The 43,516-nt window shown below is 68.5% G+C and carries 34 protein-coding genes and 3 pseudogenes; 27 read left to right on the top strand and 10 right to left on the bottom strand.

Annotation, left to right across the window (positions count from 1 at the left end; translation table 11 throughout):
- The first annotated feature begins 221 nt into the window (after nt 1–221).
- The 8 genes from ABZ887_RS47005 to ABZ887_RS46970 all read left to right on the top strand — a co-directional run bounded on the left by ABZ887_RS47005 (nt 222) and on the right by ABZ887_RS46970 (nt 6,625).
- Nucleotides 222–1,340 carry an asparagine synthase-related protein gene (locus ABZ887_RS47005; RefSeq protein ID WP_361305098.1) on the top strand — a complete coding sequence of 373 codons (1,119 nt, stop codon included), beginning with the start codon at nt 222–224 and terminating at the stop codon, nt 1,338–1,340.
- Between the two features lie 25 nt (nt 1,341–1,365).
- Nucleotides 1,366–2,679, top strand: a complete 1,314-nt coding sequence (locus ABZ887_RS47000) for a dihydrofolate reductase family protein (RefSeq protein ID WP_361305096.1) — start codon at nt 1,366–1,368, stop codon at nt 2,677–2,679.
- Nucleotides 2,680–2,689: 10 nt separating this feature from the next.
- Nucleotides 2,690–3,034, top strand: a complete 345-nt coding sequence (locus ABZ887_RS46995; protein WP_361305094.1) for a YciI family protein — start codon at nt 2,690–2,692, stop codon at nt 3,032–3,034.
- Between the two features lie 8 nt (nt 3,035–3,042).
- Complete coding sequence (locus ABZ887_RS46990) at nt 3,043–4,254, top strand: sigma-70 family RNA polymerase sigma factor (protein ID WP_361305092.1); 1,212 nt, start codon at nt 3,043–3,045, stop codon at nt 4,252–4,254.
- 399 nt (nt 4,255–4,653) lie between these two features.
- Complete coding sequence (locus ABZ887_RS46985) at nt 4,654–5,388, top strand: lasso peptide biosynthesis B2 protein (RefSeq protein ID WP_361305090.1); 735 nt, start codon at nt 4,654–4,656, stop codon at nt 5,386–5,388.
- Between the two features lie 107 nt (nt 5,389–5,495).
- The gene (locus ABZ887_RS46980) at nt 5,496–5,954 is read left to right on the top strand and encodes a hypothetical protein (RefSeq protein ID WP_361305088.1); all 459 of its coding nucleotides are present in this window, start codon (nt 5,496–5,498) and stop codon (nt 5,952–5,954) included.
- A gap of 25 nt (nt 5,955–5,979) precedes the next feature.
- Nucleotides 5,980–6,447 (top strand): ATP-binding cassette domain-containing protein, encoded by a 468-nt coding sequence (locus ABZ887_RS46975; protein ID WP_361305086.1) that lies wholly within the window; start codon nt 5,980–5,982, stop codon nt 6,445–6,447.
- 22 nt (nt 6,448–6,469) lie between these two features.
- Entirely contained in the window at nt 6,470–6,625 is a 156-nt protein-coding gene (locus tag ABZ887_RS46970) for a hypothetical protein (RefSeq protein WP_361305084.1), read from the top strand.
- 186 nt (nt 6,626–6,811) lie between these two features.
- Here the strand turns inward: ABZ887_RS46970 and ABZ887_RS46965 are convergent, their stop codons facing one another.
- Nucleotides 6,812–8,449 (bottom strand): hypothetical protein, encoded by a 1,638-nt coding sequence (locus ABZ887_RS46965; RefSeq protein ID WP_361305082.1) that lies wholly within the window; start codon nt 8,447–8,449, stop codon nt 6,812–6,814.
- A 380-nt stretch (nt 8,450–8,829) separates the two neighbouring features.
- Between ABZ887_RS46965 and ABZ887_RS46960 the strand changes: the two are divergent.
- Nucleotides 8,830–9,473, top strand: a pseudogene (locus tag ABZ887_RS46960) (transposase family protein).
- Between the two features lie 2 nt (nt 9,474–9,475).
- Here ABZ887_RS46960 and ABZ887_RS46955 read toward each other — a convergent pair.
- Complete coding sequence (locus tag ABZ887_RS46955) at nt 9,476–9,643, bottom strand: hypothetical protein (protein ID WP_361305080.1); 168 nt, start codon at nt 9,641–9,643, stop codon at nt 9,476–9,478.
- 319 nt (nt 9,644–9,962) lie between these two features.
- On the opposite strand from ABZ887_RS46955, the gene ABZ887_RS46950 reads away from it, so the two are divergent.
- The 6 genes from ABZ887_RS46950 to ABZ887_RS46925 all read left to right on the top strand — a co-directional run bounded on the left by ABZ887_RS46950 (nt 9,963) and on the right by ABZ887_RS46925 (nt 16,119).
- Nucleotides 9,963–10,250: an FAD-binding protein gene (locus ABZ887_RS46950; protein WP_361305078.1), complete on the top strand. Its 288-nt coding sequence runs from the start codon at nt 9,963–9,965 to the stop codon at nt 10,248–10,250.
- Nucleotides 10,210–11,049: a GMC family oxidoreductase N-terminal domain-containing protein gene (locus tag ABZ887_RS46945; protein ID WP_361305076.1), complete on the top strand. Its 840-nt coding sequence runs from the start codon at nt 10,210–10,212 to the stop codon at nt 11,047–11,049. Before ABZ887_RS46950 ends, ABZ887_RS46945 begins: the two co-directional genes overlap by 41 nt.
- Before the next feature lie 439 nt (nt 11,050–11,488).
- Nucleotides 11,489–12,499, top strand: a complete 1,011-nt coding sequence (locus ABZ887_RS46940; protein WP_361305074.1) for an ATP-binding protein — start codon at nt 11,489–11,491, stop codon at nt 12,497–12,499.
- Between the two features lie 85 nt (nt 12,500–12,584).
- Nucleotides 12,585–14,255 carry a Mu transposase C-terminal domain-containing protein gene (locus ABZ887_RS46935; RefSeq protein ID WP_361305072.1) on the top strand — a complete coding sequence of 557 codons (1,671 nt, stop codon included), beginning with the start codon at nt 12,585–12,587 and terminating at the stop codon, nt 14,253–14,255.
- Nucleotides 14,252–14,995 carry an ATP-binding protein gene (locus ABZ887_RS46930; RefSeq protein WP_361305071.1) on the top strand — a complete coding sequence of 248 codons (744 nt, stop codon included), beginning with the start codon at nt 14,252–14,254 and terminating at the stop codon, nt 14,993–14,995. Before ABZ887_RS46935 ends, ABZ887_RS46930 begins: the two co-directional genes overlap by 4 nt.
- 14 nt (nt 14,996–15,009) lie before the next feature.
- Nucleotides 15,010–16,119, top strand: coding sequence for a hypothetical protein (locus tag ABZ887_RS46925; RefSeq protein ID WP_361305070.1), 1,110 nt, complete (start codon nt 15,010–15,012; stop codon nt 16,117–16,119).
- 20 nt (nt 16,120–16,139) lie between these two features.
- On the opposite strand, the gene ABZ887_RS46920 is transcribed toward ABZ887_RS46925, so the two are convergent.
- Nucleotides 16,140–16,694 carry an XRE family transcriptional regulator gene (locus ABZ887_RS46920; protein WP_361305069.1) on the bottom strand — a complete coding sequence of 185 codons (555 nt, stop codon included), beginning with the start codon at nt 16,692–16,694 and terminating at the stop codon, nt 16,140–16,142.
- A gap of 235 nt (nt 16,695–16,929) precedes the next feature.
- Here ABZ887_RS46920 and ABZ887_RS46915 point away from each other — a divergent pair, with 235 nt between their 5' ends.
- From ABZ887_RS46915 to ABZ887_RS46905, 3 genes are all read left to right on the top strand, one after another.
- Complete coding sequence (locus ABZ887_RS46915) at nt 16,930–19,149, top strand: helix-turn-helix transcriptional regulator (RefSeq protein WP_361305067.1); 2,220 nt, start codon at nt 16,930–16,932, stop codon at nt 19,147–19,149.
- 6 nt (nt 19,150–19,155) lie between these two features.
- Nucleotides 19,156–19,713: an XRE family transcriptional regulator gene (locus ABZ887_RS46910; RefSeq protein ID WP_361305065.1), complete on the top strand. Its 558-nt coding sequence runs from the start codon at nt 19,156–19,158 to the stop codon at nt 19,711–19,713.
- Nucleotides 19,714–20,094: 381 nt separating this feature from the next.
- Nucleotides 20,095–20,676, top strand: coding sequence for a hypothetical protein (locus tag ABZ887_RS46905; protein WP_361305063.1), 582 nt, complete (start codon nt 20,095–20,097; stop codon nt 20,674–20,676).
- A 289-nt stretch (nt 20,677–20,965) separates the two neighbouring features.
- Here ABZ887_RS46905 and ABZ887_RS46900 read toward each other — a convergent pair whose 3' ends face one another.
- Nucleotides 20,966–21,700 carry an adenylate/guanylate cyclase domain-containing protein gene (locus ABZ887_RS46900; protein WP_361305061.1) on the bottom strand — a complete coding sequence of 245 codons (735 nt, stop codon included), beginning with the start codon at nt 21,698–21,700 and terminating at the stop codon, nt 20,966–20,968.
- Between the two features lie 109 nt (nt 21,701–21,809).
- Here ABZ887_RS46900 and ABZ887_RS46895 point away from each other — a divergent pair, with 109 nt between their 5' ends.
- The 3 genes from ABZ887_RS46895 to ABZ887_RS46885 all read left to right on the top strand — a co-directional run bounded on the left by ABZ887_RS46895 (nt 21,810) and on the right by ABZ887_RS46885 (nt 24,278).
- Complete coding sequence (locus tag ABZ887_RS46895) at nt 21,810–22,523, top strand: adenylate/guanylate cyclase domain-containing protein (protein ID WP_361305059.1); 714 nt, start codon at nt 21,810–21,812, stop codon at nt 22,521–22,523.
- A 55-nt stretch (nt 22,524–22,578) separates the two neighbouring features.
- A complete protein-coding gene (locus tag ABZ887_RS46890; protein ID WP_361305100.1) occupies nt 22,579–23,022 on the top strand; it encodes a Pycsar system effector family protein in 444 nt (147 codons plus the stop codon).
- Between the two features lie 254 nt (nt 23,023–23,276).
- Nucleotides 23,277–24,278 carry a DUF4238 domain-containing protein gene (locus ABZ887_RS46885; RefSeq protein ID WP_361305057.1) on the top strand — a complete coding sequence of 334 codons (1,002 nt, stop codon included), beginning with the start codon at nt 23,277–23,279 and terminating at the stop codon, nt 24,276–24,278.
- Between the two features lie 25 nt (nt 24,279–24,303).
- Here ABZ887_RS46885 and ABZ887_RS46880 read toward each other — a convergent pair.
- From ABZ887_RS46880 to ABZ887_RS46865, 4 genes and pseudogenes are all read right to left on the bottom strand, one after another.
- Nucleotides 24,304–25,710 (bottom strand): annotated as a pseudogene (locus ABZ887_RS46880) (Helicase associated domain protein); the annotation flags it as partial.
- A 112-nt stretch (nt 25,711–25,822) separates the two neighbouring features.
- Entirely contained in the window at nt 25,823–28,177 is a 2,355-nt protein-coding gene (locus ABZ887_RS46875; protein WP_361305055.1) for a hypothetical protein, read from the bottom strand.
- Nucleotides 28,174–29,010, bottom strand: coding sequence for a hypothetical protein (locus tag ABZ887_RS46870; protein WP_361305053.1), 837 nt, complete (start codon nt 29,008–29,010; stop codon nt 28,174–28,176). The genes ABZ887_RS46875 and ABZ887_RS46870 overlap by 4 nt, the downstream gene beginning before the upstream one ends.
- A 400-nt stretch (nt 29,011–29,410) precedes the next feature.
- Complete coding sequence (locus tag ABZ887_RS46865) at nt 29,411–31,327, bottom strand: hypothetical protein (RefSeq protein WP_361305051.1); 1,917 nt, start codon at nt 31,325–31,327, stop codon at nt 29,411–29,413.
- A gap of 385 nt (nt 31,328–31,712) precedes the next feature.
- Between ABZ887_RS46865 and ABZ887_RS46860 the strand changes: the two genes are divergently transcribed.
- From ABZ887_RS46860 to ABZ887_RS46835, 6 genes and pseudogenes are all read left to right on the top strand, one after another.
- Nucleotides 31,713–33,833 carry an AIPR family protein gene (locus ABZ887_RS46860; protein ID WP_361305049.1) on the top strand — a complete coding sequence of 707 codons (2,121 nt, stop codon included), beginning with the start codon at nt 31,713–31,715 and terminating at the stop codon, nt 33,831–33,833.
- An 11-nt stretch (nt 33,834–33,844) separates the two neighbouring features.
- The gene (locus ABZ887_RS46855) at nt 33,845–35,239 is read left to right on the top strand and encodes a serine/threonine-protein kinase (protein WP_361305047.1); all 1,395 of its coding nucleotides are present in this window, start codon (nt 33,845–33,847) and stop codon (nt 35,237–35,239) included.
- 585 nt (nt 35,240–35,824) lie between these two features.
- A pseudogene (locus tag ABZ887_RS46850) lies at nt 35,825–36,232 on the top strand (transposase); the annotation flags it as partial.
- A gap of 124 nt (nt 36,233–36,356) precedes the next feature.
- Complete coding sequence (locus ABZ887_RS46845; RefSeq protein ID WP_361305045.1) at nt 36,357–36,755, top strand: tyrosine-type recombinase/integrase; 399 nt, start codon at nt 36,357–36,359, stop codon at nt 36,753–36,755.
- Nucleotides 36,752–39,247: a tyrosine-type recombinase/integrase gene (locus ABZ887_RS46840; protein ID WP_361305043.1), complete on the top strand. Its 2,496-nt coding sequence runs from the start codon at nt 36,752–36,754 to the stop codon at nt 39,245–39,247. Before ABZ887_RS46845 ends, ABZ887_RS46840 begins: the two co-directional genes overlap by 4 nt.
- Nucleotides 39,244–39,807 carry a hypothetical protein gene (locus tag ABZ887_RS46835; RefSeq protein ID WP_361305041.1) on the top strand — a complete coding sequence of 188 codons (564 nt, stop codon included), beginning with the start codon at nt 39,244–39,246 and terminating at the stop codon, nt 39,805–39,807. The genes ABZ887_RS46840 and ABZ887_RS46835 overlap by 4 nt, the downstream gene beginning before the upstream one ends.
- 22 nt (nt 39,808–39,829) lie before the next feature.
- Here the strand turns inward: ABZ887_RS46835 and ABZ887_RS46830 are convergent, their stop codons facing one another.
- Both ABZ887_RS46830 and ABZ887_RS46825 read right to left on the bottom strand, forming a co-directional pair.
- On the bottom strand, nt 39,830–42,487 hold the full coding sequence (locus ABZ887_RS46830; RefSeq protein WP_361305039.1) for a Helicase associated domain protein: 2,658 nt from the start codon (nt 42,485–42,487) through the stop codon (nt 39,830–39,832).
- Nucleotides 42,465–42,749 carry a hypothetical protein gene (locus tag ABZ887_RS46825; RefSeq protein ID WP_361305037.1) on the bottom strand — a complete coding sequence of 95 codons (285 nt, stop codon included), beginning with the start codon at nt 42,747–42,749 and terminating at the stop codon, nt 42,465–42,467. Before ABZ887_RS46825 ends, ABZ887_RS46830 begins: the two co-directional genes overlap by 23 nt.
- Nucleotides 42,750–43,516 lie beyond the last annotated feature (767 nt).

The raw sequence follows: 43,516 nt of genomic DNA, 5'->3' as shown, positions 1-43,516 counted from the left end.
TCGACGAGGCTGAGGACTCTGGACGTCAGGTCGGCGGCCCGCTCGCCGTCGACCAGCAGGGACGGGCCGTCGAGCCAGTCCAGGCCGGGGGTGGCCGCCCCGGCGTATCTGGAGACCTGAAAGGACAAGGACGACATGGACGCAACGGGGTGGCTCGCCGGGGGAGCGTTCGAGGCTCCGCCGAACGCACCGGCAGGGTCTGGCATCCCTCCGATAGCCGGGTGCGGGTGGTGGTCAACGGGGAGGTCAGTGCACTGATCACCGGGGCCTGCCGCGCCAGCGACCACGAGGTCGGCCGTATCGCGGGCCTGGTCGCCCGGGGCCGAACCGAGGAGATCGTCACGTTGGACGGCTCGTACTGGATGGTGGTCACCGACTCGGGACCGCGGCGGACGGTGGTGGCGGGGGACCTCGCCGAGACCCGCGCGGTCTACATGGCGGCCACTGAGCGCGGGCCGGTGTGGGCGACGGACGCGACGCGACTGGCCGCGCAGCTTGGCCGGGGAACGGACCTGAGGCTGCTGGCCGCCCAGGTCGCCGTACGGGCGGCCGGACACTGGCCGCACCGCTCGGTGTGGGAGGGCATCGAGCGGGTGCACGGCGGCCACGCACTGGTCCTCGATCATCGGGTCGCCCGCACGGTCGACGTCCGGCCCCGCCCGGACGGCCGGACCATGAAGGACGGCGCCGAGGAGGTCGGCAACGCCCTGCGGGCGGCCGCACAGGCGTACGCGCGTGAGGCGGGCAAGCAGATCAGCGCCGACCTGTCCGGCGGGCTCGACTCATCCGCCGCCGTCCTGGCCGCCGCCGGGGAGACCCGGGTCCTGGCGGTCGCCTACGGCGGCCCCCTCGCTGACCGCGTGGACACGGAACTGGCCGTACGGGTCGCTCAGTACGCCGGCGTCGAACACCACATCAGCCCCGGAGGACCGGCAACAGCCCACTTCCTGCGCTGGCCGGACCCCCTCCCGCCGGCGCCCGCGATGCCCGTCTCGTCGTACGCGCTGGACGCCGACTACCTGCGGCCGGCGCGCGGCATCTCGCCTGTGCACCTGACCGGTCACGGCGGCGACGTCGTGCTCGAGTCCTCGACAGCCGCCTGGACCGCGCTTCTGCAGGCCGGACAGCGCAAGCGGGCCCGGGCCGCGGTGACCGCGCTCGCCCGCCGCGTCAACGAAGCCCCGGGCCCGCTGTGGAAGGCCGTCCAGGACGCCGCCCGCGGCCGCCCGCACGCCATGGGCCCGGGCCGCCGAAGCCGTCGCGCAGGGGCGGGCGTCGGGGGACGGGCTGGGCGCCTGGACGTGGTGCCCCGTCGGACCGGCCGCCGGATGGCTGACTGAGCAGGGCCGCGAGACCGTCTCCCAGATGCTCGATGAATCCGGGCGCGCGGTGGGCGACGTCGACGCGGGCGAGTGGGACGACTGGAGCGCGCCGACCCACAACGGGTCAGTCCTGCGCGACAGCGCCCCCGTGCTCGCCGAGCACGGCATCGTCCGGCAGGTCTCCCCGTTCCTGGACAACGAGACGGTCCGGGCCTGCCTGAGCATCGGCGCGGGCGAACGCCGCCGCCCCGGCACCTACAAGCCGCTGCTCGCCCTGCTCGCCCTGCCCGCCCGGCTGGTCGGCTGTGATGATGGGGATTCTTGGAATCGGCCACTGTCGCTCTTCGCTCCACTTTGTTGCTGCTTGAACGGTGTGGGGAAGATGGGCATCGAAGATGCAGACGTGGGCCCCGCCGGCCTGGCGGTCGCCGGGCTGCGGAGACCTTGCCGGTGTCCGAGGTGGCTGTGCTGTCACCGGTGTCAGGATCTCGCAGAAATGTGGGCCGCATCGGGATGGCGGGAGTTTGGGGGCACGGGGCCAGGCGTCCCCTCCGGGGAAGACAGGTCATTTGTCGACGAAGGCCCGCTGCTGTTCAGAGCCTCTTCCGAGCTTTCGATGCAGGTCAAAGCCGTGATCGGGAGTGATGGCGGCTTCAGTGGTGACCTAGCCGGAAACTTGGTGGCATGGATGGTGTCGATTTCGGCGGGGTCCGTTCGTGTAGGGGGTGAGCCGGGCCGCACAAGAGTGGTCCGCCAAGGACAGGGGCAGGTCATGCGAACGATCACGGCGACGATGTCGGTCACCCTCGATGGAGTGGTCCAGGGCCTTGGCCGCCCGGACGAGGACACCCGCGGCGGATTCACCCACGGAGGCTGGGGCGGGAAGTACAACGACCAGGTCATGGGCATGGAGATGGGCAAGAGCATGGCCAAGCCCACCGACATGCTCTTCGGTCACCGCACCTGGAAAGACTTCATCGGCGCGTGGGCAGGTGCGACCGACGGCAACCCGTTCACCACGCACATGAACGCGGCCACGAAGTACGTCGTGTCCCGGACCCTGAAGGACGCCGACGCCTGGCAGAACTCGACCCTGCTCAGCGGGGAGGCGGCCGAGACAGTGGCCGAACTCAAGGCCGGCCCCGGCAACGACCTGTCGGTCATCGGTAGCGCCTCGCTCATCCACTCCCTGCACGCCGCCGGGCTGATCGACCACTACCAGCTGCTGATCCACCCGCTGACCCTGGGCGGCGGCACGCGCCTGTTCGAGGGCCCCGCGCCGCTGACCGAGTTCGAGCTCACCGACTCCGTCACCACCACCAAGGGCGTGATCATCGCCCGCTACTCCCGCCGATAAGGGAGGAGCCGTGCCCCAGTACCTGCTCGCCATCCAGCAGCCGGACGGCCCGCTGCCTGACGCCGAGACCATGGCCGAGGTCATCTCCGCTCTGCACCGGTTGAACGAGGAACTGCGCGAGAGCGGCTCGTGGGTGTTCACCGGTGGCCTGCACCCTCCCAGCACGGCCACCGTCGTGCGCGCCGACGGCATGCTCACCGACGGCCCGTACGTCGAGGGCAAGGAGCACATCGGTGGGATCTGGGTGATCACCGCGCCCGACCTGGACGCTGCGCTCTCCTGGGGCCGCAAGGCGGCAGCGGCCACCATGCTGCCGATCGAGGTCCGCCCCTTCCAGGACGTCGAACCGTATTGAGCACCACCATGACGCCGCAGGAGATCGCGGCCGTCTTCCGCGCCGAGTACGGCAGAGCCGTTGCCGTACTCGTGCGCGGGCTCGGCGACATCACCCTGGCCGAGGACGCGGTCGCCGACGCCTTCGAGACCGCACTCGTCAGGTGGCCGGTCGACGGCGCCCCACCCCGGCCGGCCGGCTGGATCATCACCACCGCCCGCAACCGGGCCGTCGACCACCTGCGCCGCGAGAACGCCCGCGCGCACAAACACGCCGAGGCTGCCCTCATCCAGGCTCCGGCAGCCGAACCCGTCGAGGAGAGCGCCGTGCCGGACGACCGTCTGCGGCTCGTCTTCACCTGCTGCCACCCGGCCCTGGCCCGCCCCGCCCAGGTCGCGCTCACCCTGCGCCTGCTCGGCGGCCTCACCACACCCGAGATCGCCCGCGCCTTCCTCGTGCCCGAAGCCACCATGGCGCAGCGGCTGGTGCGGGCCAAGGCGAAGATTCGCGACGCACACATCCCCTACCGGGTGCCGTACGACGCCGACCTGCCCGAACGCCTCGGCGCGGTGCTCGCGGTGCTCTTCCTCATCTTCAACGAGGGCTACGTCGCCACCTCCGGCGAACAGCTCGCCCGCGGCGAACTCTGCATCGAAGCGATCCGTCTGGCCCGCCTGCTGGTCGAGCTGATGCCCGACGAGCCGGAGGCAGCGGGCCTGCTCGCGCTGATGCTGCTGACCGAGGCACGCCGCCCCGCCCGCACCGACGCCGACGGCGCCCTCGTACGCCTCGCCGACCAGGACCGCTCGCTATGGGACGCCGACCTGATCGCCCAGGGCAGGGCGATCGTGCGCGCCTGCCTGCGCCGCAACCAGCCCGGCCGCTACCAGCTGCTCGCCGCGATCAACGCCGTGCACACCGACCCGGTCACCGACTGGACGCAGATTCTCGCGCTCTACGACCAGCTCGTCCGACTCGATCCCAGTCCGGTGGTCGCGCTCAACCGTGCGATCGCCCTCGCCGAGATCGAAGGCCCCGCGGCGGCGCTTCGGCTGGTGGACGACCTGGACCTCAAAGCCTTCCACCTGTTCCACGCAATCCGCGGCGACCTCCTCGCCCGCCTCGGGCGGACCGGCGAGGCCCGGCAGGCCTTCGACACCGCGGCCTCGCTCACCAACAACCAGACGGAACACGCCTACCTGATCGCCCGACGCGACCAGCTCGGCGAAACACCTGGATGACCTCGCCGCGGCGGGCGCCCCCCAGACCAACTCGCCTGGCCGACTCATGCTGTACACACGGCGCGCCGCGTGCGGCCCGATAACCGCAAGCTGGGGAATGACCCGAGCAGCTCTGCGGAGTCCCTGAGCCCAGGGTGAGGAGTTTCAACGATCCCCATCAGTGACTCGAAGGGCCACTTCGGACCGCTGCTCTATCAGGGGCTGCGGGCACGCCAGCAGCAGCTGCACGAGCTGATCGACGCGAGCGCACTGGCCACCGCCGGGCTCATCGATCCCGCGCCCGTGCACGCCACGCTCGCATCGTCTCGGGAGCGGGCCGGCAGCCGCTGCCCGCGCTGGAGAACTTCCTGACGACGTCGTGGTGGCTGTCCCGCGCCGCCGCCCCGGCCATCGTGGGAGGTGCACGGTGATGCGCATCCCGCCCGGCGTGCACCGCGCCCCCTCGGCGACGGCGACCTGGCCGTGCTGTCCGTCCGTACCGGCCAGTGGCACTGGATGAACCACACCACCGAACGCGTGTGGGCCGCAGCGCTCGACAACCCGGTCCCCGAACTCGCCAGCCAGCTGCGCGCCGAGGGCATGACCGGCCCCATCGGCACGCTCGCCGCCCAGACCGTCGCCTTCCTCACCCGCGCCGGACTGCTCACCAACGACGGACCGGGCAACAGCACCCTCCCGCCGCAGCCGCCGCTCCTCAACCGCCCCGTCCCGGCCGCCTCGGACGACCCGCCGCTTGGACCGCGGCTGCGGGCCGGCATCGGGCTCCTCCTGGCACTCGGGCTGATGAAACTGCCCCTGCGGATCCGGATGGCCCTCGTGGACCAGGTACGGACCCTGCCCGTCGCCTCCGGGCAGCAGACTGCGACGGCGCACGCGGCCGTTCTGCGGATGCGGCCCGCCTGGTGGCCCGCCCGCATCGCGTGCATGGAGGTCTCCCTGGCCACGGTCGTCACTGTCGCCCTGGGCGACCGCCGCGCGCACTGGGAGCTCGGTGCCCGCCACTGCCCCGCCGAGGCACACGCCTGGGTCTGGACCCCCGAAGGTGCAGTGGGCCTGTCCGGACGGGACGCCGACGACCCCCGGCGCCCCTGGACCGCCGTCGCCACCACCCCGCCAGTGCGCCCGAACGAGTGAATCGAGTGGAGTGAAGTTGACGCCCGGGCCGGTTTCTCTGCTCGGGCCCTTCACCGGGCAGGGACACCGGCGTGCCGGTGAGCCCCTGGCGCCTCTACACCAGACGGGTGACAGCACCCGCCCAACCCGCCGTCGGGCCCGCGCCCTTGATGCGGCTCACCGACGACAGCGCAGGCACACGGCCCGCCCTGCGCCGGCTGCCCGCCGTCCTCGCCCGCATCAGCCGCCTGGCCTGGCACGCCGACCGTCCGGCCGCGATCACCGTCCTCACGGCCCGGACAGCCGCCGCCGTCGCCCTCGCCGAGCTCGTCACTACCAGACGCCTCACCGCGGCCGCGGCGGGCACCGCCGTGTTCGCCCTGACCACCCTGACCCGCACCGCCGCACGCGTCCTGCGCACCGCGCTGTTCGTCGACTACTGGGCAACGTTCCTCGAGGACGCCGCCCGGCACCGCACCCACCGCGGCACCACCCCCCCTGCCCGGCGACGGACCGGCCGTCATCAGCGCCCGCAACCTCACCTTCACCTACCCAGGCAGCGACCGGCCCGCCGTCGACGGCGTTGACCTGGACCTCAAACGCGGCGAGACCGTGGCTCTGATCGGGGAGAACGGCTCCGGCAAGACCACCCTGATCCATCTCCTGACCGGCCTCTATCTTCCGGACTCCGGTGACGTCGCGTGGGACGGCGTGAGCCTCGCCGACATCGACTCTGCTGACGTCTGGCGGCAGGTCGCCATGACCCCGCAGGAGTACACCCGCTGGCCGATGACCGCCCGCGAGAACATCCCCCTCGGCACACCCAGTCCCGACGGCGACGCCGCCGTCCATGCCGCAGCCCGAGCCAGCGGCGCCGACCAGATCCTTGACCGTCTCCCCGACGGCCTGGGTACTTCCCTCGCCCGGTCCTGGTGGGGCGGACACGATCTTTCCGGCGGGAAGTGGCAGCGCATTGCCCTCGCCCGGTCCTTCCCGCCGACGCCGGCGTGCACATCCTCGACGAACCCACCGCCGCGCTCGACGCCCGCGCCGAGCGGCAGGTCTTCGACGCCTCCGTGAACTCGCCGCCGGACGCACGGCTTTGGTCATCACCCACCGGCTCGCCAACGCCCGGATCGCCGACCGGATCATCGTCATGCGCGACGGGCAAGTCACGGAGACGGGCAACTATCAGGAACTACTGGCGAGCGGCGGCCTGTTCGCAGAACTCCACCGCCTCCAAGAAGGAGCTGAGTAACCGAAAGGCCAGCTCTAGGATCCGCGAGGCGATGCGCAATGGCGGCTGAGGATGTGCAGTGAATCCGAAAATCCGGGCTCCGCGCGCAATGACTCCGGACCGTAACCGATGGTTGTCGATTTGAGAGCAGGGATGGATGCATCGCGGCGCCTGGTTACGAGTCGTGTCCTCGTCCGCGCACCTGGTTTAGTGTGCACGCGAACTGACTCCCTCACACTCTCCGTATTTCACCTCGGCAGCCATTTTTCGGATCAAGCCGTTCTGGCATTGTTGCACCGCCGCAATGAGCAGTGCGTAAAGCAAGGCGGACAGCAGACCAGAGGCAACGATATACAGGAACAACCAAGAGGCGAGCGAAAACTCCAAATATGGGTCGGCGAGAGACCTGAGGCTCACAATCTGGGTGACCGGTAGAACGAACAATGCGGGGCAGGCAACGGTAGCAAGGATCTTGTTGCGGCGGTTATGGCCGTCTAGCGTGGCCAATCGCCAGAGCTGGCGAGAAACGACGATCGGTGTGGCAACAACTGAGGCGAAAGCTAGAGTCACCGCCACGGGATGGCCACCGCGTCCGGACAACCGGTTTCCGGCCAGCACAATACGATGGAATGTGATTGCCCCAAGCAGTGGATACAGGAGCCATGAATAAATGAACAGTCCGGCAGCCACCGGCCACGCGGCAGTCTCAATCGCAGGACGCGCTTCCACATACAGGCCAGTGGCGCGCACTTTACCGACGAAGGGGGCATTTCGGTTCTCCCCATTTCTGCGATCTTTCAGAACGGAAGACAGCCACATCACTCGAAAAACCCCCAGAACTCCGAGCCACAGCACGTAAAGGCAAGTGGCCAATGCAGTTGGCACCCATTCCTGCCACGACCCAGGTTCCTTGAGACTTCCATAAGCGGTCTTTGCTACCAACCATGCGAGCAGAATCGCTAGCGTGAGCAGGCAGGCGGCCGGGAAGGAAAGGACCACTAGGTCGATGGGCTTCTCCGGGACCTGTTTCCGTTCAAGCGCCTTAAAGACTTTCCGTTCCTGCTCATAGATGCCGACCGATTTGTTCACAAACCAGCTGCTTGCGGTACTTTGAAGACTGAGTTCGTCTTGGTCGGCGAGGCTAAGAGTCTGCCTCTTGAGTCGGAAAGCAGACACAAACGGTCGGGTGGCCGCATAGCCGGTTACGAAGATGATGAAGAACAGCACTAGTAGCCCTGCGGCACCCATCTGGATCGCGTCGCCGACCGCCTTTGGCAGATCTCCCGCGCCACCACCAGTCATCAAGCTGACGGATTCCTTGTCAATTTCCTGAAAGCTATCCTCAAGGCGATCATCCTGGAAACTAAGCAAAAGATGATCCAGAAAATTTCTTCCCCCCGTCGCTTTTTCGGCAAGAATGGATTTTCCAGTGCTTTTGGCGGCGCGTCCAGTGATCTGGATAATGATCGATGCGACGATCGCCGCAGACGCCGCAAAGCCGATGACCGTGAGGGCGAAGCGGCTTGGCGGGAGGGATTTGCGATAGGCCGAACAAGCGGATCGATCCCGATCATGTTCGGGCGACAGCTTGCCGAGTGCCTCTTGAACGTGATAGTGGCGTTCAAGCGTCAGGAGTGACCGCTCAATGTGGCGGATGAGGAACATCCGCGTGCCAAAGGTCATTCGGGGAAGCCAAGCCAATGGCTTGAGAAGCCGCCATCGTGAGGGTCGGCAGCGCACCAAGATGAGTGGCGGCAGGGATGCCGAATCCTCCATCGCTTGCTCGTACATATTGAGCAGTTGCGGTACGCCAGTACCGGAAACTGGAACCACGGATTCGGGCATGGGTGCCAACTCTTCCCGCCTCCTCAACTCAGAAGTCATCTCTGGGCAAGTCATTGGACAGTGAACTCTCCCCGTGGTGCTGCAAAAATTCCGAACAGCATGCCGAGAGGTAGCCCTTTATGTCTAATCCAAAGGATTATCGGAGTTGCGTAGTGGATGGCTTGAGACTCAGCGCCAGGGGGTGCCGACTGGTGCTGAGCGTTTGGCGGGAAACGGCGGCCCCCACGGGCTGGCCCGAGCCGGGCGGCAGCACGGGCAACGATCACATACTGAGCCCTTTCCAACCTCGCTTGCCAGGCGGGCGGTTGGGCTGACAGACAGATGAAGCCCCTGGTAGATGGGTTTTCGACCAAGAGAACCGTCTCCACCAGAGGCTTCGCATGCTTGTCTACCCGTCCGGCGTCCACGTGTCCAGCTCGACCCTGCGCTTCCTCGCCGCCCGCCTGAAAGAACACCGCCGCGCTCTCGGAACCCGATGGCGGCGCCTGAACGCAGGCCGACAGGCCCTGCTCACCCTCGCCCACCTGCGCAACGCGCAGCTCGCGGCCGGATTCGGGATCGGCACCACCACCGCCTACCGATACATCACCGAGGCCGTCAACCTCCTCGCCGCCCTCGCCCCCACCCTCGCCGAAGCCGTACGAGCGGCGTCGACGAAGCCGATCCGAAGGGGCGTCTGATGTGGGCTTCATCAGCCTTGGCCGGCGCCGTCCACGACGTCCGGGCCGCGCGCGAGCACGGCATCATCGAGGCACTTGCCGAGGCCGGCATCAGCTGCTGGGCAGACAAGGGCTACCAGGGCGCAGGCGGCACGGTCCGTCTCCCTTGCCGCGGCCGATGGGATAGCCTCTCCATCGGCCAGCAGGCGGTCAACCGGTCCCACGCGAAGATCCGTGCATTGGTCGAGCAGGCCATCGCCACCCTCAAGTCCTGGCGCCTCCTGCGCAAACTCCGCTGCTCGACGACCCGGGTCACGAGCCTCGTCGAAGCCGTCCTGGTCCTCCAGCTCACTGCCACGGGCTGAGATCAACCCGCAGCATTCACCAGATCCGTCAACTCGGCTTCCGTCGTCCCGGCCCGCAGGCGAACGTCGAAGGTGTAACCCTCATCGCGGAACACCAGGTCAAGGTCCGTGGGTGCCAGCCTGCGGAAGACGATCGCCAACCAGATCGCGTCTTCCTCCCAGACGTCCATGTACAGGCAGGTACCGTCCTCGTGCAGATACGCCTCACCTGGGCCGTTCTCGGTCTCGAACCGCCGTATGAGGCTGCGCACTTCGCTGCGTCGAGTCGATCTCGACCCCGGACCACCGGGCACGGATCGCGTCTGTCAGACCATCCTGATCGACGCGCCATCCGCCCGCATCACCCTCGACCACCGCCAAGAACGTCATAGCCGGGGTCTACCAGACCTCCGTGACACAGCGCCGATCGGCCGTCGCCTGAAGTTGGAATGTGCTCACCGAAAGTGATATTCATGCGCTATGTAGTGATATCCGGTGAAAGGTGATCTCTTGTCCGATATCCAGGATTTCGACGTCATTATCGTCGGCTCCGGGGCTGCCGGTGGAATGGCGGCGCACGAGCTCTGTGCGGCGGGTGCTCGCGTCCTGATACTGGAGGCGGGCCGGGACTACGATCCAGGGACCGAGACGCCGATGTTCAACACGCCGCAGGACGCGCCTCTGCGGGCGGCCTCGACGTCGGACAAGCCGCAGGGTTTCTACGACGCCACCGTCGATGGCGGCTCACAGATCGCCGGTGAGCCCTACAGTCAGGCGGACCCCCCCGAATCCGGATAGGTCGAATCAGTTCAGCTGGTGGCGGCCGCGGATGCTGGGCGGTCGCACCAACCACTGGGGTCGGGTGGCGCTGCGCTTCGGACCGTACGACTTCAAGCCGAAGACCCGTGACGGACTGGGCTTCGACTGGCCGATCGAGTACGCCGACCTGGCGCCGTGGTACGACAAGGCCGAACGCCTCATCGGTGTCACCGGCCTTCCCCACGGGATCGAGAACGCCCCCGACTCCCCGCCCGGCGTCCAGCTCCCACCGCCGCCCCCGCGCGCCTTCGAGATGGTCCTCAGCCGGGCGTTCGAGCACCTGGGCATGAAGACGGCGGCGATCCGGGCGGCCGTACTCACCCGCCCGTTGAACGGCCGCGCGGCGTGCTTGTACTCGACCCAGTGCACCCGCGGCTGCTCCAGCCGCTCCAACTTCCAGAGCACGACCGTCCTCATTCCTCCGGCCCACGCCACCGGCAATCTCACCGTCGTGTGCAACGCCATGGTGTCCCGGGTCGACGTCGACGCGACCGGGCGGGCCGACGGGGTCACCTACAACGACCGGGTGACCGGCTCCGAGTTCTCGGTCACGGGGCGGGTGGTGGTGCTGGCGGCGGGAACCTGCTCGTCAGTGCGCATCCTGCTCAATTCGCGAAGCGCCGCGTTCCCCAACGGGATCGGAAACGGCCACGGGTTGGTCGGCAAGTACCTGACGGACTCGGTTGAGTTCTCGCTGCGATGTGCCGGTTTGGTGTCGGTGGTTGGTGTCAGTGACGGCATGTCAGGTCAGGGTGTTTTCGCTGCTGGCTGGTGTTGAGCATGGAGAAGTCACTGGCATGGGGCGGTGCGTGGTGCCGTTGCGGCTGTCATGGGGCGGTACACCCCGCCTTGTGCCTCTGTCTCGGGAACGGCACTTCTGATCCTTCTGTGGCTGCGCGGCGGCACGGTGGTCGGTGTCGGTTTTGCGCGTCCGGAAGGGTGTGGAGTGGGGGAGCCGGGTGCGTGGGGTGAGATCACGGCGGGGTTGAAGGTGTCCAGGCCGGTGCTGGTTGCGCGGTTGCTGGAGCTCGATGCGGCCGGGGCGTTGACGACAGCGCATGTTCGTGCGGGCGCCCAGGTCGGAGGGGTGAATGTGCGCACGGTGTGGCGCTGGCTGGAGGCGGCGCGGACGGAGGGCCGCGTGGAGCGCAGGCCCCGGGCCCGGCTGGAGTTGTCCGACCAGGCGTGGGGGGGTACTGGCCCAGGCGGGCGGGGACGTGGCGGCGCTGCACCGGCATATGAAGGAGGCCGGGGGCGAGGTGCCCTCGCTGGCCTCGTTGCACCGGGTGGTGCGCCGGGACGTGGGGGCCGGCAGGGTCCTGCCGGACCGCGTGGTGCTGCGGCGGGAGCGGGAGGAGGAGCAGCAGACGCGCCAGGCAGTGGCAGACCTCGCACTGGCCGGACCGCGGGAGGGCGGCGCGGCGAAGACGTCTACGCCGCCGCGTCTCGGACCAGAGGCGACCAGCGGCTTGCCGGCGGGGGAGAGTAGCGCGGTGGCGGGTGTGGCGTTGCCGGCGGGAGCGAAGCTGGTGCGGACGTCGTCGGTGCGGGCGGTGGCCGAGGCGGTCGGTCAGGCGATGGCGGTTCAGGGCGCGGTGTGTGTGTTCGGCGATGCGGGCCGGGGCAAGACCGCGGCCGTGCGGATGGCGCTCGGTGAAGTGCTTCCGGGCTGGAAGGTGACCTGGGTGCCGGTACCGGTGCGTTCGTCGGTGGCCGGCATGCGGCGGGCGGTGTTCGACGCTCTGGCGCTGCCGGGCCGTTTCCCGCACACGTCGACGCGGGCTGATGCCGCGGTCGTGGGTGCTCTGGGCGAGGCGCGGGTGCTGGTGGTCGATGAGGCGCAGCGCCTGCCTGTGCCGTGCCTGGAGTACTTGCAGAGCCTGTGGGACCACCCCGGCACGCGGGTCACGCTGGTGTTGTGCGGGGCGGGCAGCGAGCGGGCGCTGTCCCGGCTGCCGCAGCTGGCGTCGCGGGTCGACGCGTGGCAGGAGGTTCCACGCTTGGCCGGAGTGGAAGTCGCGACCGTGGTGACCGGCTTCCATCCGCTGTGGCGCACCGTCCCGGCCTCGGAGCTGACGTGGATCGACCAGTCGTGCGCGCACGGCACGTTCCGCACGTGGGCCGCTTTGACTGCGCATCTGCAGAACGCGCTGCTCACCACCGCTGACACGTCCGTCGACCGGGCCCTGCTACGGCGGCTGTTCAAGCGGGTCGCGCCGCCATTGTGAACGGAGCGCTCCTGCAACGGCCGGGGTGCTCGCATGCTCTCGGCCTCGGCGAACACACGACGTCCCACCGCGCGAGGGAGCTGGCATGGAGGATGAAGGCGCCGTCCGCGCAGGCGGCGGACTGCCTGCGGCGTCGAGGACGGCACTGCGCGGTCCTGCGGTGCGGCGGCTGCTCGCTCTGCGGGCGGGGAAAGGGCTGACGGCCGGTCATGTCCGCGTGGCTGCGGACGCGTTGGGGGTGTCGGAGCGCACGGTGTGGCGTTGGCTGGCCGCCGCCGAGCGTGACGAGTCCGCGGCCGCCAACCCTGGCGCACGGTCCCGGGCCGGTACGAGGTTCGCGATCACGTCTGAAGTCCGTGGGCTGTTGGCGCTGTGGAAGGGGAACGTGCGGGCGGTCCATCGCGAGCTGGTCCTCCGCGCGGCCCGGCAGTCTCCGCCTGGCGACGCACCGTCGTTGACGACGCTGCACCGGGCGATCCGTCGTGATCTGACGGCGGGGGAGCGGGCGGGGCTTGCGGGTGGGGAGCGGGCGGCGCGCAAGCATGATGTGTTCCTGGCCCGGCCGCGGGGCTGGCGCAATCAGGTGTGGGAGACGGACCACATGCAGGCGCCGGTGCTGGTCGACGTCGATGGCAAGGCCCGCAGGCCGTGGATCACGTGGTTCACCGACTGCGCGACGAACGCGATCACCGGCGTCGCGGTCACGCCGGGGGATCCGTCGCGGGAGTCGGTGCTGGCCGCGCTGCGCTCCGCGGTCCTGCATGAGGAACCCTACGGCCCGTTCGGTGGCCTGCCCGAGAAGGTACGGGTGGACCGCGGCAAGGACTTCCTGTCCAGGACGGTGACCGCCGCGTTCGATCTCCTGGACGTGGGCGTGGAGGACCTGCCCGCCTACACCCCCCACCTCAAGGGCACCGTGGAGGGTCTCAACCGGGCGGTGGAGAGCATGTTCCTGGCCGCACTGCCCGGCTATGCCCGACAGCCGCGCCCCGGTAAGCGTGCTTCCCGTCCGAAGGACGAAGTGCTGCTCGGCTTCGAGGACTTCACCGCCCGGCTGCTGGCCTGGACGCTCTGGTGGAACACCGAACATTGCCCCGCGCCCTTGCGGGGCAAGACCCCACTTGAGGCGTGGCAGGACGATCCCACCCCGCTGCGGGACGTGCCCGCGACGGATCTGTGGACGTTCACCCTGGAGGACGCCGGCACCCGCACGCTCACCACCCGCGGCATCCGTTTCAGGAGACGCGACTATGTGGGGCCGTGGATGACCGGGCAGGCCGGGATCCGGGTCCGGGTCCGGTTCATGCCCCACCACGACCGCCGGATCGAGGTCTACCACGCGGCCACCGGCCGCTACCTGGGTCCTGCGGACCTGGCCGACCAGGCCACCGGCGAACAGGTCAGCGCTGTACGAAGAGCGCGGGCCGCCCGCACTCGCCGCCTGAAGAAGGACCTGGAGGCTTCCCAGCGCGAGCGCTACGCCGCCGTGAACCAGCCGGAGGCGCCGCGTCGGCTTGGCGCGCTGACCACCGCGCAGGCCGAGGCCGAACGCGCCCAGGCCGCCGGCACCAACCTGTCGGATCTGGCGATGCCGGACCTCATCCCGCCCGCCGCGCCCCCGGCCGACTGGCGCACACCGCCCTCCCTCGTCACCCGGGCCATGCCCGGCCGGCCTTCTCCCGCCCCGTCCGAACATGCCCCCGGGCGCCCGCCCGGATCGACCGCTCAGACCACTGAAGACGGAGACGCCTCGTGACCGCGGCCACTTACCAGTACGTCGACCTGCCCGATGCGTCCGTGGTCACCACCCGCGCCCTGCTCACCGCCCGGGAGAACATCACCGACACCGTCGCCGCCCGCGCCATGATGTGCATCCACGGCGGCGCCGGCTTCGGCAAGACGCTCGCCGTCAACATCTGCCTGCGGGGACTCGAGCCGCACGAGGACGTCCGCAAGATCACTTTCCGGGCCCGTCCCACTGCCCGTGCGGTCCGCTACGAGCTGTTCACCGCGCTCGACCTGGCCGGGGAACCGCCGCGCCACCCAAGCGAGTTCGACCGGCTGCTGAAGACGGCCCTGGCCGAACGCCCCCGCACCTTCCTCGTGGACGAGGCCCAGTGGCTCAACGGGGAGGCGTTCGAATACTTCCGCTACCTGTGGGACGAACCCTCAACCCAGCTCGCGATCATCTTCGTCGGCGGGGAGGGCTGCCACACCGTGCTGCGCCGCGAACCGATGCTCTCCTCCCGCGTCTTCATCTGGCAGCACTTCACCCGCCTCACCCCCAGCGAAGTCCTCGAGGCCATCCCCCTGTTTCACCCCATCTGGGCCGACGCAGACCCCGACGACATCACCTTCGCCGACCAGCACGCCGCACACGGCAACTTCCGCGCCTGGGCCCAGCTGACCGCCCACACCCGCACCGCCCTGACCCGCACCGGCCGCCCCCGCGTCGACCAGGAACTGCTGCGCTGGGCCTTCAGCCGCCTCGCCTGAACCACCACGCCGCCATGCCGCCCGCCGTGCCACCGCCGGTCGCCGTGGTCATCGACCCGGGCGACGACTCGATCCACACGCACACCGCCCTGGCAGCCCACCACCAGCCGTCCGGCCGGATCACCCTGCACCCCGGCCCGGGCACCACCAGCGAAACCGGCCTCGCCCACGACCTTCTCGCCGCCCTGGGCAAACCGCCCCTGCTCCCGGGGCGTTTCCCCGCCGGTCGTCAGCCCGCCTGGGAAGCCGCCACCGCGTGGATGACCGCCCTGCCCGTGGACCGGATGACCGTCCTGCGCGCCCACCGCCTCACCGCCCGCCGCGCGATGCGCCTCCTGCAGTTGCGCGCTCTCACCGGCATCCATCTGACCCTGGTCTGCCACCGCCCGCACCTGCCGGCCGCCCTGCGGCAGGTGCTGCAGACGGCCGAGTACACCCTCATTACCGACTTCCAGGCCGCCCGCCGCCACTACTACGGCACGACCGCTCCCGTAGCCCAGCCTGCCGACGTGCCCGCCCAGGCGACCAGCCGGTGGCTCACCCTGCCCGCGCTGGAGCGCCTGGTCTCCTACGACAGCCCCGCTGCCTGTACCGGCCCGTGTACGCCGCCGCCGATCGTCTTCCGGCACCGCCCGCCACCGACACCCCTCACCGAGCAGACAGGCCGGGAAGCCGCCCGGCGCCTGGCGGCTGTGACCGCCCATCCCCGCATGGCCGCCGCTCTCGCCGCCGTGCTCTTCACCGGTGCCTCCTTCCAGCAGCTCGCCACTGCCCGCCCCAGCGACTTCGACGATGCCGTGGCCACCGTGGCCCTGCATGACCGCGCCCGCTACACCGACGGCTGCGCCACCTACCGCGTGCCGCCGTGGGCCCGCGTCTTCCTGAAGGCCGCCGTCTGCTTCGCCCGGCTCGCGCCTGCCCAGGACCAGCATCTGTTGGCCGGCCCGCACGACCGCACCCACTTGCTGCGTGTGGCGGAGGCGGCCAGACTGCGCCCGCCACAGCCGCCTGCCGGTCAGCGCGTCGGCTCTGTCGGCCGCATCCAGTGGGACTGGCGTGAACGCCAGGAAGCACAGGGCTACGACACGATGCTGACACGGCACCAGATCCCGCCCTCGTCCTGAGCCCGGAACCGGGTGCACGGTCAGGCGATGGAGAAATCGGCGAACTCGATGTCGGTGAAGGCGATCCCGAGTCCGTGGGCGCGCAGGCCCGTGTCTCGGAAGTAGGCATGTCGCAGCGCTCGGGCGAGGATCACCATCTGCTGCTGCTCGCCTGCGCCGGCGTCTCGGGCGGCGAACAGCTCGCGGGCCACTTCTCCGGACAGGTACTGGGTGATCAGCCGGATGCGCGGGTCGTCCGACGAGCCTGCCGGAGCGGCGAATCCGAACCGGGCCCTGGTGTGGAGGACAAAGCCGTTGGCTTCGGCCCGGGCCTGCAGACGGGCCCGTACCCGGGGCTGCCACCGTGCCCTGACGGCCTCGTCGATCAATCCCGCATGCGCAGCACTGGGGTTGCGGCGCATTCCCGGCCGAGTGGTGGTCCACCTCTGTACCGTGCGCTGGGAGATCCCCAGGAGGGCGGCCACGTTCTTCGTGGAGCCCTTCTCCGCCTTGAGCAGGAAACGCACAGCAGCGTCACGCGTGGGCACGGGACGGGTCAGCAACGCCTGTTCAAGCCCCTTGACGATCTCACCCATGCCCGCCCCGACCGTTCTGCCACCGCGATGGCCGGTGCATGGCGGCGTCTGCTTTCCCAGATCTCTCACACCAAGCCGCTTGCCCCGGCCAATTCAGGCATAGCCAGGACGCCACCGCTCATCCTCGGCTAGAGGACGTGAAGCAACGCAAGCCCCCGGGAGCGTCTCCGCCGTCCGTACGCGTTTAGTACGCGAAACGTGCGCTTCACGCTAGGGTCGGGGCTGGAGGTGCTGCATGTCCGAGCTGTTCGACGCGGTCGACGCGCTTATCGCGTCCCGCTCCCCGTTGCCGCCCCCGGCGGAGCGCAGGCGGCTGCGCCAGGCGCATGGCCTGACGCTGGACGAGGTGGCCGCCGCACTGCAGGTGCGGCGCGCGACGGTCAGCGGCTGGGAGGCCGGCAAGACCGAGCCGCGGCCGCCGGAGCGCGACGCCTACGCCCGCATGCTCAAGCAGCTCGCCCAGCTCTACCCCGCCAACACTCCGGTGCCCTCAGAGGACACGGCGGTTCCCGACACGCCTGCCCTCCCAGCGGCTCCTGCGCCACAGGGAGTTGAACCGGCCCAAACCCGTACCGAACCCACGGGCCCGATCTCAGAGCCTGCTTCCGAGGACACCGCGCTGCGCCCCGCCGCTGTGCCGCATCCGGCGGCGACTACCAAGCCGGCGTCGCGTCGGCCGCCCGCACGTAAGGCAGCCCCCGTCGGCACCTCGGCCGGTGGTGCCGAACCGAGGTTCGAAAACGGTCCGCTTGCGGTCGTAGACGTCGCCGACGGCCAGGTGCTGGCGTACTGCGTCGGCGGCCTGGTCCTGGACGTGCCGGCGAAGTCGATCCCGGCCCTGGTGGAGTGGACGCTGCGCGAAGGGCGGCTCGGCCAGCCGAAGTTGTCCGGGCCGGGCAAGGACGCCGACCCGCTGATCGTGCTGACCGAGGCCGCGTGCGAGCGTTACGGCCTGCCCATCACGCTCACCAAAGAGGAGCGCCTGGCCGGCCGGATCCCGGAGGGCCACAAGGTCATCAAGCAGCTGACGCGCGCCAACTGGCAGCTGACCAAGCGCGGCTTCGGGCCGTGGGCAAGGATCTACCGCCCCGCGCAGGGCTCGGAGCGATCCTGCGTGCAGCTGTGCATCCCGTCGTGGGACGCGCTCGACACCCGGCACTGGGCCGACGCTGCCCAGCTGCCGTCGGCCGACCTCGCGCGGCTCCTGGGCACCTATGCGGCCCGGGTGATGACGCCGCGCGGCTCCACCGCCGTCACGGGCCTGGAACTGATGACAGCCCTGCACCCGCCGACCCGCGCCTCCGAGCCCGACGCCGACGGCAGGCGGCATTCCGAGCGCAACCCCGGCTCGCTGGGCAAGGATTCGGTGGACTGCGCGCCGTGCGAGGCACCCGACGGGCACCCGCTTCTCGCCGATCTGCCGCGCTTCCACCAGCGCACCCCGGCGGAGGTCCTGGTGGAGGAGGCGTACGACTGGGCGCGCCCGCTCACCGACGCCGAATGCCTTCGCCCCCACCTGGTGGGTATCGACGTGAACATGGCCTTTGCCGCAGGCGCGAACGGCCTCACGGTCGGCCTGGGCGCGCCGACGCACGTCAAGAACCCCGTCTTCGATCCGAAGCTGCCCGGCTCCTGGCTGGTCGACCTGAGCCACGTCGACCTGTCCCGCGTGAAGGTGGCCAAGGACAAGTGGGCGCAGCTGGATGGCGAGCTGCTGCCCAGCCCCTTCACGCCGAAGGGCGAGCGCCCGACCGGTCCGGCCTGGTACGCCACGCCGACCGTGGCGTACGCGGTGGAGCTCGGCTACGACGCCCGCCCGATCGAGGCGTACGTCCGCCACGACAACGGCCGCTACCTGGACGGCTGGTACAACCGGCTGCGCGATGCCTACCTGGCCACGATGGCTGACCTCGGGGTGGGCGTGGACCTGTCCCCGGAGGAGTTCCTGAAGGCGATGGACGGTTACCGGCAGCGTGACCCCCAGCTGGCGGTCGTGGTGTCCGCGGTCAAGGCGACGGTGAAGGGCGGTATCGGCAAGCTGCGCGAGCGTCCCCGCGGGGAGGGCTGGAAGCCCGGGCAGCCGTGGCGGGCCCTCGCCCGGCCCACCTGGCGCCCGGACATCCGCGCCGCGGTCATCTCCCGCACCCGGATCAACATGCACCGAAAGATCGTCAAGCACGCCGCCTTCACCGGCCAGTACCCGGTGGCCGTCCTCTCGGACTGCGCCGTCTACGCCTCCGACGGACCCTCCCCGCTGGACTTCCTGCCCTACCGGGACGGCAAGCCGCTGCCGGGCGGCTTCAAGCTCGGCGTGAACCCCGGGCTGGTGAAGTGGGAGGGCACCCAGAGCGTGCTGTGGGGCGAGGGCGTGCGCGAGCAGTTCAACGCTCCCGAGCTCAACCTCGCCCGGTACATCAAGGACGGCACCGTCACCGACGTCGACAGCGGGGAGTAGCAGGCGATGAGTGTGTTCGGGGACGGCCTGGACGCCGCGGTGCAGAAGGCGTTCACCCGCCCGGCGCCCAAGAGCGCGCCCGCGCAGATGAGGTACCTGGTCAGGCAGCTCAAGAGCACCAAGGCGGTTGCCCAGATGCTGCGCATCTCCCAGCGCACCGTCGAACGGTACGTCAAAGACCAGATCAAAAAGCCGCGCCCGGACCTCGCCGCCCGCCTGGAGGCCGAAGTGAAGAAGCGCTGGCAGCCGCAGATCCGAGCCAAGGCGCGGCAGAAGGCGATGACCACGGGCGGCATCGTCATCGACACCCGCGCCCGGATCGGCTACACCGCGCCGATCGGCACGACGGATGAGGACCGCCTCCGGCACCTGACCGTCGCCCTGCCGCCCCGCTACGCCGCCCGCCTCTTCGCCGCCCAGGAGCAGGGCGCCAGCGACCAGCAGCTCCAGCAGATCGCCGCCGAAGCACTCAAGGAGGTGTACTTCCAGGACAACGGCCGCCGCGCCGGCCAGCTGGAGGAGGTCCGCTTCACCGACATCGAGCACCTCGAGTTCGACCTGTAGATCAGCACCGGGTCGCCGTCCTGTGCAACATGAATCGCGTGCCTGCCGGGAGCAGAGTGGAGAACTGGCGTGATCCTTCGGCTGCGTCTTGTCCGCGACGCCGTCCGGCATGCAAGTGAGCCGAACGACCCGTACGCGGGCACCGCCACTGCCTCGCCGTTGCCGACGAAGGGTAGAGCCGACGGCCGAGCCGGTATCCTGCCCGCAGGGCTGAGGCCCTGGGCTTCGCCGACGCCCACACCGCACCCGGACACCCACACTGCCCGGCACACTGGTGGAAGGTCTTCTGGGATCAACGGACCGCTTGACGAGCACCTTGACGATCCATCGAGCCGAGGTTGCCGTGTGGGGGCGAGGCCTCGGTGCCGAGAGGACCCGTCCATGACTAAACGCACTACCGAGCAGCAGCGCGCCCGCGAACTCCAGCGCACCGCACGCGAGCAGGGCACACACTTCAGCTACCACGAAGCCCTCAACTGGGTACGCGCCACCGCCGAAGCGCAGGCTGAGAATCCGGGCAAGATCGCCATCTGTGTACCGCACGCGCACTGCATCATGATCTTCGGGGCGGACGAGGACCCCGAGTACATCCGTGAATCGATCACGCCGATCCCCGCAGCCGAGGTCGAGTTCGCCAACGAGTTGCTCCAGCGGAGAAACGCTCTGATGCGCGATCACTCCAAGGCACAGCTCGTAGCCATGATCCGCAGCAGGCGGGCTATTCCGATCGCGGATCTCGTGCGCTCCACCAAGCAGGAGCTCGCCAACGATCTTGTGGACGGCGAGGACAGCCGCGAGCGATACGAGGCGTACGGGCGGGTGGCGCTGATCAACGGCAGGCCTGCGCGCGACTCGCGACCTCTTTGCGGAGGCGTCGGCTGCTCCAGCCACGACAGCGCGACGCCCTGGCCGGAAACCCGCGCGCGCTTCCGTGCCCAAGAGCCCTGCATCGTCGCCCAGTAGCTACCACTGGTCGCCGGCCTATACGGCCGCCCTCGTTTTTGCTCTGGGGCACTCAAGGCCGCCATCCCGGAAAGGCCGAAGCTGCCCGTACGTGCGCTGGCTGCTGGAACGTCGGCCTACCCGACGACAGCAGGGCCGGACGAGATCATCCTGTCCGGCCCTGCTGCTCACCAGATGGAGCGGATGCAAGGCCCTCCGAACGAGGGCGCATCGTTCCAAGGCCGGTGTTGGTCTGGATTGGCGTCAGCGTGAGTGGAACCGCTGGGACTGGTCCGGGGGCACGCTGGACCTATGTGACAGGCCACTCCCAGTTCGACCGGCAGACGGCCAGTTGCTCCCCGTTCACAGGGACGTGGTGTGCCTGCCACATGACCTTCCCATCCGTAACGGCACAGTGCTCCGGCATTGCGTCGTAGAGGGATCTGGTGATGTAGCTGCGGTATTGAGGGTCTTCCCGGATGTCGCTGAGTTTCGCTGCGACGTTCGCGGCGGAGCCGATGGAGATCAAGTCGTTGTGGTCGTAGATACCGGTACGGGCCATGAAGACTGGACCGGCCGCAACGCCGGACACGTGCCTGAGCTTGAAGCCCTGCCGTGTGAGTGACGGGAGACGTCGTTCGAGCGCTGGCCACACGAGTTTGTCCGTAGCGTAGGTGATCTCCAGTGCCGTCCGGACAGCACGGCCTTCCTTGTCTGCACCAACGAAGATGCCCATGACGCGGTCGCCGTCGAAGCTGCGGATGTGCCCATCGCGGTTTCGGATGACGCGACAAGCAGTGTTGATGAAGGCCCGGGTCACCTTGGCTGCGGTCCCCGGAGCGAACTCGGACACCAGTCTTGTCGAACCCATCATGTCGGTGTACAGGTAGACGGCATCGAGCTGGACTGCGCCGTCCCGAAGGACGATGTCGTCGGTCCTCGGGACGGTGAGTCCGTTTCGGATCTGCCACTCGTGACCCACCAGTTCGGTGAGCTTCTCCTCGATCGTGCTCTTCAGGCCCACAAGTTCCTCCAAGGCGCTCACCGACGAGGATGCCTTGATCCCGGAACTAGCAGCAATGGGAGAGATCTTCTGTTGTCAGTGGGGGCTGCTACGTTCCATGCCGGTATGGGCACAGGTGTGGGAGGGGCTTATGGCACTGGGCGATGACCTTCGGTCAGATGTAGACAAACTGGTAGGTACACCGTGGACCACCCGTAACGGCTATGTCGTTCCAGCCACAGACGACGTCAAGCTGTACTCCAACGACGCGGTCAAGCTGGACGCGGTGTACCTCTACGCGGACCTCTTGGGGTCGACGAAGCTGGCGCGGGAATTCCGTCCGGAGACTGCAGGAAAAGTGATCAGAGCTTCTCTTCGGACAGCTTCCACGATCATCAAGCGGCGCGGTGGAGAGATTCGCAGCTACGACGGCGACCGCGTCATGGCAATCTTCATCGGCGGCTCGAAGAACTCGAACGCTGCGAAGGCAGCGTTGCAGATCAACTATGCGATGCAGAAGATCGTGCAGCCCGGCTTGTACTCCAAACCGCCGCACCTGGAGCGCGACGGCTTCGAAGCTCGGATGTGCGTCGGCATCGCATCCGGGGAAGCGTTCATCGCCCGCGCCGGCGTTCGCGACAGCAGCGACCTCGTCTCCATCGGCCGAGCTCCGAACGTGGCCGCCAAGCTCAGCGACATCCGGGAGGCGGTTCAGTACCGGACGTACATCACCGCCGCTGTTTACAAGCTGCTCAGCGAGGAGACCAAGTTGTCCAAGGGCAAGAACATGTGGGAGGCCCGGAGCGCTGACGTCGGTGGTGAGCACATGACGATCTACCGCTCCAACTACTGGTGGAGCGTATGAGTACGCCTCAACAAGCAACGGAGACCGCTTGGCAGATCCACACCGCCCTGGGGGAGTGGACGGCCCGGGTCGACGCCAAAGCCTCATTCGCACTCACCCTCGAATCGGCCGCCACGGCCGGCATCATCGCGCTGTCCACAGACGATCACATGTTCGCCCACCTGCACGGTTGGGGAGTCCGTGCCCCCTCTGGGCTGGCACGATCCTCATCCTGATCGGCGGACTCTTCGCAACCCTGGTCGTTGTCCCCCGGCTCCGCTCTTCTAAGGACCTTGTGGCAGAAGCCCCCAACCACTTCATCTACTTCGGCCACCTCCGACACCGCGAAGCCGGTGAGCTGACCACGGCCTTGCTCCAGACCGACGTACTCCCTGTGCTCAGCCAGCAGCTGATCAACATGAGCCACATCGCCTGGCGCAAGCACCGCCATGTGCAGTGGTCCTTCATCTGTTTCGGACTGGGAGCGGTTACCGTGTTCGTCGCTGGCCTCTTCTCCTGACGTACCGAAACAGGGGCTGGTGTGATGAAGCCCAGCGGCCGGCACCCGAGCCCTGCGAACCGCTGTGGCGCCCCTCCGACGCTGTACACCAACTGCTGCACGGGAAATCCCCGTGCAGCACGTCGCTGCGGTCGTCTGGGCGTCTACGGGCCGCTCCACAGCATCAGTCCGCGCCCATCGAACCGACACAGCGAGCCGCGAAGCCCGGAGAAACCTCGTGTGCGTTCGAGGTCAGGCCGCTTACGCTGGGCGACGTGTCTGCACCGAAACTTCACCACTATGTGCCGCAGAGCTACCTGGCACGATTCGGACGAGGCGACAACATGGTCAGGGTGAGGCGCCGGTGCCCGCCAAAGACGCACCTCGCCAACGTCAAGAACGTCGCAGCCGAGACCGGCTTCTACACGATCACGGACGACAACTGCATGCCCTCCACAGCCATCGAGCACGAGCTCAGCGGCCTGGAAGGGCGAGGTCTTGCCGCCCTGCGCCGAATAGACGAGACGGGAATGCCGCCGGCCGTTGGTACCGACGACCGCGAACAGCTGTGCCTCTACCTGGCTGTGCAGTTTGCCAGGACCCCGCGGAAGCGCACGGGCACGCTCTTCGGGCGGAACGTCACCGCATACGCGAACGGTCGGGAGGTCGACTTGGCGCTGATGACCGAGTACCTCACACGCAAGCGCCTCGGTCACCCGCCACGGGCAGCGGAAGCCCAGGGTGCCTGGGACTACTACCACGGCACGCGAGCGATGAACGGCGGTAATGACCCTACCCACGACGAAGCGGTCACCGTGACGCTCAGCTCTGTCCGGGTGTGCATCCCGCAGTACCGTGCTCGGCACTGGCGGCTCGAGACCTGCCGTAAGCCGATCTTCCTCACTTCCGACGCGCCCCTCGTACTCTGGCGCCCGGAAACTCCGAGCGACGCCTACCGGGGGTTCGGCCTGGAGGGCGCTCATGAGATCAGGTTCCCGGTCAGCCCCAGGGCTCAGCTCGTGCTCGTCCCCGGCCAAGGCACATCCGTAGAAGAGACTAAGCTCGGCCGAGTGATCAGCTGCAACCAGGACCTCGCGGACAGCTGCGAACAGGTAGTCGTCGGCCACCCGGACCGGCCCACAGAACTCGACAGGGTTCAGCTCACTAAGCGCGGGCCCACGCTGCGCTTCAACACGGCCCCCGGCATCCGGAAGAACCAGGACGGCACGGAAGAGCCCATGGGCGACATCCTGCACATGTGGACTACCCGCCGCTGAGACCACACAGCGGTGGGCCTGCATGCTACGACCAGCGCATTCCGATCGCGGACAGCTGCTCCACGCGCTCCGGGGTGAGCGTCGCGGCCCTGCTCCGCTGATTCCCGATCCACGCCCCGAGCCGCAGCTCCCGCTCCTCCTGGTTCTGGCCGACGATCCGCTCGACGTGCTTCCTCGGAACGCGAAGGTGCCCTTCGCGTTCGTAGAACTGCTTGGCGGCCGCATAGTGCATGGACCACTTGTCTGCCTGCGTGCGGCGCGGCTTGGGCTTTTCGTCCTCGGTGGCGGGCTCGATCCCGAGGACCTGCTCGCACATCCACTGCTGTACGGCGGTGAGCTTGTCGAAGCTCAGACGCTGGGCACGCACCCACCGTCCGAGATCTTCGCCCTGGCGCAGGACGTCACCCGGCTCGGTCGGCAGCGCGCCGCCGTCGTCCAGATGCAGCCGGGTCAGGTGGAACGCCCGCTGCCACTCCACGGGCCAGGTCGGGCACCACGACGCGTCGATCTCCTCCAGCTGCTCGCGCCGTTCGTCGGACAGAGCGCCGGCCAACGACCCGGCCGGGAGCCCCTCGGTACGCCGCTGTTCGATCTCGGCAGCCTTGCGGGCGGCGGCCCGCGCGTTCTTGAGCCAGATGCCCACCTTCGCGCCCTGATACGTGGCGTCCAGCGGGGCCAGGAGGTGCCCGTTCTCAGCAGCCCAACCGCGGGCGGCGGACAGGCCCTCCTCCCACGCGACGTCGAAGTGCGACCACACCATGCCCAGCTTCTCCAGCTGCTCGACACGGTCGCCGTCCATGTCCCCACGGGCGTAGAAGCGCCGGTTGTCGGCGATCCACTGCCCCAGCGGGAAGTTCGCGAGCGAGGCCGGCCACCCCTCGGCTTCCGCCTCCTGGTCGTCGACGGCGGGCACGCGGAAGGTGAACGGGACCTTCAGGTCGCCGTGCTCACGGGCGTAGATGACGGACGCCTCCACGCCGCGCCGCCAGTGCTCGTGCTCGGGGTTGAGGACCCGCAGGTTGATGAACGCCGCCAGCTGCGCCGGGTCACGCGGCGTGCTGAACTTCAGCAGCCGACGGGCAGACGCCGACGGACCCCCGGACGCCTTCCCCTCGCCCCGGCCTTCCCGCCCCTGAGCGGCCTTCTGGACGGGCTTGTAGGCGCTCGCGGCCTGCTGCTGCGCCAACTGCTCCACCACCCGGGCGTCATGCGCCCTGAGCGCCTCCAAGAGCTTCGCCAGCCCGCCGAACGCCCGGCTCGTGAGCATGTTGTCGGCCGTCTCGCCCGGCCCCAGCAGAACCGGCACCACGAGCGAGGCGACCTTGCCCTCACCCGGCTGCATCCGCAGCGCGCGGCCCACGGCCTGGACGAGATCGGGCATGGAACCGCGAACGTCAGCCCAGTAGACGGAGTCGCAGTGCTTGGTGTCGATTATCTAGAGGTGAGGGAGCGCGAGGGACGTTTGTTGCGGCTGCCGTGTGCAGTGATGGTGGTGGAGCGCTGCCGGAGGCCTGCGGCAGCGGGAAACGGTATGTCTGGGTCTGCTATTGGTCGATGTCGTCGAAGAGGCTGCGATGCGACTCGGGAGGCTGGTGCCCGCCCCGTCGGTCATCGTGATCGTCCCAAGCGTCAGGTGCCCAACTGCCGTTGCTGCGCGCCAGCGATCTGCGTTCTTGGTGGTACACGTCGCGTGCGCAGTCGAACTCTGCGGCTGTGTCGTGATCGTTTCGCTGCTCGAATGCTTGGCTGTACTGGAACAAGGCGTCTTCGACAGGATCGTCTTCGTCTCCAGTGGCATTTATGAGCCAATCTCCCACCATGTCCTCAAGCCGTGGAACGAGATTTTGGCTCACATGTTCAAAAAGCTGCTCACGCTCCTCGTCGGTGAGGAGATGATGCCAGTCGTTGTCTTCGATCCAGGAGGCGTCCGGGCTGTCTACGGCCAGATGCGTCATACGGTCAATGGCGTGTTGGCGCATCTCCTCCGGCAGGAGGTCAGCCTGGTGGAGCCGTGCGAGTACGGTCGTCCGCGTGTCGTACTGCGCGGGTGAGCTGAACTTCGCGAGCTCTTCGTAGGCCTGTGGATCGGCAGCCACGTAGGCGCGCAGGAAGCCGTTGCAGCTGCTGTATGCCAGATACGCCTGTACGGCCTGTTGCCGTTCGTGCTGTTGTTGCCAGGGCTCAAGGCGCCCGCGGGGCTGTTGGCGCAGGGCGGCCACGCGGTGGGCTACCTCTCGGTAAAGGGACGGCGGGATGCGCAGAAGAGTGCCCTGGCGTTGCTTGCTGTCGGCGGTGAGGCAGTCGGTGCGTGACAGTAGGGCCTGATCGCTCATGCCCATGAGGACCATGGGCAGTAGATGGGGCTGGGTGGTCAGCCAGGCGGCGAACCCCTCCCGGAGGGTGGGGTGATGGAACGTCCAGTACTCCTGCCCGTCGGAAGAGGCGTTGAGCCGGAGCAGGGTGCCGGTGAGCGCGGCCAAGGCCTTGCTGACGCCAGCCGGCGTGGAGCCTGCCCGCTCGACGATGTCGCGGTCGCCGGCGTCGAAGAGGACAGGATTCGGCAGGCCCGGCAGTGCTTTGTCCCGAGCCGTTGCGTAGGTGAGTGCGAGTGCTGCGTGGGCGTGGGCGTTCAGTTGGTCGTAGACATCGCGGAGCAACTGCTGGGATTCGACCATGAACGTCGTGATGCCCTGCGCGGTCAGGGACAGGCCGGAAGTGAACGCCTGCAGCCCGAGGCGGCGTGCGGCCTCGGGGCGGAAGGGGGCGGCGTCGGCTGCTGCTTCCAGGTGCGGCTTCATCTGGGCGCGCACGTCTTGGGGCTGGTCGCCGGCGGAGAGATGGTTGTACAGGATCTGCTGCCGCTCTTCGCGCGTGAGGTCGGCGACGTCCACGGTGACCTGCTGCTCGTGCAACAGGGGGTAGGCGTACGGCTTCAGCAGCGGGCGGGCTTCGTTGTAGATGTAGCTGCGGGAGGTCAGCACCACCCGGGCGCCGTTCTTGACCGCGCTCATCACGTGCGGCAGGTCGCGCGCCCAGGCATGGGTGAGGTGCTCCTCGTGGCGGACAGCGCCGAAGGCGTCGTCGAGCCAGAAGAACTGATCCTTCTCATGCGGATTCCAGCGTTGCACGAGTTCTTCGGAGGTCCGGGCCTTGACGGCCGTGCAGCCCCAGTTATCAGCCGCGCTGATGGCCAGCATCAGCGCGATGACGGACTTGCCGACGGCCGGATCGCCCAGCAGCAGCACGAAGCCGTGATCATCCAGCGCGCGGGCTGCCTTGCGGTAGGCGCCGGTGACGACGAACGTGGTCACCTGCTCGGGCGCGGACGCCATGAGTACCGAGGCCTGGGCGTAGGCACGCTCGTCGAGGATCTGCGAGAGATCACCGAGCCCGTAGACGCGGGGGACGAACATCCGCAGCCGGCGGTGCGTGGCGATCATGTCGCTGAGCCACTGGCCGTCCAGGACCAGCGGATGCGCGACCCCGCACGCGCGCAACCGACGGCGGATCTCCTCCTCGGAAGTGCCAGTGACCCGTGCGTTCGTCAGCAGCACGTAAGTCCCGCACACCCCGCGCTTCACCAGGGCGCTGACCTTATCGAATTCGTCATCCAGCTCCGACGGGGCGAGCGTGGTGTCGGCCTTCTTGGTGTGCTTGCACTGCAGCACGAACGGCCCTGGCGGAACGTCTCGAACGCCACTGGGGTCGGTCGGCGGCTGCCAGGTGCCGTAGAACGCACCGTCCCGGCCCCCGTCGTTGGAGTCGGCGAATGCCTGCACCGACTGCCCCCACACCTCCCGCAGGACAGCCGCGCACAGGTCCTGGAAGGCCCGCCAGCCCAAGGTGTGCAGAGTAAACCGGGGAGAGCCGACAGCCACGACTTCGCCTGCACTGCTCACGCGTCGTCCTCGCTGTCGTGCTCATCCGCGTCATAGTCGGCGAGCGCGGCCATTGCCTCCCACATGGCTTCGTCGTCGTAGTCCGGCACCACCAGGTCAGGTGTCAGGTCGTTGCTGTCGGGATCCAGGTCCTCGGACTGGGCCAGCACCTCGAGCAGGAACCGTCGCGCGGCCTTCAGGAGGCCGGGATCATCCAGCCACAGGCCGAACTCCAGGCTGCGGCGGGAGCTCCCCGTGCCGTTGGCGCTGCCCAGCCACAGCCGGTGCGGTGTGAAGCCGACGACATCCGCCACGCCTCCCAGAGCGTCCTCGTCGTGCCACCACAGCTCACCCAGTAGCAGCATCTTGGTGTGCAGAATCGGGACGAGATGGTTTCCGGCCTTGCGGTAGCCCAGGGTGCGAAGCGCCGGCAGCCGGATGCGTTCCTGCGGCGAACCGGGGCCCAGCACTGGTGCCTCGCCGTCCTGGTGGAAGCGCAGCTCCTCCAGCTCGGAGAAGGCCCAGGCTGGGAGGCCAGCTGCATCTTTCACCGCCTCGGCGACCTTCCGCAACCGCTCTGTGTGGTACTTGCCCCGCGGCTGCTTGCTCACCACCACGCACGCGGAGGGGAACTCGGCGATGCGCTGGAGCAGCTCGGCATCGTCCACCCACAAAAAGGCCCCGAGCATCGCAGGCCCCAGACTTCTCGACCGCCGCTGCTGTTCGAGATCACGCCGGAACTCGTCAATCCCTTCGATGAGACCGGCCAGCACGTTCGTCCCGAACTGGACGGGACGCTTCCCGCCCTCCAGGACTGCCTGTACGTCGAACTGCTTGGAAAACGACGGATCCATATGCCCCCCTGTGTCGCAGCATTATGGCGCGACACCGCGGATTGCCGGGCGCTGAGCGGCAGGGGGGAGCGTGGTGGCCGGTGGTCCCTGGTGCGCGCTGACATGCACTGGCCGTGCCGACGCGTACCTGACCGGCGCGAAGGAGTCGGCTGCAGACGCTCTGTTTATCTAGAGGCGGGGGAGTGTGGGGGGACGTTTGCTCAGCTTGTTACGTGCGTGGACGGGCTTGGTTATGGCTGGCGCCGTGCTCTACTGCCGAGGCGGTCTTCGGGGCCGGGATCGTGCACTTCTATGCATCTCGCCCCGCCGTGCCCCCGGTCCTGGACCGCACCGGCCGTCCTGGTTCCTGCTTAGTGTGGCTCCGGCCGTCCCGCGGGTCGGCACCGGGGAGAGGGACGGTTCAGGCAATTTCACCGCTCTCGTCCTGGCTTCCTTCTGGCTGGCTGTTGTCGTCGGTGGGGCTGAAGCCCAGGCGCTGCGCGATCATCGTGGTGGTTTCGTGGAGCGCGTCCTCGATGTCCTGGGGGCGGCCGATTTCTTGCCCACCGTAGGTAAGGACCAGATGGCTCCGCAGCGACCCGTCGCGGTAGGGGGAGGTCTGCCAGCCGGCGAGGATCTGGGGCAAAGTCAGATGCCGGTGGCGGTTCAGGGCTTCGCAGGCTTCCAGCTCTTCCAGGTCCAGCAGCGCAAGGTCGCGGATTCTGGGGTGCGCGAACAAGCCCTCCGTTGTGAACCACTCTTCCTCCAGGTAGCGCCGCGTGATCGGGTTGACCGGGTAGTGCCCGCCCCGGACCGCCACCGGGAACACCTCTTTTGCCGAGACCTTGCCCAGGGGCGAGCTTGCCGGTTGGGGATCGGCGAGGAGGTTAAGAGCAGACTGCGACAGCTGGCGCGCCTTCTTCACCACCACCTTCTCCGTGTCCCTGCGGAACGCGGCGATGTCCCCGTGCTCCCGGGCGGCGACGCCGACCGTGGCGCTGACTACCTCGACCAGGACGGTGCTCGAACCGAAGTCGAGGCCGACGTCCGCGGACTTGGAGCCGGGAAACGCCCGAGCGAGGTCCACTTCAGTGAAGAAGCTGCTCCCGCCACCCAGCACGTGCGGAGCGAGGCGGCGCAGTTGGTCCTTGACTCGCCGCTCGACCATCTCGGCGTAGGCCTGCGTCCAGTGAAGCCGGGCCCGCTCCCCGTACTGGTCCCGCTCATGGTCGTGGACCAGCCAGAACAGGCCCTGGGTCACCCGCTCGTGAAGGTAGCGCTCGTCCAGGACGACGATGTGCTCGCCCAGGCGTAGCAGAGGGCGGTTCTGGATCGGGAGCATCTGCCACGGCAGGGGGCAGTCCCGCAGCTGCGCGGCGAGATCGTCCGCTTCGATGGCGAAGCGCCCGAGGAACCGCTCTACCACCGCGTGGTCGATGCCGATGCCGGTGAAAGCCTGCATGGCCACGGGCGCATCGGGCAGGTGCGTCATGATGCCCGAGTTGTAGGCGAACCCGAGCGCGGTGATGTCGTTCAGGGTCAGACCGGTGGCCTCCTCGAGCATCTCCAGCGGATGCTGGCGTGCCGTGGGAATGTTGTCGCTGTAGCGGGTCCACAGCAGTCGATGGCGTGCCAGGAGATCGCCAGGATCCTCCGCCTCGTTGAACAGATTGTTCGCGATCATCTCCATCGCGAGAGACTGCGCGGTGCCGCCCAGTAGCGGCTCGCCCGGCGGACGCTGGCTGCTCAGGCTGTCGGCGGCGAGGTGGATCAGCAGCACCGCGCACGTCTCCAGGCCGAGTGGCGCCAGGGCGGTGGAGATCTCCGCGTCCGGGGTTGCGACGCCCGCGTTGCGATCGGCGAGCATCACCGCCCGCATGGCTCGGAGCACGATCTGCCGGGCCAGGAACCGGCGGCGCTGACCGTCGACGCTGCCGGCCAGCGCTGCCTGAAGCCGGAGCCCGGCGTCAGGCGCCAACCGTATGAGGAAACGCTGGAGGTAGGACTGCAACAGGTCGTCGCGTGTGGTCGCGTGATTGAGCGCCGCCAACGCGCACAGGTACTGCTCGCACGAGTACTTGGCAAGCAGGACGTCCATCCAGGCCGCGCAGTCCAAGGCGCGGCCACGGGCGCGTTCCGCCTCTTCCAGATATTCACGGGCGATGACGTAGACGCCAGTCAGATCCATCCAGGTCCGTTCGGCGGTCACCGGGGTCAGCCCGAGCTGCCGGGCGGCCCAGGACAGATCCGGACGGACCAGCCCCGAGCTGAACGGAGGATCGCTGGATATCTTCGCAGGAAGGAAGAGTTCCGCGGCGTCCGACGACTGATCAGCCATCTCCCCACCTTCGTGATCCGCCGCACCTCCGGGCGCACGGGCATCCGGAGTGGAATCTGGTCCGGTTCTGCAGCGCGCTGTTCAGGTGGCAATCGTGACCAACCGCCTGTGGTGTCAGCGGCCCTGAGTAGGCACAACGGCCCCGCACCGCACGGGATGTACCACGCGGAACCGCCGCTTATATTAGCGGTCACCGATTAGGCGGGAACGCGGTCGAAGTCCGTTGGATCGGCCGCCTTTTCGGCCCGGGTGACAGCCCCGCACGTGCCCTGGAGATCTAGCTGGCCCTGCGCCTCCACGCACTCTCCGCTGCCGTCGCCCGCTGACCCGGAGGACGGTTCCCGCGAACGTACGATGGGGCGATCGGACGATGCGGGGGGCATTCATGAGTGAGGGCGAGGACGCGGAGGCGACGCGTGCTCAGGCGGTCGGGATCATCCGGGACGCCCTGAGGCGGGAGTACGACGGCCTCATCGACCTCGGAGACCTGGAGGGGCGGAGCGTTAGCGAGACCGAACTGGTCTTCACCACCCGCGCGTTGGCCGCCATGTCACTCCAACTGCTCACCGGCTTCCCGCCGGCGGAGGCCGCGGCGTCGGTCACCGACGGCCGGGACGATCAAGGGATCGACGCCATCGGTTGCTCTCCCTCGGCGCCGGAACTGTGGCTCGTCCAGGCCAAGTGGAGTGAGCAGGGCAAGGCACGCTTCGGTGTGGAAGGCGCCCTGAAACTGCTGCACGGTCTGCGGCAGCTGGACAACCGCGACTTCGACCGGTTCAACCGTCGGGTGCGACAGCACGCCGATCGGGTGCGCGACATCCTCGAATCACCGGAATGTCGGGTGCACCTCGTCGTAGCGGTCATGGGCGAACAGGCGTCGAAAGACCAGGCCCGCCAGGTGATCGAGCAGGCCGTCGCGGACTTCGGCGCCGCGGTCGAGTGCCACGTCCTGGCGCTCCCCGACTTCCACGCCGCCGCCCACCGAGGTGGCCTGCCCCAGAACGTCGAACTTGTCGCCACCCTGCCCGGCAGCTGGTACACGCAGGACATCCCGCACCGGACGTTCAGTGGGTTGGTCGGGGCTGACGAGGTCGCGCTCTGGTACCAGGAGCACGGGGCCCGTCTGTTCGACCGGAACCTCCGGAGCCACCTCGGCGTGACAGCGCTCAACCTCGGTCTCGTGGAGACGTTGCGGACTACCCCCGAGACCTTCTCGTACCTGCACAACGGCATCACGGTGCTGTGCGACTCCGTCGAGACCGAGTTCTTCTCCCGCCCCGTCGTAGGCGCCCCGGTGCGGCTGAGGCTCAAAGGGGCTGCCGTCGTGAACGGCGCCCAGACCGTCGCCTCCGTCTACTACGCGTACGAGAAGCATCCCGAGAAGGTCTCGCTGGCCGCTGTCCCGGTGCGGTTCATCTCCGTAGCGAACGCACCCGAGGGTTTCGCCAGGTCCGTCGTCGCCGCTACCCATACCCAACATCCCATGGGATCTCGTGACTTCGTCGCCCTCGACGAGGTCCAGAATCTCATCCGCGAGGACTTCCGGGCCACCCTCGACAAGGAGTACGTCTTCAGACGGGGCGAGTTGGTCCCCACACCCGCGGCGGGCTGCTCGCTCGAGGAGGCGGCCGTGGCGCTCGCCTGCGGCCACCCCGACGCGTCCCTCAGTGCCTTGGCCAATGCCTCAACCGAGCACCTGTGGGAGGCGACGCCGGAGGGGACGTACACCCTCCTGTTCGGCCGTCGGCCGAGCGCCCTACAGATCTGGCGCTCCGTCCTCCTGCTCCGTGCCGTCCGAGAGGCCCTCCACGAGCTGAAGCCCGGCCTGACCGGGCGCGCGGCTGCCATCGCGGAGCGCGGGGGACTGCTCGTCGCTCACCTGGTATTCCGGCTCGACGGAGTCGCGGGGATCGACGATCCCGACGCCGAGTGGGAGCACGCGCTTGGCGACGTGCCTGGCCGCGTACGCCAGGTGCTGGCAGTGCTGATTCCGCTGGTGGATGACCTCTTCGGCAGCAACTCGTTCGTGGCGACGATCTTCCGGGAGGCTGGGCGGTGCCGACTGCTCGCGGAGACGGCCGTACGAACCCTCACGGACGCGGAGCGGACCCCGCAACTCGTGCTCGCATCCCCTCCGCAACAACCGCGGAGGCCCAGTTCGGCCCGGCTTCTCGTCGAACACCGGCGGATCCCGGACGGAACGCAGGTGCTGTACCAGCCGGGGCGCGTTGAAGAACGAGCCATCGGCCGCTGGCTCGACGAGGACCCTCGTCGGTACCTCGCGACTTGGAGCAACGACGCCCGGCATCCGCTTCGCTGGGCCGCTGACGGACGCCTGTACTCGGTCAACGGGCTGATCCGGCACATCTGGCAGAGCGCCGAGTGGCGTGAGGCATGGAGCGCCGTCCAAGGTCCTCGGTATTGGATCATCCCGGGCGAAGGCAGCCTCGCGGATCTCGCCGAAGCGCTCTGGGACGCCAAGGCTCTCCGGGACACGGGCGAGTGAGCGCGCCGGGCGTGCTCCGTCACGTGGGGCGCTACGAACTCGGAGAGCTCATCGGCAGGGGCGGGATGGGGCAGGTCTGGGCGGGACGCGACCCCGAACTGGGCCGTCACGTCGCCATCAAGCTCATCCAACCCCGAGAGGGCTCCACCCGCTCCGAGTCCGGAATCAGGATCGCCCGTTTCCGCCGCGAGGCCCAGATCATGGCGCGGTTGGCCCACCCGGGCGTCCCGCAGGTCTACGACGTCGTCCTCGATCCCACGGGCGGTGAGCGCCTCTACATCGTCATGCAGCGGCTGTACGGTTCCTCGCTCAAGGACATCTGCGGCACCTTCGGCCGTCTGCCCGTCTCGTGGACGGCCTGCCTGGGGGCCCACCTGTGCTCGGTGCTGACCTACACCGGGAGCGTGCCACTCGTTCACCGCGATCTGAAGCCCGCCAACATCATGGTCACGGAGGACGGTCTCCCGATGGTGCTGGATTTCGGCATCGCTGCGCTGCTCGACGGCGACCACACCACCCTGACCCCGACGGGCCGTCCCGTCGGCACACCTCGGTACATGTCTCCCGAACAGGCCCTGGCGGGCGAGGTAACGCCGCGCAGCGATCTCTACGCGCTGGGCTGCGTTCTGTACGAACTCCTCACAGGCCAACCGCCGTTCACGCAGGACAACGTGCCCAGCCTCCTCTACCACCATGTGCACGAGCTTCCCGCTCCGTTGTGGGAGCGGCGCCCGGAGGCCGGGCGTGAGCTGGACCGCCTGGTACGGGACCTGCTCGCCAAGCGCCCGGAGGACCGGCCCGCGTCCGCTCAGGAGGTCCTCGGACGACTCGTCCCGTTCCTTCCGAAGCAGGGGCACCGGTCGGTCGACGCGGGGGCGACGGAAGGGTGGCCGCAGGGGCTCAGCCCCCTCGTACATCCGGGTTCCGCGTGGTTCACTGCGCCTTTCGCGGGTGGCGGGATCCCTGCCTTGGACGAGGACCGTCTCCGGGAGGCGGACGCGCTGTTCGAGGAGGAGGAGTACGGGCGGGCACTGGCGCTGTACCAGAAGCGCGTGGCCGAGCTCGCCGCCCAGGAGGCGGAGGACGGCGCGGAGGGGCTGAAGCTCCGTGGACAGATCGCCTACTGCCTGATGAAGTTGGGCGAGGTGACGCAGGCACTGGAAGCGTTCGAAGCCGTGCTGAAGGCGGCGGGAGAGACCTTCTCGCCGACCGACCCGTTCCTCCTCACCGCTCGTCGCCGCCACGGGCTGCTGCTGCACTCGGCCGGTCGGCTGTCGGAGGCCTTCCACGTGCTGGTCGCCCTCTACCCCGACCTGCTCCGCACCGTAGGGGCGGAGTCGCCGGAGACCGATCGCGTACGCGCAACGTTGAACCGGCTGCGGCGACAGCTACGGCCAGGCGAATGACGACGCGAGCGCCGCTCCCCAGGAGAGGAGACTGCGCCCGCGCCGCGCGGGGCCTGGCCGCTCCTCGGCCGCAGAAGAGCAAGGACGGACGCGAGCTGGAGATCGCGAGCATGGCCGACGACCCGGACGGGACATGTGGGCCGTGGCTGGCCGAGCGAGGCGATCGAGCGGGGGACCCTCGCCGGGTTAGACGGTCACGACGTTTCACCAGCGGGTGGAGGAGGTCGCCACGTTCGCGGAGATTATCCATAGTGCGCAGTCCTGTGTGGCGTGTTTGGCAGGGATGTCACCTGGTCGTATGGCCGTCTGACGGTCCGTGCCTCGGTGCCCGACGGGGTTTGGTCTGTTTGGTGGGTGGAGCAGAGCTATGTGGCTGAGCGTTCGATCTCCCCGGTGACCGGTGTGGAGCGGTGGGTGGTGGCCGATGCACGCACCTTCGACCTGCATGCCGAGGTGTGTGCGTTTCTGGCCGGGTTGCGTAGTAAGGGCCGCTCGCCGAACACGGAACGGGTCTACGCAGGCCGTCTCGCCCTCTATCTGAACTACTGCGCCCAGCACCGTATCGAGTGGTCGTGTCCGAGTTTCATGGCGCTGTCCGGGCTGCAGCAGTGGCTGGTCACCACGCCACTGCCAACCCGCAGCCGCCGCTCCCCGGCCACGGCTGCGCCCCGCTACCGTTCGCAGGGTACGGCGAACGCGGTGATGACGGCGGTCACGGACTTCCTGCGCTTCGGCGCGCTCCAGGGCTGGGTTCCGTCGCAGACGGCCGGCCTGTTGTCGGAGCCGAAGTTCCTGCGGTACCTCCCGGCCGGGTACGACGCTGGCGAGCGCGGCCAGTGGCGCCAGGTCCAGGTGTCGGCTTTTCGTTTCCAGGTCAGCGAGCCCGGATACGAGGACCTGTCCCCGGAGCAGATCCGCCGCATGATCGCGGATACGCCCCGGGCGCGGGACCGTTTCCTCGTCGCGCTGCTCGCCGCGACCGGCATGCGGATCGGGGAGGCCCTGGGTCTGCGCCAGGAGGATCTGCATTTCCTGGCCTCGTCACGCTCGCTGGGCTGCCCGGTGGAGGGCCCGCACCTTCATGTGCGGCGCCGCACCGACAACCCGAACCGGGCCCTTGCCAAGTCCAGACACTCCCGCTGCCTCCCCGTCACCCCCCGACATCGTCGCCTTCTACACCGACTACCAGCACGAACGGAACCCGGTGGCCGAGGCGGCCGAGACAGGCATGGTGTTCGTGAACCTCTTCCGGCCCCCGCTGGGGCGGGCCATGACCTACCCGAACGCCAAGAACGTCTTCGACCGTCTGGCCCGCCGAGCCGGGCACCCGGCTCGCCCGCACATGCTGCGCCACTCCGCGGCCACCCACTGGCTGCGTGGGGGAGTAGACCGGGACGTGGTGCAAAAACTGCTGGGTCACGCCTCGCCGCTGTCCATGGACCGCTACCGCCACGTCGATGAGTCCGAGACCCGGGCGGCTGTCGACCGGGCCCAGGCATGGCGGGAGGACCAGTGAGCACGACTGGTGCGCCTGCCGCCGCACGTCCCGCACCGACGAAGGCCACGAAGAAGTCGTGGGAGACGTGGCTGCGTGCCCACATCGATCCCGCGTGGCGGCCAGGGGAGTGGGACAGCGCCAGATGGCTGTTCACCGGAGACCTCAACAACCCGCGCACCTCGTCCTCCCGGTGCCGCACCCGCCGCTGCGACGTGATCGTGCGTGCTCAGGAGACGTTCTGTACCTACTGCTCGGACCAGCGCAGAAAGAGCGGCCTGCCGCGGGAAGAGTTCGCCGCCACTTTCACCCCCACCCGTTCCCAATCCCTGCCTCTGGCGGTCGTAGGCCCGTGCACGCTCGCCCGTGACGGCGTGCGGTGTGTACGGCCCCAGGTATCGGGAGGCCTGTGCGCGGCTCACGACAACTCCCGCAAGTACCACGCGGCAAGGGGCACGTTCGAACGCTGGCTCCGTGAGCGCGCTATGCCCTTCACCGACGTGCCCGTCTGCATGGTCACCGACTGTGCCGGCGCATCCATGAATTCCCGAGGACTGTGCAACTACCACTGGCGTGCCTGGAGGGCAGAATGCCGCTCCAGCACCGCCACCGTCTCTGCTGCGCAGTGGGCGCCAGGGCAGCCGCTGTATCTGCTGGCGCACCAGTTCCATCTCGCCCCGTTGCCCCAACTTCTGCGCTGGGAAGTGCTGTACGCCGTGCAGCAGATGGACCAGTGGGTACGGGCGCTGGAACCTCACTGGATCCGCGGCGTGATCAGCCACCTCACCACGGCCGACACGCTTCTGGACGCCACCAACGCGGCCCTGCTCACCAAGCCGCATCAGTCTGCTGTCCGTACATTGGAGAACCTGCAGTCCGCCGCCAGCGCCGGATACAGCGAGTTCTCCGGGATCACCCTCATCGATCAGGACGTCATTGATCTGCGCGTCCTCGGGCTGCGCCACAGCGCCTCCGGCAAGCGCCGGCATCTGCCTGGCCGCGTCGATCTCCGCACAGTCCGCCAGCCCTGGCTGCGCCGGGCGCTGCGTCATTGGGTGACCACCGCCCGACCCACCACGGAAGACTTCAAGCGCACTTTTCACGCGACGACCATCGCCTCCACGGCACTCGCCCAGCGCGCCGACGCCGGCCACGATCCCGCCGTCCTCACGTTCGCCGATGCCACCTTGGCCGTCGACGCTTTCCGAGCCGCACGCAAACGAGACGGCACCCCCTACTCTTCCTCCTTCCGACGCAGCCTGCTGGGGATGTTCTTCCAGTTCATCGCCTATGGCCGCCGCTGCGGCACCCTCGATGACCTGGCTGGCACCTTCACCCGCGTGCCCGTCGAGCACGTCATCTCCGTGGAAGAACCCAATGAGGACTTCATCGGCAAGGCCATCCCCGAGTCCGTCATCCGGCAACTGGACGCTCACCTCGACACCCTGGGCACCGGAAACACCTACGGCTGCCGCGACATCGCCCCAGACGCCCGGCAGCTGCTGTACCGAACGATGTACATCGTCTTACGTGACACCGGGCGCCGTCCGCTCGAGATCGTCTCCCTGGCCCGTGACTGCCTGGAGATCCACAACGGCCAGCCCACCCTGATCTGGGACAACCACAAGAGGAAACGCCACCGCAGACGTCTGCCGATCGCAACCTCCACCGCCGACGCCATCCGAACCTGGCAAGACTGCCGCGACCAGCTGCATCTTCCCGCCAAGGGGGACCGATACCTCTTTCCGTCCCTCACCGCCCTGAGCGACGCCCCCCACATGTCCAGCACCTACCTCAGCGACGCCCTCAGGCTCTGGGCAGACGCCCTGCCCCCGCTGCACGCCGAGGGCACCGATTCCAAAGGACAACGCCTGCTCTTCGACCGGTCTCTGATCTACCCCTACGCCTTCCGCCACTCCTACGCCCAGCGCCACGCAGACGCCGGTACCCCTGTCGACGTGCTGCGCGAGCTGATGGACCACAAATCCATCGCCATGACCCAGCGCTACTACACCGTCTCCCTCAAGCGGAAGAGCGAAGCCGTGGCCAAGCTCAGCGCACATGTCCTGGACCAGCACGGCCATCCCAGCACCAGCTCGAGCACGGCTTACGAGATGCGCTCCGTCGCCGTTCCCTACGGCGGCTGCACCGAGCCGTCAAACGTCAAAGCCGGCGGCCAGGCCTGCCCGATCCGCTTCCAATGCGCCGGCTGCGGCTTTTATCGCCCCGACCCCTCCTACCTGCCCGCCATCGAGCACCACATCAACGAACTACGAGCAGACCGCGAAACCGCATTCGCCATGGAAGCAGCCGAGTTCGTCACCACCGCCCTCACCGCACAAATCACTGCCTACCAGCGCGTCATCGACCGCATGAACACACACCTCGCATCCCTGCCCGCTTCCGAACGCGTCCAGATCGAAGAGGCCAGCCTTGTGCTGCGCAGAGCACGAGCAGGCGACAACCACACCCTCCTGCCCCTCACCACTGCGCGACCGAAAGACCCGCGATGAATCCCCGCGGCAACCCCGCTCCCCTCGCCGAAGCCAGACGCCGTCACAGCCTCGACAAACGAGCCCGTGTCCTGACCATCCTCGCCACACTCGAGAAACAGGGAAAGCCGCTCACCTTCGCCGCAGTCGCCCGCGCCGCCCGAGTCTCCACCTGGCTCACCTATGCCCCCGGCGTACGCGAGCACATCGAGGCAGCCCAACTACGCCAAGCCCACAGCACCCCGCCATCTGCCACGGCAAGCTCGCCATCCCAACTCAGCCTGCGCACCGAACTCGAAATCGCCCGGCAGGAAATCAAAGAACTCCGCGATGAACGCGACCGGCTCCAGACAGCCCTGCGCCACCAACTCGGCCAGCAACTCGATGCCATTCACACCCCCGACACAGCAACCAGAGCAGACCAGCTGAACGCCCTGAACCAGGACCTCACCCGCCGACTGGAGGAAGCCGTCTCAGAGAACGCCACGTCGCGCGCCCGCATCACCACCCTCGAAGAAGACTTGACCGCCGCCCGCACCAGCCTGCGCCGGATGATCCGCACCGAGAACACGGCCCGCTGAACGACACCACCATCCACGGCGGTCATGCCCACTCCACGCCCAGCTCTCGGAGCGCGTCGAGCTGCTCGGGAGCGAGTTTGTCGCGGCGGGTCTTGGCATTCGATAGCCATACGCCGAGCTTGTGGAGGTGCTCCTGGCCGTCGATGACGACGCGTTCGACGTGTCCCCTCGGCACTGGCCTTTGGACGCCCTCGCGCTGGATCCACTGGGTGAGGGCTGTCAGGCCGCGCTGGAACGCCTGCTGCGCCTTGCTCGGGCCCCTGGCGGCGCGCCCGGCCGTCGGGGCGGGAGACTGCGCCTCTAGCGGCGTGATACCCAGCCGGGTCAGCTGTTTTTGCTGCTCGGTCGATAGCTGCGCCCAGATACCCGGCTTGCGCTGCTGCTGGAGCCATCGTCCGATGTCGTCGCCGTCGAACAGGACGCTGGGTGCGATGTCGGGCAGGCCTCCGTCGGCTTCGACGAGGTCGGCTAGGACACGGTAATGGCGTTGCCAGTTGAGTGGCCAGGAGCAGTCCCAGTCCGGGTCGATCGCGGTCAGCTGCTGCGCGCGCACGGCGGCCCGCTCGGGGTCCTTGCCGAGGCCGCCCGTGCGGCGGAAGTTGGCGAGCAGCTGTCCGATGGCCAGCTGCTCAGTGTCGGCCGCTCCTTCGCCCCAGACCGCGTCCTGGCGGGGTGCGAGGTGCCCGTGCGCGCGCCGGTAGGAGCGCAGCCTGGCGAGTTTGTTCTCCCAGGCTTCCTCGCCGGGCTCCCACACCATCCCGGCCTCGTCGAGGAGGTCCTTGCGGTGAGGGTCGAGTTCTCCGGCGCGCAGTGCCTTGCGCTGCTGGTGTACCCATCGCCCAAGCGGAAACGCCTTCGTCGTCCCGACCTCGGTCTCGACGTCATAGGGGACGGCGCACAGGCCGGTGATCCCGTTCTCGGCTCGCCAGCGGAGCAGGGCCTGGCAGCCCTCGAGCCAGACCAGAGACTGGGGGCGGATGACGCGGCAGCGGGTCAGGGCTGCGATGTCGGCGGCGTCGCGGGGGGAGGCGAAGTTGATCACGATAGAGGTGACGCGGTCGACCTCCTGCTGCGCCTCGCTCGTCTCCTCACCGTCACCGCCGTCGGTTCCCGCTGCGAGGGCGGGGCGGACGTGGAGGCGTCGGCGCTCTTGGCCGCGGGTCAAGGCGCGGGAAGCGAGCTGGTCGACCATGCGTTCCGAGTGCGAGCGCAGTGCCTGGAGGATGTCGACCAGGGGCTGGTAGCTGGCGGAGGCGACCATGTCCTCCGGGTCTTCGCCGGGCTGCAGGAAGATCGGGATGATGATCCGCGCTGTCTTCACTGTGCCGTCAGGGTTGGGCCGCAAGGCCCGCCCGATGTTCTGGACGACGTCGACCTGGGAGCTGCGTGAGCCGACGATGCACACCGCTTCCACGCCGCGCAGTCCGGTGATGTCGACGCCGACCCCGAGGGCCCGTACGGAGGCGAGGAACGCCCGGTGTACGCGCCGGCTATTGGCATTGATACCGTTGGCGAATCGGTGAATCACCTCGCGCCGGTGGGCGATGGGGTGGTCGCCGCACAGCCAGTCGGCCCAGACCCGGTCCGGGGGTACGTGTCGGCCGTCCTCGAGCTCGTACAGCTCGGCGTCGATGGAGGAGGCGGGCAGTTCCTCAGCGTCGGCCAGGGCGGCCTCGGAAGCTTCGGTGGCGTACAGCTCCGCGGCGGTCGCCGGCATCTGCTCGGCGAATGCGCGGGCTTCCTCAACCCTCTGGTGGAATGTCATGACAGTGTGCAGGTTCATCTGCGCCGCGTGCTCCAGGAGCGCGGCCTGGAGCAGCGCGAGGCGCCGGCCGCGCAGCGCGTCCTCCGACAGCCCCAGGATCGGGTCGGGGTCCCGGATCTCCAGTACATCGATCTCGAAGCCCGCGAGGATCGAGCGTTCCACCGCCTCTGCCAGCCCGAGGTCGAAAATCCTGGTGCCGTAGGTGGTGCTGTCGTCCTGCATCGACGCGATCACCAGCTCCCGTCCGTCCCGGCCGCGCTGCGGGCTGGGCGCGGCCAGGATGCGCGGGGTGGCGGTGAGGTAGAGCCGGAAGTCGATGGGGATGCGGGCGTTGTCGTGGATCGCCGCCCAGGGCCGGCCCATGTCCCCGGCCGTCATGTGCGCCTCATCCAGAATCGCCAGGTCGAACGGGGCCATCCGCTGGCCGTACAGCTGCTCCCCGCCCGCCAGCGCGGCCTCCAGCGGCCCGCGCACCGTGCGCTGGCCCGACGGGTCCTCCGGGTCCTCGCGGTCCACCAGGGAGGCGTACGTGGCGAACACAACCACCGGCCCAGACCCTGCCCACAACGCGAGCTGGATCGGGTTGGTCGTGGTACGCACCCCGAGCTGCTCCAGGACCTCGTCCTTGTCCACCGAGCAGACCGCGACCATGGGCGCGCGGTGCCCGACCCGGCGCCAGGACTGCGCGCTCTGCACGATCAGATCCAAGGTGGGCACCATGACGAGGATCCGCCCACCCGGGAAGCACTCCAGAGCGCTCGCGGCGGACGTGATCGTCTTCCCCGACCCGGTCGCGGACACCCCCATGGCACGTACCCCCTCTGGGCGCACAGATGATCTTGCAGGGAATCCCACCCATTTACGGAACGCTGACTTCTGGTCGACCTGATGTTCATTTAGTGGAATTGCCGACATTTCTTTGCCTCCCGATGTCTAATTTCCGTAGTTTTCGGACGGCCGCGTGCGGCGTGCAGGCCGCTCCGGCATCACTCCAGATCGAGGCGCCCGCGAGGTGCCATCCGCCGAGCGCCCCGTCCGACTTCCCGCGCTTGAACCCCGGCAGGTCGCCCGGGTCGCAGTGCCCGGCCTCGCGCGTGCAGAGGATGACGTCACCACTGGACATCTCCAGCGTCCGCGCCGCGCACAGACCGCCGGCCTCGCCCAGCGCCTCCAGCACCCGCCGCCGCAACGCCTTCGTCCCAGCCGTCCGCGAACCACGCGCTCTGAGAGGCCGGCGCCATCCCGTCCAACTCGGCCACCTCGCTCTGCGCCCCGGCGACCGCACCTGGCTTCCAGAGCGGCCACCGGGTCGTCAGCCTCGGCCGCGGGCACGCCCTGGGCCTGTAAGAAGCGAACAGCCTCAACCGGGCGTTGGTGCCCGCCGTCTGATACTCCGTCACCCGGTGCACAGAATCGCTGCTCATCGCGGGGCCTGGTCCGGTAGATTCGCAGTGACCGGTCATCCACAGTCGTCCTCTCGGAATTGAGGGAGAGTTCCGGGTGGTTGAGGGTGTGTCCTGTGTTTTCACCAATGATACATGCTGCATCAATCTGAGGCACGCGCTGCACCGAAACCCGACACGAACAGCGCCCCTCACTCTCGTAGCCAGTCAGGCCCGCGACAGCGGGCCCCAAGGGACTGGAGGCGCAGCCGCAAGGACCGTTGAGGCGGGGAGCGCAGCGGACCCGCCGGCCCGAGCTGGAGCGAAGCGAAAGCCCACTGGCGGGGTGAAGTACCGCGGCCCGTTCCGGGAGCGCAGCGAACGGACCATCACCTCGACTGCGCAGCAGTCGAGGTGCGCGAGTGGCGCAGCCACTCGCCAGCGCTCCCGCGGAGCGGGAGCGCAACCACCGTGCGCAGCACGGTGGCCGTGAGGGGCGCGGGGAACTGCGCGTCCAGCCACAACGAACCGGCACCCACCCACCAACCCGGTGCGGCACCTT

Origin of the sequence: Streptomyces sp. NPDC047061 (assembly GCF_040643955.1) — a bacterium.
Classification (GTDB): domain Bacteria; phylum Actinomycetota; class Actinomycetes; order Streptomycetales; family Streptomycetaceae; genus Streptomyces.
The sequence above is the reverse complement of the archived record's forward strand: the minus strand, read 5'-3'. Positions and strand labels throughout refer to the sequence as shown.

Bases quoted from the DNA above. Each gene is read 5' to 3' on its own strand.
- ABZ887_RS46905 (WP_361305063.1), top strand. From the start codon at position 20,095: ATGACTAAACGCACTACCGAGCAGCAGCGCGCCCGCGAACTCCAGCGC.
- ABZ887_RS46925 (WP_361305070.1), top strand. From the start codon at position 15,010: ATGCCGCCCGCCGTGCCACCGCCGGTCGCCGTGGTCATCGACCCGGGC.
- ABZ887_RS46990 (WP_361305092.1), top strand. From the start codon at position 3,043: ATGACGCCGCAGGAGATCGCGGCCGTCTTCCGCGCCGAGTACGGCAGA.
- ABZ887_RS46920 (WP_361305069.1), bottom strand. From the start codon at position 16,694: ATGGGTGAGATCGTCAAGGGGCTTGAACAGGCGTTGCTGACCCGTCCC.
- ABZ887_RS46865 (WP_361305051.1), bottom strand. From the start codon at position 31,327: ATGGCTGATCAGTCGTCGGACGCCGCGGAACTCTTCCTTCCTGCGAAG.
- ABZ887_RS47000 (WP_361305096.1), top strand. From the start codon at position 1,366: ATGCTCGATGAATCCGGGCGCGCGGTGGGCGACGTCGACGCGGGCGAG.
- ABZ887_RS46860 (WP_361305049.1), top strand. From the start codon at position 31,713: ATGAGTGAGGGCGAGGACGCGGAGGCGACGCGTGCTCAGGCGGTCGGG.
- ABZ887_RS46935 (WP_361305072.1), top strand. From the start codon at position 12,585: ATGGAGGATGAAGGCGCCGTCCGCGCAGGCGGCGGACTGCCTGCGGCG.
- ABZ887_RS46895 (WP_361305059.1), top strand. From the start codon at position 21,810: ATGGCACTGGGCGATGACCTTCGGTCAGATGTAGACAAACTGGTAGGT.
- ABZ887_RS46870 (WP_361305053.1), bottom strand. From the start codon at position 29,010: ATGGATCCGTCGTTTTCCAAGCAGTTCGACGTACAGGCAGTCCTGGAG.
- ABZ887_RS46830 (WP_361305039.1), bottom strand. From the start codon at position 42,487: ATGTCGGCAATTCCACTAAATGAACATCAGGTCGACCAGAAGTCAGCG.
- ABZ887_RS46965 (WP_361305082.1), bottom strand. From the start codon at position 8,449: ATGCCCGAATCCGTGGTTCCAGTTTCCGGTACTGGCGTACCGCAACTG.
- ABZ887_RS46835 (WP_361305041.1), top strand. From the start codon at position 39,244: ATGAATCCCCGCGGCAACCCCGCTCCCCTCGCCGAAGCCAGACGCCGT.
- ABZ887_RS46955 (WP_361305080.1), bottom strand. From the start codon at position 9,643: ATGGACGTCTGGGAGGAAGACGCGATCTGGTTGGCGATCGTCTTCCGC.
- ABZ887_RS46910 (WP_361305065.1), top strand. From the start codon at position 19,156: ATGAGTGTGTTCGGGGACGGCCTGGACGCCGCGGTGCAGAAGGCGTTC.
- ABZ887_RS46915 (WP_361305067.1), top strand. From the start codon at position 16,930: ATGTCCGAGCTGTTCGACGCGGTCGACGCGCTTATCGCGTCCCGCTCC.